Below are 57,671 nucleotides of genomic sequence, written 5' to 3'. Positions count from 1 at the left end.
TGTGACCCGATGACCTTCGCCCCTAGGCTTCGGTCGGAGGTCCGGCCGGTCCACAGGGGGAGTCCATATGCAGCCGCTGGAAGCCGGCGAACCGCTGACCATCGGTGCCTACCGATTGCTCGGCAGGCTCGGTGCGGGCGGCATGGGCCGGGTCTATCTGGGGCGCAGCGCGGGCGGACGTACCGTCGCGGTCAAGGTCGTGCACCCCCACTTCGCTCTCGACGAGCAGTTCCGGGCCCGCTTCCGGCGGGAGGTGGACGCGGCGCGGCGGATCGGTGCGCAGTGGACGGCACCCGTCCTGGACGCCGACCCGGATGCTCCGATTCCGTGGGTCGCCACCGGCTATGTGGCCGGGCCCCCGCTGTCCGCCGCGGTCGCCGAGCACGGGCCGCTGCCCGAGTACGCGGTACGGACGCTGGGCGCCGGGCTCGGGGAGGCGCTGGCCGCGGTGCACGAGCAGGGCCTCATCCACCGTGATGTGAAGCCGTCCAACGTACTGCTCGCCCTCGACGGTCCCCGGCTGATCGACTTCGGGATCGCCCACGCCATCGGTGCCACCGCCTCGCTCACCTCCACCGGGGTCTCGGTCGGCTCACCCGGCTACATGGCACCGGAGCAGATCCGGGGCGTGGACATCTCGGGCGCGGTCGATGTCTTCTCGCTCGGCGCGGTGCTCGCGTACGCGGCGACCGGTATGGCCCCCTTCCTCGGTGACTCCTCCGCCGTGCTGCTCTACAAGGTGGTGCACGAGGAGCCCGAGCTGGGGGAGCTGGAGGGGGAGCTGCGGGACGTCGTCGCCGGGTGCCTGGCGAAGGACCCGGAGGACCGGCCGACGCCCATGGAGCTGGCCCGGCAGCTGGCGCCGGGCGGTGCGGCCGCTTTGGTGGCGACGGGCTGGCTGCCCGGACCACTGGTGCGCGAGGTCAGCCGGGCGGCGGTCGCGCTGCTGGACCTGGAGCCGCAGGACGCGCCGGTGCAGTCGGGGCCGGTGCCGTTCAGCAGCGCGGCGTGGGGCGCGAACGGCGTCGCGAACGGTGGGTGTGGTGCGGGCGGTGGGTTCGGCCCGCCGATCGAGCCGCCCCCGGCGCATGAGCCGACCCGGCCGCCTGCTTGGCCCGCGACCGCCGGTGTGGCCGAGTCGGCCGGGCCATCGGGGGCGTCGCGGCCTTCCGGGCTGTCGGGGCAACGTACGCCGGACCCCCGTTTCTCCGTCACCGTCAGCGCGGACTCCGGCCCGGCAGCTCCGGCTGCGTACCGTGGCCGGAGGCTGAGCTGCACCGTCGCCCTCGCCGTGGCGGGTGCCCTCGCCGCCGTGACCGTGGGCAGTGCATACCTCTTCGACCTGATGCCGGGCGGTGGCGGCAAGGACACCGCCGGGCACGGCGGTGTCGGCCACACCCCGCCGGCCGCCACATCCTCCGGGCCGCCGCCGCGGCCCTCGGACTCAAGTACGGGCGGCTCGGAGCAGATCACCGAGCTTCCGAAGGCGTTCATCGGCACGTGGAAGGGCCCGATCACCGAGAAGACCAGCGGGCAGCCGCACGGCACTCTCACCGCCGTGTTCGCCGCGGGGAAGAAGGGCACGGACGTGGTCCGGATGACCACGGAGGTCAGCGCTCTCGGACTGACCGTCCGCTGCAACAGCATCGCCAGCCTCTCGTCCGGCACCGACAAGGAACTGACGCTCCGGGAGCGCTCCGATCCGGACCGCCCCGGCGACCCGACCCTCTGCACCTCCACCACCAGCGACGTCCACTTCACGCACGCCGCCGACGGCACCCTCCGCTTCCGGTCCGAGGAGAGAGGCGCCGGACTTCCGTACGGCACGCTCACCCGGTCCGGCAACTGACCCCGACAGGGGCTGGCGTACGCTGAACCGGTCCGTAGATCCGTTGAAAAACCGCCGAAAGGTGACAGCCCGGTGACCGAGAAGGCCGACCTCCAGCCCATCCTCGACCGTGCCGCCGAGGGCGGTCGGATCACTCCGGAGGAGGCTCTCGACCTCTACCGGTCGGCGCCGCTGCACGCGCTGGGTGCGGCCGCCGACGCCGTACGCCGACGCCGTTACGCCGGTACGGAGCACATCGCGACGTACATCATCGAGCGCAACATCAACTACACGAACGTGTGTGTCACGGCGTGCAAGTTCTGCGCCTTCTACGCCGCGCCCAAGGACACCGACAAGGGCTGGTCCCGCGACCTCGACGACATCCTGCGCCGCTGCGCGGAGACTGTCGAACTCGGCGGTACGCAGATCATGTTCCAGGGCGGGCACCACCCGGACTACGGCGTCGAGTACTACGAGGAGCACTTCTCCGCCATCAAGAAGGCGTTCCCGCAGCTGGTCATCCACTCGCTCGGCGCCTCCGAGGTCGAGCACATGGCCCGGATCTCCGAGGTCTCCGTCGAGGAGGCCATCCAGCGCATCCACGCCGCCGGTCTCGACTCCTTCGCGGGGGCGGGTGCCGAACTGCTGCCGGCCCGGCCGCGCAAGGCGATCGCGCCGCTCAAGGAGTCCGGCGAGCGCTGGCTGGAGATCATGGAGATCGCCCACCGTCTCGGTGTCGAGTCCACCTCCACCATGCTGATGGGCACCGGCGAGACCAACGCCGAGCGCATCGAGCACCTGCGGATGATCCGTGACGTGCAGGACCGCACCGGCGGCTTCCGCGCCTTCATCCCGTACACGTATCAGCCCGAGAACAACAAGCTGAAGGGCCGGACGCAGGCCACGCTCTTCGAGTACCTGCGGATGATCGCCATCGCCCGGATCTTCCTCGACAACGTCGCCCACATCCAGGGCTCCTGGCTCACCACCGGCAAGGAGGTCGGCCAGCTTTCGCTGCACTACGGCGCCGACGACCTCGGCTCGATCATGCTGGAGGAGAACGTCGTCTCCTCCGCCGGTGCCAAGCACCGCTCCAACCGCCTGGAGATCATCGACCTGATCCGCAAGGCGGACCGCGTACCGGCGCAGCGCGCGACGACGTACGAGCACCTCGTTGTCCACGACGACCCGGCGAACGACCCGGTCGACGAGCGCGTCGTCTCGCACATCTCGTCCACCGCGATCGAAGGCGGAACGGCACACCCGGAGCTGAAGCTCCTCAACGCCAACTGAGGCCGCTTTGCTGACTGTTCATGCCGCGCCGCTGGTTCTTCCGGTCGGCGCGGCGCCCGTTGCGCAGGGTGCGGTGGCCGTGGAGGGCGACCGGATCGTCGCCCTCGGACCGTACGACGAGGTCGTGGCCGCCCACCCCACGGCCCGGGTCCGCACCTGGCCGGGCGTCATCACGCCGGGACTGCGGCAGTGGCACGGGCTGTGGCTGCTCACCCGCTGCTACCACCCCGACCCGCGCGAGGCGGACGCGCTCGGTGACCAGCCGCTGTGGGGCGAGGCGTTCGAGCGGCTGGTCGGTGAGATGGACGCGACGCGGCGGGCGGGCAGCGTACGGCGCGGGCTGCAGCAGATGCTGCGGTACGGCACGACGCACCTCGCGGGCCGCTTCCATGACCCGGCCGTCCGCACCGCCGTCGCCCGCTCGGGTATGACGGAGGTCTCGGCCGTCGGCGCCCCCGGCATCCTGGTCGGCGAACCGAGCCTGGACCCGTTCGTGGAGGGGTACGACCTGCCCGGTTCCGTGCACGGCCCGCTCACCGTCGGCTCCCGCGCCGACCTCGCCGTCTTCGACGTACCCGATGAGGCGGCGCTGTGCGTGGCGGGGGCGGGGCGGTGCGTGGCCACGGTGCTGGGCGGGCGGCTGGTGTACCGGCGGCGGTAGGTCCTCACGACCTCACCCACGAAACGCGTGCCCGGCGCCGGCATGGACAGGGCGTCTGCGCTGTCACGGGACGGACGGGCCCCGTAGGTACGTGCCTGCGGACGTGTACGGCCACGCGTTGGCGACGCATCCCTTCAGCCCGTCGATCTGCTGCATCATCGCGGGCGCAGGGCGTCCTGGCCCCGGGCAGGTCTCATGGCCGTGGCCCAGCCAGTGGCCGACCTCGTGGTTGATGATCAGCGCCCGGTAATCGGCCAGCGGGCCGTCGAACTGCGGCGACCCCTGCATCCACCGCCTCAGGTTCACCACGACCGTGGTGCCGACGCGGCAGTTGACCTCGCCGCGGGTGTTCAGCCCGTACGCCCCGCAGAGCCGGTCGACGGTGTCCGGCGTCGCGATCCGGATCACCAGACCGGCCGGGCCCGAGTCGACCTGCTGGAACGCGTCGTGCCCCGTGCGGGTCCAGCCGCGCGGGTCGGCGAGAACCCCGGAGACCGCGGCGGCGGCCGGACCGGGGGTCAGACCGCTGCCCCGCTCCACCTCGACGCGGTATTGGTGGACGGTGCCCGTGCCGTGGCTGCCGGTGCGCGCCGGGGCAGCGGTGACGAACGTGCCGGAGCCGTGCTCGGGCACGGACCCGGACGGGAGCCGGGAATCGCCCCCGGCGCCGGTATCGGCGTCGGGGGCGTCGGCCGAGGCGGAGGCGGAGGCGGAGGGGCGCGGACTGCCGGTCGTGGAACGGGAGCCGGGCCCGACGCCCGCTCCCGGGGACGACGACACCGCCACCCGGTCCGACGGTGTGCCCGTCGACGCCGACGCCCCTTCACCGCCACCCCACGGCCCCCACACCAACGCCCCGCAGAGCAGCAGCGCACCCGGCACCAGCACGGTGCCCGTCACCCGTATCCGGGTCTTCCGGCGGCGGGCCCGCCGGACCGCAGCACGACCGCGGCCACGGCCCCGCGCTCGGCGGCCCCGCGCCTCACCCACCATGGATGGTCTCCTGCTTCGGCTCCATCGGGAACGCTTCGGCGTAACGCACCAGGCTCAGGAAGCGGGCGTCCCGAGCGACGTGGAGCAGCTCTTCGGCGGTGACCGGCGCCGAGATCCTGGCGGAGGCGTCGTGTTCGGCCATGAGGACGACGGTGCTGTCCTTGAACGGGAATTCGACTTTGACGTTGACGATGTCCTTCCAGCCCTTCGAGCTCTCGGTCACGGTGACGACGCGGGCCACGATCCCGTCCCGCAGGGCCGCCTCCTCGCACCGGTGCGCCTTCTTCGGTTCGGATGGATCGGATTGGTACTTCTTCTTCGGGTCGACCGGGCAGGGCTTCTGCGGGCCACTGGTGGGGCGTACGGAGAAGGCGACGGGGAAGACGTGGCCCCCGGACCCGCCCTGGTACCGGCTGACGGCCAGGTCGACCGGGCGTACCGTGCCGAACGCCGGGGGCAGCAGCGTCACCGTCAACTCGGGGCCCACCGAGGGGGTCGGGGCATCGACATGGCTGTGGGCCAGGAAGTCGCGGAGCCGACGTCGGCGCTCGGCGAGATACGTCCGGGTGAGGACGGTGCGCGCATAGGCGGAGGGTTGATCGGCTGCGCTCGCCCGGCGCCAGTGCTGGAAGAGCTTGGCCAGTGTCGTCTGGGTCAGGTCGCGGGCGCCCTCCGTATCGCCGCACAGCAGATATGCGGTCCGGTACAGACGCCGTTGGTTCGCCCGGGCGAACTCCTCGAATTCGGTGGAGTCCCGGCTGCCGTTTGCGGTCATCTGTCCCCCTCTCCGGGATCTCGGTGGTCTCTCACCCCTGTACTGAGCGGTGTCGCGGCCAAAAGGTTGAAGACGAGTTCGGGAAGTTCCGGCGTGGGCGCACGACCGGCGCGAGGCGCCGCGGGCCGGGCTGCTTGAATGGGTGCGTGACCCGAGCTTCCCTGGACAAGCAGCCGCACGAAGTCGCCACGATGTTCGACGACGTGGCGGCGAACTACGACCTCACCAACGATGTGCTGTCGCTCGGCCAGGCCAGGCTGTGGCGCAAGGAGGTCGCGAAGGCGGTGCACGCCCGCCCCGCGGAGAAGGTCCTCGACCTGGCCGCGGGCACGGCGACGTCCTCGCTGCCCTTCGCCGCGACGGGCGCGTACGTCGTGCCCTGCGACTTCTCCCTCGGCATGCTGCGGGAGGGCAAGAAGCGCAACTCGTGGCTGCCCTTCACCGCGGGCGACGCCACCAGGCTCCCGTTCCGCGACGAGACCTTCGACGCGGTGACGATCTCCTTCGGGCTGCGCAACGTCCAGGACACGGATGCGGCGCTGCGCGAGCTGTACCGGGTGACCAAGCCGGGCGGCCGGGTGGTGATCTGCGAGTTCTCGCAGCCGACGTGGACGCCGTTCCGGACGGTCTACACCGAGTACCTGATGCGGGCGCTGCCGCCGGTCGCGCGCGCGGTGTCGTCCAACCCCGACGCGTACGTCTACCTCGCCGAGTCCATCCGTGCCTGGCCCGACCAGGCCGGGCTCGCGGCCAAGCTCCAGCGGGCCGGCTGGTCGAAGGTCGCCTGGCGCAACCTCACCGGCGGTGTGGTGGCGCTGCACCGGGGCGTACGTCCGTCGGCTCCCCGGCCCTAGGACCGGCTCCCTGGCCCTGAAGGACCAACTCCCTGGCCCTGAAGGACCTTCCCGTCGTCACGGGGCCAGTCCCAGCCGGAAGCAGAGCACTTCCTGACCCGACTGCGGCGTCGTGAAGCTCTCCGCCCGTTCCATCCCCAGCCGCCGGGCCACGGCGATCGACCGCTCGTTGCGCGCGTCGATCGTCCCCACCACCCGCTCCACCCCGGCCGCGCGCAGCCGTTCCAGCGTGAGGCGTGCGGCGGCGGTGGCGTAACCCCGGCCCCAGGCCGACCGGGCCAGCCGCCAGCCGATCTCGATCTCGCCCACCGGGCCGTACGCGGTCTGCGGCCAGGGCTGAGCGCCGGTGAAGCCGGCCGCCTCGCCGTCCTCGCCGATCACGGTCCAAAGGCAGTACCCCAGTTCCGCGTCGAGCCGGCGCTGGCGGGCGGTCCACTCCTCGTACATGGAGAGCTCCTCCGACGTACCGCCGAAGAACTCCATCACCTCGGGGTCGTCGAAGGCACGGTGCCAGGAGAGCGCGTCCTCGTCGGTCGGGACACGCAGCCGTATGGCAGGAGTGGCGGGAGGCACGGTCGACGTCGACATCGGGGAGCCCTTCGGAAAGTGATCAGCAGACCCCCATAGACTGCATGGGACAGGTGCCGCGCGGCACGCGATTTCGAGTCTTCGGGAGATCCGACCGTGACCGAGCCCCTCTCCGAACACAGCGCGGATGTGATCGTCGTCGGGGCAGGCCCGGCCGGCTCCACCACCGCGTACTACCTCGCCAAGGCCGGACTGGACGTCCTGCTCCTGGAGAAGACGGCCTTCCCTCGGGAGAAGGTCTGCGGCGACGGCCTCACCCCGCGCGCCACCAAGCAGCTCGTCTCCATGGGCATCGACATCTCCGAAGAGGCCGGCTGGCTGCGCAACAAGGGCCTGCGGATCATCGGCGGCGGCGTCCGCCTCCAGCTGGACTGGCCGGATCTCGCCTCGTACCCGGACTACGGACTGGTCCGCAAGCGCGACGACTTCGACGAGCAACTGGCCCGCCAGGCGCAGAAGGCGGGCGCGCGGCTTTACGAGCGCTGCAATGTCGGTGCCCCGATCGTCGACGACCGCACCGGCCGCATCACCGGCGTCAACGCGAAGCTCGGCGAGGAGAAGACCCCGGTCACCTTCCACGCCCCGCTCGTCGTCGCCGCCGACGGCAACTCCACCCGGCTGTCGCTCGCCATGGGCCTGCACCGCCGCGAGGACCGCCCGATGGGCGTGGCCGTGCGTACGTACTTCACCTCTCCCCGCCACGACGACGACTACCTGGAGTCCTGGCTGGAGCTGTGGGACCGCCGCGGCCCCCAGGACCGGCTGCTGCCCGGTTACGGCTGGATCTTCGGCATGGGCGACGGCACGTCCAATGTCGGCCTCGGCATCCTCAACTCCTCCTCCGCCTTCAAGGAGCTGGACTGGCGCGAGATCCTCAAGGCGTGGTGCGCGTCCATGCCGGAGGACTGGGGATACACCCCGGAGAACATGACGGGTCCGATCCGCGGCGCCGCCCTCCCGATGGCCTTCAACCGCCAGCCGCACTACACCAAGGGCCTGTTGCTCGTCGGTGACGCGGGCGGCATGGTCAACCCGTTCAACGGCGAAGGCATCGCGTACGCCATGGAGTCGGCCCAGATCGCCGCCGACGTCATCGTCCAGGCCCACGCCCGCGCGACCCCGGCCCAGCGCGAACTGGCGCTGACCAACTACCCGAAGGCGCTCAAGGAGACCTACGGCGGCTACTACACGATGGGCCGCGCCTTCGTGAAGCTGATCGGCAACCCGAAGGTCATGAAGATCGCCACCCAACGCGGTCTGACGCACCCGCTGCTGATGAAGTTCACGCTGAAGATGCTCGCCAACCTGACCGACCCGACGGGCGGCGACGCGATGGACCGCATCATCAACGGCCTCTCCAAGGTGGCCCCGAAGGCCTGAGCGGCCCCGGAACGGCCACAGCCGCGCTCAGTCGGTGAGCGCGGCCGTGACGATGCTCTTGATGTACGTATGCCCACGGAGGAACAGCCGTTGCTCCGTGGGTATGTTGCGCTGAGTGGGCGCTTGACGCCCGGTTCTGCGATCGGCGTATTGCGCGAGTTGCCGGCGATACGCGGTCCATGGGCAGGAGCAGCAGAGGTGCCTTGGCGCAAACCATGCAACCAAGTGGTCCGCAGGCGCATCTTCATTATTATTGATGATCGAATGGTCCGGGAAGCGGGAGAACGATGAACAGGCCCTTGCGGCACATAGCAGTCTTCTGTGGGCTGCTGGTGCTGGCGCTGCTGCTCCGGGCGAACTGGCTCCAATACTTCCAGAGTGATGCCCTCGCCACCCATGAGCACAACCGCCGTGTGAAGATCGCTCAGTTCGCCACCCCGCGCGGCGACATCATCGTCGGCGGCGAGTCGATCACCGGTTCGAAGGCGGTCTCCGGTACGGACTTCAAGTACCAGCGGAGTTTCAAGCAGGGCGCGATGTATGCCCCGGTCACGGGCTACGCCTCACAGGCACAGGGCATGTCCTTGCTGGAGAAGACGTACGACAGCGTGCTCAGCGGCCAGGACGACCGGTTCGCCTTCCGGCACGCCAAAGACATTCTCGCCGGCGAGCAGCGCCGTGGCGGAGATGTGATCACTACGATCGACCCGAAGGCACAGGAGGCGGGCTACAAGGGGCTGACCGACCTCGATGCCCGCGGCGCGGTCGTCGCCCTCGACCCGCGCACCGGAAAGGTCCTCGCGCTCGTCTCCACTCCTTCCTACGACCCATCCGTTTTCGCCGGGAACTCGTTCAAGGAGGGCGACAAGTTCCAGGCCCTCGTCGACGACAAGAGCAAGCCCCTGGCCAACCGAGCGCTGCGCGAGACCTTCCCGCCCGGCTCCACCTTCAAGATCCTCACGGCGGCCGCCGCTCTGGAGAATGGTGTGGTCACCGATGTCGACGCGGCGTCCGATGCCGTCTCTCCGTACCCCCTGCCGCTCTCCTCGAACAAGATCGGCAGCGAGGCCGGCGACGCTGTCTGCAACAAGGCGTCCATGAAGACCGCCATGCAGTACTCCTGCAACAACGTCTTCCTCGACGCGGCTTCCAAGGTCGGCGCGGACAAGATGCGCGAGACGGCGGAGAAGTTCGGCTTCAACGCCGATGTCTACTCCGACGAGTTCGGCGACATGCTTGCCACCAAGAGCCTCTACCCGGAGGAACTGGACAAGCCCGGGACCGCGCTGACGGGCATGGGCCAGGGCAGCCTCACCAGCACACCGATGCAGATGGCCATGGTGACCGCCGCCCTCGCCAACGACGGCAAGCTCATGCAGCCGTACATCGTCGACGAGCTGCGCGGCCCCGACCTGTCGACCTTGGAGAAGAACGAGCCGGAACTCAAGAGCCAGGCCGTCTCGCCGGAGACGGCGAAGAAGGTCCAGGAAATGATGGAATTCACCGCCAAGGAGGGCAGCGCCCAACGAGCCCTGATCGACGGCATCACTGTCGGCGGAAAAACCGGCACCGCACAGCGCGGCGTAAACGTGAACGACGAGGTGCCGTACGGCTGGTTCGTCTCGTACGGCAAGAAGTCCGACGGTGAGTCGGTGGCGGTCGCCGTCTTTATCGACCCGACGGACATGGACATCTCCCGCTCGGACATCTCGGGCGGACGGCTGGGCGCGCCGATCGCGAAGAGCGTGATGCAAGCAGTACTGGGAAGCTAGCCTGCGCGTTCCGCATGGGATCCCTCGGCCCCGCAGGCGCGACAGTGGTGCGTCCCTTGGTTGTGCCGGACGCGCAAGCGGTACTGGGAAGCTGGCCTTCGCGTTCCGCATGGGGTCCCTCGGCCCCGCAGGCGCGACAGTGGTACGTCCCTTGGTCGTGCCGGACGCCGCTTCGGGCGCGTCGGGTGCGGACCTGGCAGGGGCCGGAAACGGCGAAGGGCCGTCGCTCCCGAGCGGGGGAGTGACGGCCCTTCGCCGCGCGCCGAGAAGGCGCTTGTGAATCCGAGAACTCGCCGGACCCGGTGGACTCGGCGGATTCCGTGAAATCAGAGAACGCGGACCGCGCCCGACGGCGGGTCGTAGGCCAGCGGACGCTGCACCACACCGGTGCTGGAGTTCTGCGCACCGACGAACTCGCCGCCGCCCACATAGATCCCGACGTGGTACGCGCTGCCCGCGCCGCCCCAGTACAGGATGTCGCCCGGCTGGAGGTTGCTCAGGGAGACCTGGGTGCCCGCGGTGGACTGGGCCTGCGAGATGCGAGGCAGGTCGACGCCGACCGAACGGAACGCGGCCTGGACGAGGCCGGAGCAGTCCCACGAGTTGGGGCCGGTGCCACCGGACACGTATGCGTCGCCGACCTGGGCCTTCGCGAAGGCGATGACGGACGCGGCGGAGCCGGTCGCGCTCGACGACGAGGAGGAGGAGGAAGAGGCCGAGGCCGGGGCCACGGAGGCGTCGGAGCCGGAGGTCGTGCTGAGCGTCGTACGGGCCGTGGTGCGGGAAGCGCGCTCGGCGGCCTCCGCCTCCGCCTGGGCCTTGGCGGCCGCCTCCGCCTTCTCCTTGGCCTCAGCCTTGCGGACCGCCTCGGCCTTGGCCTTCTTGGCGGTCTTGGCCGCGGTGGTGGCTGCGGCGTCCTCCTGGGCCTGCGTCTCCAGGTCCTCGGCGACCTGCTGCGTGGCCTCAGCGGACGCGGCGACGGCGGTGGAGAGCTCGGCGGTGATGGTGGGCATCTCGATGGTCTGTGTCACCGGCTCGGCCTGGGCCGGAGCGGCAGCGCCTGCGACCGCGATGGTGCTGAGGACGCCACTGGCAACTCCGGCCCGCAGCGCCGTCTTCGGTGCGTTTCGGCGGGGCTTCCGGTGGCTGGGTATGTGAGCGGTGTGGGACATGAGTACTAGCGCTATCAGGCCCCGGGGCTCCCATCAAGAAACGTGTGTTGCGACACAGTTACGTACGGAATCTATGAATCCGCTTTCTGGCGGCCTTTATTGACGCCGTAACGGGCAAAGCGGGCATGCTCGATCACCGCTGTGATCACGGACTTTCGGCAATACGCCCGAATTGCCCGTCGCCTACCATCCGTTCACACCGATGGCCAAGCCCGCTTTTGTTGAAGGCTGAATGGAGTGACGCAGGTCACGGCGCAGCTGCGGTGTGAGCGCATGCGTGTGCCCGAGGGGCGAGGGGTCGCCGGGGCTCGGGGGTGGTCCGTTCATCCGGAAGATCGTGAATGTGTGCACGCGTCCACTTCGCTCCCTGGAGCCCCTCGCGCGGGTGAGCCCAGAATGGGGCAGATCCCCTTATCACTCTCAGGGCGTCCATTGCCAATTTGCCCGGGCGGGTATCTGATTGTTAGTGCAACATCTTCCTGACCAGCGCAGACAGCATCAGATGTCACGTCTCGTGATCACTCGGCCGCTTTGCGTACGAAGATCACCGCTCAGATGGCTTCGTAACCCTTCGCCGGGTGGTGGAGATCACAAACTCGTTGTCGTATCCCGTGTCGCAGATCACAGGATGGCGGGCATAGGATGCGGGGCAGTCGGGCTTGTGAACTGCCTCACATGTACACGATCTTGGTGGGGTGGCGAGCCGAATCGCCCGATGCGGTCCAACGGTCAAGGACGACTGGAAGGAGCGAGGAGCGTGAATGCCTACGCGCCCATCCTCGTGCTCGGCGCCCTCGGGGCAGGGTTTGCGATCTTCTCCGTGGTCATGGCCACGCTTATCGGCCCAAAGCGGTACAACCGAGCAAAGCTCGAAGCGTACGAGTGCGGTATCGAACCCACCCCCACTCCAGCCGGAGGCGGCCGCTTCCCCATCAAGTACTACCTGACGGCGATGCTCTTCATCGTCTTCGACATCGAGATCGTCTTCCTCTATCCCTGGGCGGTCACCTTCGACGCCCTGGGGATCTTCGGGCTCGTGGAGATGCTGCTCTTCGTGCTCACCGTCTTCGTCGCCTATGCGTATGTATGGCGTCGCGGCGGCCTGGAATGGGACTGAGGGGCTGAGGGGCACACCATGGGACTCGAAGAGAAGCTGCCCAGCGGCTTCATGTTGACCACTGTCGAGCAGGCCGCCGGCTGGGTGCGGAAGTCCTCCGTCTTCCCTGCCACCTTCGGCCTCGCCTGCTGCGCCATCGAGATGATGACGACCGGAGCCGGGCGTTACGACCTGGCCCGTTTCGGGATGGAGGTCTTCCGCGGATCGCCGCGGCAGGCGGATCTGATGATCGTGGCAGGGCGGGTCAGCCAGAAGATGGCGCCCGTCCTGCGGCAGGTCTACGACCAGATGCCCAACCCCAAGTGGGTCATCTCCATGGGGGTTTGCGCATCATCGGGCGGAATGTTCAACAATTACGCCATTGTTCAGGGTGTTGATCACATTGTCCCGGTTGATATCTACTTGCCGGGCTGCCCGCCGCGGCCCGAGATGCTGATGGACGCGATCCTCAAGCTCCACCAGAAGATCCAGAGCTCCAAGCTCGGGGTCAACGCGGAGGAGGTCGCCCGCGAGGCGGAGGCCGCGGCGCTCAAGGCGCTGCCCCTGATCGAGATGAAGGGGCTCCTGCGGTGAGTGAGAACCGGAACCACGACGAGCAGAGCAACAACGGCGTGCCCGCACCGCGCGACGAGACCGGCGAGGTCATCGGCGTACGCAAGGGCATGTTCGGCGCCAACAATGGCGGCGACACCTCCGGCTACGGCGGCCTCGTCCGCACGGTGGCCCTGCCGGGCGCCACGTCCCGCCCGTACGGCGGCTGGTTCGACGAAGTGGCCGACGAGCTCGAAGGGGCCCTGGAGGAACAGGACCTGCTTCCCGCCAACGCCATCGAGAAGACCGTCGTCGACCGCGGCGAACTCACCTTCCACATCGCCCGCGAACACCTCGTCCGGGTCGCACAGACCCTGCGCGACGACCCGGCGCTGCGCTTCGAGCTCTGCACGGGGGTGAGCGGTGTCCACTTCCTCGGCGACAAGGGCCGTGAGCTGCACGCCGTCTACCACCTGCGCTCGATCACGCACGGCCGGCTGATCCGCCTGGAGGTGTCGGCCCCGGACAGCGATCCGCACATCCCGTCCCTTGTCACGGTCTACCCGACCAACGACTGGCACGAGCGCGAGACCTACGACTTCTTCGGGCTCATCTTCGACGGGCACCCCGCCCTCACCCGGATCATGATGCCGGACGACTGGCAGGGCTTCCCGCAGCGCAAGGACTATCCGCTCGGCGGCATCGCCGTCGAGTACAAGGGCGCCCAGATCCCGGCTCCGGACCAGCGGAGGTCGTACTCCTGATGTCTACTCCCCATGCAACGCCCCGGGCGACGACCGAGGGGACTGTATATACAGTCACCGGCGGAGACTGGGACGAGGTCGTCGAGTCCGCGGTCAAGTCCGACGACGAGCGCATCATCGTCAACATGGGCCCCCAGCACCCGTCCACGCACGGGGTGCTGCGGCTGATCCTGGAGATCGACGGCGAGACCGTCACCGAGGCCCGCTGCGGCATCGGCTACCTCCACACCGGCATCGAGAAGAACCTCGAATTCCGGAACTGGACCCAGGGCACCACCTTCGTGACGCGCATGGACTATCTGACGCCGTTCTTCAACGAGGCGGCGTACTGCCTGGGTGTCGAGAAGCTCCTCGGCATCGAGGACCAGATCCCCGACCGGGCCAGCATCCTGCGCGTGCTCCTGATGGAGCTCAACCGGATCTCCTCGCACCTGGTGTGCATCGCCACCGGCGGCATGGAGCTCGGCGCCACCACGATCATGATCTACGGCTTCCGGGATCGTGAACTCGTTCTCGATCTCTTCGAGCTGATCACCGGCCTGCGGATGAACCACGCGTTCATCCGGCCCGGCGGACTCGCCCAGGACCTGCCGCCCGGCGCGATCGACCAGCTCCGCGAGTTCGTGAAGACCATGAAGAAGAACCTGCCGGAGTACGACAAGCTCGCCACCGGCAACCCGATCTTCAAGGCCCGTATGCAGGACGTCGGCTATCTCGACCTGACCGGCTGCATGGCACTCGGCGCCACCGGCCCGATCCTGCGCTCCGCCGGACTCCCGCACGACCTGCGCAAGACGGACCCCTACTGCGGATACGAGAACTACGAGTTTGACGTCCCCACCGCCGACAGCTGCGACGCCTACGGCCGCTTCCTCATCCGGCTGGAGGAGATGCGCCAGTCGCTGCGGATCGTCGAGCAGTGCATCGACCGGCTCGCCCCCGGACCGGTGATGGTCGCCGACAAGAAGATCGCCTGGCCGGCGCAGCTCGCGCTCGGCCCGGACGGGCTCGGCAACTCGCTCGACCACATCAGGAAAATCATGGGCACCTCCATGGAGGCCCTGATCCACCACTTCAAGCTGGTGACCGAGGGCTTCCGCGTCCCGGCCGGACAGACGTACACCGCCGTCGAGTCGCCCAAGGGCGAGCTCGGCGTCCATGTCGTATCGGACGGCGGCACCCGCCCCTACCGGGTCCACTTCCGCGACCCGTCCTTCACCAATCTGCAGGCCATGGCGGCGATGTGCGAGGGCGGCCAGGTCGCCGACGTCATCGTCGCCGTCGCGTCCATCGACCCCGTGATGGGAGGCGTCGACCGGTGACCGAAGCACGTCAGGAAGTCAGTCTGGGGATGCCGCAGCTCCCCGCCCCCGCCTACCCGGCCGAGGTGCGCGCCAGGCTCGAAGCGGATGCGAAGGAGGTGATCGCCCGCTACCCCGGCAGCCGCTCCGCGCTCCTGCCGCTGCTGCACCTGGTGCAGTCCGAGGAAGGGTACGTCTCGCGTACGGGCATGGCGTTCTGTGCCGAGCTGCTCGGCCTCACCACCGCCGAGGTCACCGCGGTCGCCACCTTCTACACGATGTACCGGCGCAGGCCGAGCGGCGACTACCAGGTCGGCGTCTGCACCAACACCCTGTGCGCGGTCATGGGCGGCGACGCCATCTTCGACCGGCTCAAGGAGCACCTCGGCGTCGGCGACGACGGGCCCGATATGACAACTGAGGACGGCAAGGTCACTCTCGAACACATCGAGTGCAACGCGGCCTGCGACTTCGCTCCCGTGGTGATGGTCAACTGGGAGTTCTTCGACAACCAGACGCCCGAGAGTGCGACACGCCTGGTCGACGACCTGATCGCCGGGCGCACCGTCGAACCCACTCGCGGCGCCCCCCTGTGCTCGTACAAGGAGACGTCCCGGATCCTCGCCGGCTTCCCCGACGAGCGCCCCGGTGCCGTCGAGGCGTCCGGCGGCGCGGGCCCCGCCTCGCTGATCGGCCTCCGGCTGGCGAAGGGCGAGGAACCGCACCCGAGGGTCGTCTCCCCGCGCGGCGAGTCGGCGCGCGGCGACTCCGTACCTCCCGATGCCCCGCAGGATCCGGACCACCTGGCCGGCCCGACAGTCGAGGAGGGAGAGTGATGACGTTGGCAACCGAAATCAACGACAACGGAGGCGGCGGCGGGGAAAGCCCCGAGAAGCTGCTCGCCCCCGTCCTCTCCGCCTTCTGGGACGAGCCGGAATCCTGGACCCTGGAGACCTACCGGCGGCACGAGGGATACGAGGGGCTGCGCAAGGCCCTCGCCATGTCGCCGGACGACCTCATCGCGTACGTCAAGGACTCCGGTCTGCGCGGCCGCGGCGGCGCGGGCTTCCCCACCGGGATGAAGTGGCAGTTCATCCCGCAGGGCGACGGCAAGCCGCACTACCTGGTGGTCAACGCCGACGAATCGGAGCCCGGGACCTGCAAGGACATCCCGCTCCTCTTCGCCAACCCGCACAGCCTCATCGAGGGCATCGTGATCGCCTGCTACGCGATCCGTTCCTCGCATGCGTTCATCTATCTGCGGGGTGAAGTCGTCCCCGTGCTGCGGCGGTTGCACGAGGCCGTGCGCGAGGCGTACGAGGCGGGCTTCCTCGGGACGAACATCCTGGGCTCGGGGCTCGACCTGGAACTCACCGTGCACGCGGGCGCGGGCGCGTACATCTGTGGTGAGGAGACCGCGCTGCTCGACTCGCTCGAAGGGCGACGCGGCCAGCCCCGGCTGCGACCTCCCTTCCCCGCGGTCGCCGGTCTGTACGCCTGCCCCACTGTGGTGAACAACGTCGAGTCCATCGCCTCGGTTCCCGCGATCCTGAACCGGGGCAAGGAATGGTTCAAGTCGATGGGCAGCGAGAAGTCCCCGGGCTTCACGCTGTATTCGCTCAGCGGGCATGTCGCCGGACCCGGCCAGTACGAGGCCCCCCTCGGCATCACGCTGCGCCAGCTGCTCGACATGAGCGGCGGCATGCGCCCCGGGCACCGGCTGAAGTTCTGGACCCCGGGCGGCTCCTCGACCCCGATGTTCACCGACGAGCACCTCGATGTGCCGCTCGACTACGAGGGCGTCGGCGCCGCCGGTTCCATGCTCGGCACCAAGGCGCTCCAGTGCTTCGACGAGACGACCTGTGTCGTGCGGGCCGTCACCCGCTGGACCGAGTTCTACGCCCATGAGTCCTGCGGCAAGTGCACACCGTGCCGCGAAGGCACCTACTGGCTCGTCCAGCTGCTGCGCGATATCGAGGCGGGCAAGGGGCAGATGGCCGATCTCGACAAGCTGAACGACATCGCCGACAACATCAACGGCAAGTCCTTCTGTGCCCTCGGCGACGGCGCGGCCTCGCCGATCTTCTCCTCGCTGAAGTACTTCCGCGAGGAGTACGAGCAGCACATCACGGGCAGGGGCTGCCCCTTCGATCCCGCCAGGTCCACTGCCTGGGCCGACGACAAGAACGCTCACCAGGGGGTGAACGCATGACAGTCACCACGAGTGCGCCCTCCGGGGGCGGCGAGGCGGCCCTTCCGCCCGAGGACCTCGTCACGCTGACGATCGACGGCATCGAGATCAGCGTGCCCAAGGGCACCTTGGTCATCCGGGCCGCCGAACTCCTCGGCATCGAGATCCCGCGCTTCTGCGACCACCCGCTCCTCGACCCGGTCGGCGCCTGCCGCCAGTGCATCGTCGAGGTCGAGGGCCAGCGCAAGCCGATGGCGTCCTGCACCATCACCTGCACCGACGGCATGGTGGTGAGGTCGCAGCTGACCTCACCCGTCGCCGAGAAGGCGCAGAAGGGTGTGATGGAGCTGCTGCTCATCAACCACCCGCTGGACTGCCCGGTCTGCGACAAGGGCGGCGAGTGCCCGCTGCAGAACCAGGCGATGTCGCACGGCGGCGCCGACTCCCGCTTCGACGGCAAGAAGCGCACGTTCGAGAAGCCCGTACCGATCTCCACCCAGGTGCTGCTGGACCGTGAGCGGTGCGTGCTCTGCGCGCGCTGCACCCGGTTCTCCAACCAGGTGGCGGGCGACCCGATGATCGAGCTGCTGGAACGCGGTGCGCTCCAGCAGGTCGGTACGGGTGAGGGCGACCCGTTCGAGTCGTACTTCTCCGGGAACACCATCCAGATCTGCCCGGTCGGGGCGCTGACCTCGGCGGCGTACCGGTTCCGCTCCCGGCCCTTCGACCTGGTGTCGTCGCCGTCGGTGTGCGAGCACTGCGCGGGCGGCTGCGCGACCCGTACCGACCACCGGCGCGGCAAGGTCATGCGGCGGCTCGCCGCCAACGACCCCGAGGTCAATGAGGAGTGGGTCTGCGACAAGGGCCGCTTCGGTTTCCGTTACGCGCAACAGCGTGACCGGCTCACCACTCCGCTGGTACGCAACGCCGACGGGGTCCTGGAACCGGCGAGCTGGCCCGAGGCGCTGGCCGCAGCGGCCGCCGGTCTCCTGGACGCACGCGGCAGGACGGGTGTCCTCACGGGCGGCCGGCTGACCGTCGAGGACGCGTACGCGTACAGCAAGTTCGCCCGGGTCGCTCTGGACACGAACGACGTCGACTTCCGGGCCCGGGTGCACAGCAGCGAGGAGGCCGACTTCCTGGCCGCCCGCGTGGCCGGGCGTGGCCGGGACCTGGACGGCACGGGTGTCACGTACACCTCGCTGGAGAAGGCGCCGACGGTGCTGCTGGTCGGGTTCGAGTCGGAGGAGGAGGCGCCCGGCGTCTTCCTGCGGCTGCGCAAGGCGAACCGTAAGCACGGACAGCGCACGTTCGCCGTCGCCTCGCACGCCACGCGCGGCCTCACGAAGGCGGGCGGCACGCTGCTTCCCGCCGCCCCCGGCACCGAGACCGAGTGGCTGGACGCCATCGCGGGCGGCGTCGGACTCGACGGCGACGGAGCCGCGGCGGCCGAGGCGCTGCGCGGCGGGGGCGCCGTGATCGTGGTGGGCGAGCGACTCGCCGCGGTGCCGGGCGGGCTGACCGTCGCGGTACGGACCGCCACCGCGACCGGGGCCACGCTGGTGTGGATTCCGCGGCGGGCCGGCGAGCGCGGCGCGGTGGAGGCGGGCGCGCTTCCGTCGCTGCTGCCCGGCGGCCGTCCGGCGACCGACCCGCGGGCCAGGGACGAGGTGGCGGCCTTCTGGGGCGTCGCCGAGCTCCCGTCCCGCTTCGGCCGCGACACCGGCCAGATCGTGGAGGCCGCGGCCACCGGCGAACTGGGCGCACTGGTCGTCGCCGGGGTCGAGACCGTGGACCTGCCGGACCCGGCACGGGCCCTGGAGGCGCTGGACCGGGTCGGCTTCCTGGTCTCGCTGGAGCTGCGGCCCAGCGAGGTGACCGAGCGGGCCGATGTGGTCTTCCCGGTCGCCGCGGTGGCCGAGAAGTCCGGCACCTTCCTCAACTGGGAGGGCAGGGCGCGGATGTTCGAGGCGGCGCTGAAGCCCGAGCAGATGCCTCGGACACTCGCGCCGACCGATGCGCGGGTGCTGCACATGCTGGCCGACGCGCTGGACGTCCGGCTCGCGCTGCCGGATCTGAAGTCCGTACGCCGTGAGCTGGACCGGCTCGGCGGCTGGACCGGTACGCACGCCACCGACCCGAACGAGTCGGCGCGGCCGCTGCCCAGGCCCGGCGACGGCGAGGCGGTGCTCGCGGGCCACCGGATGCTGCTCGACCTGGGCCGGCTCCAGGAGGGCGACGACGCGCTGGCCGGTACCCGGCACGCCTCGGTCGCCCGGCTCTCCGCCGCCACCGCCGCCGAGACGGGCGTGAAGGACGGCGATCTGCTGGCCGTCACCGGCCCGGCGGGCAGCGTCGAACTCCCGTTGAAGGTCACCGACATGCCGGACCGGGTGGTCTGGGTGCCGTTGAACTCCGTCGGGCGGGGCGTCCCGGCCGACACCGGCGCCCGGCCCGGCGGCCTGGTCCGGATCGGCCCCGCCGCACCGGGCACTCCCGACATCACACCGGAGGTGGGGGCGTGACTGCCTTCGCTCAACTGGCCGCGGCACCGCACGGTGCCGTACTCGCCGCCGAGGATCTGTCGATGTTCGGCACCGACCCGTGGTGGCTCGTCGTCATCAAGGCGGTGTTCTGCTTCGCGTTCCTGATGGTGACCGTGCTCTTCTCCATCGTGTGGGAACGCAAGGTCGTCGCCTGGATGCAGCTGCGCATCGGCCCCAACCGGCACGGCCCCTGGGGCATGCTCCAGTCGCTCGCCGACGGCATCAAACTGATGCTGAAGGAAGACGTCGTCGTCAAGCGCGCCGACAAGGTCGTGTATGTGCTCGCGCCGATCGTCGCCGCCGTACCGGCGTTCATGGCGATCGCGGTGATCCCGTTCGGCCCGTCCGGCAACGAGGTCTCGATCTTCGGGCACCGTACGGCGATGCAGCTCACCGACCTGCCGATCGCGATGCTCTACATCCTCGCGATCGCCTCGGTCGGGATCTACGGCATCGTGCTGGCGGGCTGGTCGTCAGGATCGACGTACCCACTGCTCGGCGGGCTGCGCTCGTGCGCGCAGATGATCAGTTACGAGATCGCGATGGGCGCCGCGTTCGCCTCGGTCTTCCTCTACTCCGGGTCGATGTCGACCTCGAAGATCGTGGAGGCGCAGCAGGACCGCTGGTTCATCATCCTGCTGCCGGTCTCCTTCATCATCTACATCGTCACGATGGTCGGTGAGACCAACCGGGCGCCGTTCGACATGCCGGAGTCCGAGGGCGACCTGGTCGGCGGCTTCAACACCGAGTACTCGTCGATCAAGTTCGCGATGTTCATGCTCGCCGAGTACGTCAACATGGTCACCGTCTCCGCGGTCTCCGCGACCCTGTTCCTGGGCGGCTGGCGGGCTCCGTGGCCGATCAGCACCTTCTGGGAGGGCGCGAACCACGGCTGGTGGCCGATGCTCTGGTTCGTCCTCAAGGTCCAGCTGCTGCTGTTCTTCTTCATCTGGCTGCGTGGCACGCTGCCCCGGGTCCGCTACGACCAGCTGATGAAGCTCGGCTGGAAGGTCCTGATCCCGGTCTCCGTGGTCTGGCTGATGCTGGTCGCGACGGTGCGGGCGCTGCGCAACGAGGGCTACGACTTCTCGAAGATCGTGCTGTACGTGGCCGGGGCCGTGATCGCGATCCTGCTGATCTCCTTCGTCGCCGACATCTTCCGCGACAAGAAGGGCCGGGCCGCCGAGGCGGAAGCGGGACCGGGGCCGGCATTCGACCCGATGGCGGGCGGATTCCCGGTGCCGCCGCTGCCCGGACAGACCCTGCCGCCGGTGCCGCGCCGCAGGCCACGGGGCGAGCGCAAGCTCGTTGTCAGTGGCGGGTCGGATACTCAGAGTGACGACAGTTCGAGTGACGGAAAGGAGGCTGACGGTGTCTGAGTCATCAGAGCCCTCGGGCGAGAAGTTCCAGAACCCTGTCGCCGGCTTCGGCGTGACCTTCAAGGCCATGTTCAAGAAACGGCTGACCGAGCAGTATCCGGAAACACAGAAGGTGACGGCGCCGCGCTTCCACGGCCGGCATCAGCTCAACCGTCACCCGGACGGTCTGGAGAAGTGCATCGGCTGCGAGCTGTGCGCCTGGGCCTGTCCGGCGGACGCGATCTATGTGGAGGGCGCGGACAACACCGACGAGGAGCGCTACTCCCCGGGTGAGCGCTACGGCCGCGTCTACCAGATCAACTACGCGCGCTGCATTTTCTGCGGACTGTGCATCGAGGCGTGCCCGACCCGGGCGCTGACGATGACCAATGAGTTCGAGCTCGCCAACACCACCCGCGAGAGTCTCATCTACACCAAGGACGAGCTGCTCGCGGGCCTGGAGGAGGGCATGGTCGACACCCCGCACGCGATCTACCCCGGGATGGACGAGCAGGACTACTACCGGGGCCTTGTCACCGAGGCCGCGCCCGGTACGGAGCGTCAGATCGCGGTCTCCAAGGGCGAGTCCAAGCAGAACGACGGGCACGGAAGCGGCTCGTCGCAGGAGGTGGACGCATGACCGGCCTGGCCGCAGCGGCCTCCCAGACCTCGACGGGCGAGGCCTTCCAGTTCTGGTTGCTGGGCACTGTCGCCGTGATCGGCGCGCTGTCCACCGTACTGATGAAGAAGGCCGTGCACAGCGCGCTGAGCCTCGCCGCGACCATGATCGTCCTGGCGATTTTCTACCTCGTCAACGGCGCCTACTTCCTGGGCGTCGTCCAGATCGTCGTCTACACCGGCGCGATCATGATGCTTTTCCTCTTCGTGGTCATGCTCGTCGGCGTCACGGCGGCCGACTCCCTGAAGGAGACCCTCAAGGGCCAGCGCTGGCTGGCCGCGGGCTGCGGGATCGGCTTCGGCATCCTGCTGATCGCGGGCATCGGCAACGCCTCGCTGAACAGCTTCAACGGGCTCGGCGCCGCCAACGCCGCGCACGGCGGAAACGTTGAGGGGCTGGCCAGTCTCATCTTCACCAAGTACGTCTTCGCGTTCGAGATCACCGGCGTCCTGCTGATCACGGCGACGGTCGGCGCGATGGTGCTCACCCACCGGGAGCGCACCGAGCGGGCCAGAACCCAACGGGAGTTGTCCGAGGAGCGCGTACGCGGCAAGCAACTGCCGCCGCTGCCCGCCCCCGGCGTCTACGCCCGGCACAACGCCGTGGACATCCCGGGTCTGCTCCCGGACGGCACGCCGTCCGAGCTCACCGTCATGCAGACGCTGCGGCAGCGCGGCCAGATCCGCGATGTGTCGAACGAGTCGCTGGCCGACCTCAAGGCGCTGGAACGGCGCTCCGAGGAGCGGCTCGGCCGTGACCGGGACGATGAGGAGGTCGCCAAGTGAATCCGGTCAACTACCTCTATCTCGCCGCTCTGCTGTTCACCATCGGTGCGGCGGGGGTGCTGATCAGGCGGAACGCGATCGTGGTGTTCATGTGCGTGGAGCTGATGCTCAACGCCTGCAACCTCGCGTTCGTGACCTTCTCCCGGATGCACGGCAATCTCGACGGACAGATCATCGCGTTCTTCACGATGGTCGTCGCCGCCGCCGAGGTCGTGGTCGGGCTCGCGATCATCGTGTCGGTGTTCCGTTCCCGCCACTCGGCCTCGGTCGACGACGCCAGCCTGATGAAGCTGTAAGGGGACGCTGAATCGTGGAGAACCTGATTGCGCTGCTCGTCGCGGCGCCTCTGCTCGGAGCCGCGGTCCTGCTCTGCGGCGGGCGACGGCTGGATCGCGCCGGACACTGGGTCGGCACCCTGCTCGCCGCTGTGTCGTTCGTCATCGGCGTCGTGCTCTTCCTGGACATGCTGGGGAAGGGCGCGGAGGACCGGGCGCTGCACCAGAAACTGTTCAGCTGGATTCCGGTCGAGGGCTTCCAGGCCGATGTGGCCTTCCAGCTCGACCAGCTGTCGATGACGTTCGTGCTGCTGATCACCGGTGTGGGCACCCTGATCCACATCTACTCGATCGGCTACATGGAGCATGACGAGCGCCGGCGCCGCTTCTTCGGCTATCTGAACCTGTTCCTCGCCGCGATGCTGATCCTGGTCATCGCCGACAACTACCTGCTGCTGTACGTCGGTTGGGAGGGCGTCGGTCTGGCGTCGTACCTGCTGATCGGCTTCTGGCAGCACAAGCCCAGCGCGGCCACCGCCGCCAAGAAGGCATTCCTGGTCAACCGGGTCGGCGACATGGGCCTGTCGATCGCGATCATGCTGATGTTCACCACGTTCGGCACGTTCGCCTTCGGTCCCGTCCTGGGGGCGACCGGGGAGACGAGCGAGGGCAAGCTGACGGCGATCGGTCTGCTGCTGCTCCTCGCGGCCTGCGGCAAGTCGGCCCAGGTGCCGCTGCAGTCCTGGCTCGGTGACGCGATGGAGGGCCCGACCCCGGTCTCGGCCCTCATCCACGCCGCGACCATGGTGACCGCGGGTGTCTACCTCATCGTCCGGTCCGGCGCGATCTTCAACGCCGCGCCGGACGCGCAACTGGCCGTCGTGGTCGTCGGTGCGGTCACGCTGCTCTTCGGTGCGATCGTCGGTTGCGCGAAGGACGACATCAAGAAGGCTCTCGCCGGGTCGACGATGTCGCAGATCGGCTACATGATCCTGGCCGCCGGGCTCGGCCCGATCGGCTATGTCTTCGCGATCATGCACCTGGTGACGCACGGCTTCTTCAAGGCCGGGCTCTTCCTCGGCGCCGGTTCGGTCATGCACGGCATGAACGACGAGGTCGACATGCGGAAGTTCGGCGGCCTCAGGAAGTACATGCCGGTCACCTTCATCACCTTCGGCCTCGGCTATCTGGCGATCATCGGCTTCCCCGGCCTGTCCGGCTTCTTCTCCAAGGACAAGATCATTGAGGCGGCCTTCGCCAAGGGCGGCACCGAGGGCTGGATCCTCGGCTCGGTGGCCCTGCTGGGCGCCGGGATCACCGCGTTCTACATGACGCGCGTGATGCTGCTGACGTTCTTCGGCGAGAAGCGCTGGCAGCCCGACGCCCAAGGGCACGAGTCGCATCCGCACGAGTCGCCGAAGTCGATGACCATCCCCATGATCGTCCTGGCGTTCGGGTCGGTCTTCGCCGGATTCCTCTTCTCCTACGGCGACCGCTTCCTGAACTGGCTGGAGCCGGTCACCGGACACAGCCACGGAAACGCGCCGGTCAGTGCCACGACCGTCACCGCCGCCACCATGGCGGTGCTCGCCGTCGGTGTCGCCATCGCCTGGGCGATGTACGGACGCAAGCCCGTGCCGGTTGTCGCCCCGCGCGGCTCGCTGCTCACCCGGGCCGCCCGCCGCGATCTCCTCCAGGACGACTTCAATCATGTGGTCCTGGTCCGCGGCGGCGAGCACCTGACCCGCTCCCTGGTGTACGTCGACCACACCCTGGTCGACGGCGTCGTCAACGGCACGGCCGCCTCGATGGGCGGGCTCTCCGGCCGGCTGCGCAAACTGCAGAACGGCTACGCCCGCTCCTACGCGGTCTCGATGTTCGGCGGTACGGCGGTTGTCATCGCCGCGACCCTGCTGATGAGGGCGGTCTGATCACCATGTCCTTTCCCCTCCTGACAGCGACGGCGGCGCTCCCGGCGATCGGCGCGATCGCCACCGCCGCCGTCCCGGCCGCACAGCGCACCGTGGCCAAATGGCTGGCGCTGCTCTTCTCGCTGGCCACCCTCGTACTGGCGGGCATCGTGCTCGCCCGGTTCGAGCCCGGCGGCGACCGCTACCAGCTCACCGAATCGCACGCCTGGATCAAGGACTTCGGCGTTCGGTACGAACTGGGCGTGGACGGCATCGGGGTGGCGCTCATGGCGCTCACCGCCCTGCTGATCCCCTTCGTCATCCTGGCCGGCTGGCACGATGCCGACCCCCTGGAGACCAAAACCTCGCGCTGGCGCCCGACTCAGGGATTCTTCGCTCTGATCCTGATGGTCGAAGCGATGGTGATCCTCTCCTTCGAGGCCACCGACGTCTTCCTCTTCTACATCCTCTTCGAAGCCATGCTCATCCCGATGTACTTCCTCATCGGCGGCTTCGGGGACCGGGCGCACTCCGGCAGTGACGAGAACGCGGCGGCCCAACGCTCCTACGCCGCCGTGAAGTTCCTCCTCTACAACCTGGTCGGCGGCCTCATCATGCTGGCCGCGGTGATCGGGCTGTACGTGGTCGCGGGGACGTTCTCGCTCTCCGAGATCGCCGAGGCCCGGGCCAATGGCTCGCTCTCCATGGCGACCGGCACGGAGCGCTGGCTCTTCCTCGGGTTCTTCTTCGCCTTCGCGGTGAAGGCCCCGCTGTGGCCGCTGCACACCTGGCTGCCCAACGCCATGGGCGAGGCGACCTCCCCGGTCGCCGTCCTGATCACCGCGGTCGTCGACAAGGTCGGCACGTTCGCGATGCTCCGCTTCTGCCTCCAGCTCTTCCCGGAGGCCAGCAAGTGGGCCACGCCGGTGATCATCGTCCTGGCGCTGATCAGCATCGTGTACGGGGCGCTGCTCGCCGTCGGCCAGCGCGACATCAAGCGGCTGATCGCCTACGCGTCCATCTCGCACTTCGGCTTCATCATCCTGGGCATCTTCGCGATGACCAGCCAGGGCCAGTCCGGCGCCACGCTCTACATGGTCAACCACGGGATCTCGACCGCCGCGCTGATGCTGGTGGCGGGGTTCCTGATCACCCGGCGCGGATCGCGGCTCATCGCCGACTACGGCGGGGTGCAGAAGGTGGCGCCGGTCCTGGCCGGCACCTTCCTGGTCGGCGGTCTGGCCACCCTGTCGCTGCCCGGACTCGCCCCGTTCGTCAGTGAATTCCTGGTCCTGGTCGGTGCGTTCAGCGCGTATCCGGCGGCGGGCATCATCGCCACGACCGGCATCGTGCTCGCCGCGCTCTATGTCCTCGTCCTCTATCAGCGGACGATGACGGGCCCGGTGAAGGCCGAGGTCCAGGGCATGGCGGACCTCAAGGTCCGGGAGCTGGCGGTGGTCCTCCCGCTGATCGCGCTGCTGCTCTTCCTGGGTGTCTATCCGAAACCGCTGACGGAGATCGTCAACCCGGCGGTGCAGCACACCATGTCGGACGTCCAGAAGAAGGACCCCCAGCCTGAGGTGGAGGCCGCCAAGTGAGCGCAACAGCTGTCCACAGCCTGTGGACAATGGCGGGCGGGGTGACTTCGGCCGCCCCGGTCGAGAAGTTCAAGGCACCGGTCATCGAGTACACCCAGCTGGCCCCGGTCCTCATCGTGATCGGTGTCGCCGTCGTGGGCGTAGTCGTCGAGGCCTTCGTGCCGCGCCGGGCCCGCTACCACACGCAGGTCTTCCTGGCCGTCGTCGCCCTCGCCGCAGCGTTCGCCGCGGTCATCGGCCTGGCGGCCGGGGGGTACGGCACGACGAGGGCGCACATCGCCGCGATGGGCGCCCTCGCGATCGACGGACCGACACTGTTCCTGCAGGGCACCATCCTGCTGACCTCGCTGGTCGCCGTCTTCACCTTCGCCGAGCGGCGGCTCGACCCCGCCGCGCACGGCAACCGCGTCGACTCGTTCGCCGCACAGGCCGCTTCGGTCCCCGGCAGCGACAGCGAGAAGGCCGCGGTCAAGGCCGGGTTCACCACCACGGAGGTCTTCCCGCTCATCCTCTTCTCGGTGGCCGGCATGCTGATCTTCCCGGCGGCCAACGATCTGCTGACGCTCTTCGTGGCCCTGGAGGTCTTCTCCCTCCCGCTCTACCTCCTGTGCGCCGTCGCCCGCCGCAAGCGGCTGATGTCGCAGGAGGCGGCGGTGAAGTACTTCCTGCTCGGCGCCTTCTCGTCGGCGTTCCTGCTCTTCGGGATCGCCCTGCTGTACGGATACGCGGGCTCCGTCTCGTACGCCACCATCGCGAACGTGGTCGACGGCTCCGTCACCCGGATCGACCCGGCACTCGCCGACACCATGGGCAACGACGCGCTGCTCCTGATCGGCGGCGCGATGATCCTGACCGGCCTGCTCTTCAAGGTCGGCGCCGTCCCGTTCCACATGTGGACCCCGGACGTCTACCAGGGCGCCCCGACCCCGGTCACCGGCTTCATGGCCGCGGCCACCAAGGTCGCCGCGTTCGGTGCGCTGCTGCGCCTGCTGTACGTGGTGCTGCCGGGCCTCGCCTGGGACTGGCGCCCGGTCATGTGGGCCGTCGCGATCATCACGATGCTGGGCGGTGCGATCGTGGCCATCACCCAGACCGACATCAAGCGGCTGCTCGCCTACTCCTCGATCGCACACGCCGGCTTCATCCTCGCCGGTGTCATCGCGACCACCCCGGACGGCATCTCGTCCGTCCTCTTCTACCTGGGCGCGTACTCCTTCGTGACGGTCGGCGCGTTCGCCGTCGTCACCCTGGTGCGCGACGCGGGCGGCGAGGCGACGCATCTGTCGAAGTGGGCCGGGCTCGGCCGGCGCTCGCCGCTGGTCGCCGCGGTCTTCGCGGTGTTCCTACTGGCCTTCGCCGGTATCCCGCTCACCTCCGGGTTCTCCGGAAAGTTCGCCGTCTTCAAGGCCGCCGCGGACGGCGGAGCGGGCGGTCTGGTCGTGGTCGGTGTGATCGCGTCGGCGATCGCCGCGTTCTTCTACATCCGGGTCATCGTGCTGATGTTCTTCAGCGAGCCGAAGGCGGACGGCCCGACGGTCGCCGTCCCGTCCCCGCTGACGATGACGACGATCGCGGTCGGTGTCGCGGTCACGCTGGTGCTGGGCCTGGCCCCGCAGTACTTCCTGGACCTGGCGAGCCAGGCGGGAGTGTTCGTGAGGTAGCACACACGCACACAGCTGGGACAACGCCGGACGGGCCTGAGAAGTCAAGCCCGTCCGGCGTTGTCGTAGGCGACGCCTATCGTGGCAGGGGACGACGGCAGGACAGAACGGGACGACATCGGGGGACAGCGCAATGAGTGTGACGGGTGGGACCATGGATGTGACGGAGAGCGACGCGCGGCGGACGCTGCGCCGGGTGTTCGGGTACGAGGAATTCCGCGGCGAGCAGGAAGCGATCGTCGACCATGTGGTGGCGGGCGGTGACGCCGTCGTGCTCATGCCGACCGGTGGCGGAAAGTCCCTCTGCTACCAGATCCCGTCCCTGGTCAGAGGCGGTACGGGCATCGTCATCTCCCCCCTGATCGCCCTGATGCAGGATCAGGTGGACGCGCTGCGGGCGCTCGGTGTGCGGGCCGGCTTCGTCAACTCCACGCAGGACTTCGACGAGCGCCGCTCGATGGAGGCCCAGTTCGTCGCCGGCGAGCTCGACCTGCTCTATCTGGCCCCGGAGCGGCTCCGCCTGGACACCACGCTGGGGCTGCTCTCCCGCGGTGAGATCTCCGTCTTCGCGATCGACGAGGCGCACTGTGTGGCCCAGTGGGGTCACGACTTCCGCCCGGACTATCTGGCCCTCTCCGTCCTCGGCGAGCGCTGGCCCGACGTACCGCGCATCGCCCTGACGGCGACCGCGACCGATGCCACGCACCAGGAGATCACCCAGCGCCTGGGCATGCCCGACGCGAAGCACTTCGTCGCCGGCTTCGACCGGCCCAACATCCAGTACCGGATCGTGCCGAAGGCCGACCCGAAGAAGCAGCTGCTCTCCTTCCTCAAGGAGGAGCACGCCGGGGACGCGGGCATCGTCTACTGCCTGTCGCGCAACTCGACCGAGAAGACCGCCGAATACCTCTGCCGCAACGGCATCGAGGCCGTCCCGTACCACGCCGGTCTGGACGCGGGCACGCGCGCCGCCCACCAGTCCCGTTTCCTTCGCGAGGAGGGCCTGGTCGTCGTCGCGACCATCGCCTTCGGCATGGGCATCGACAAGCCGGACGTACGCTTCGTCGCCCACCTGGACCTGCCGAAATCGGTCGAGGGCTACTACCAGGAGACCGGCCGCGCCGGGCGTGACGGGCTGCCGTCCACGGCCTGGATGGCGTACGGACTCCAGGACGTGGTCCAGCAGCGCAAGCTCATCCAGGGCGGCGAGGGCGAGGAGGTGTTCCGCCGCCGCGCCGCCTCCCACCTCGACTCGATGCTGGCCCTGTGCGAGACGGTCCAGTGCCGCCGCGCCCAGCTCCTGACGTACTTCGGCCAGGAGCCCGGTGCGGCGACCTGCGGCAACTGCGACACCTGCCTCACCCCTCCCCTGACCTGGGACGGCACGGTGGTATCGCAGAAGCTGCTGTCGACCGTGGTACGGCTGAAGCGGGAGCGCGGGCAGAAGTTCGGTGCGGGCCAGATCATCGACATCCTGCTGGGCCGCAAGACGGCGAAGGTCATCCAGTTCGACCACGACCAGCTCTCGGTCTTCGGTATCGGCGAGGAGCTGGCCGAGGCCGAATGGCGCGGAGTCGTACGGCAGTTGCTCGCCCAGGGGCTGATCGCGGTCGAGGGCGAGTACGGCACGCTGGTGCTGACTCAGGAGAGCGGCTCGGTGCTCGGCCGGCAGCGCGAGGTGCTGCTGCGCAAGGAGGCGCCGAAGCCCGCATCGCGCTCCACGAAGGGCGAACGCAAGGCGAAGTCCACCACGGCCGCAGCCGAGCTGGCTCCCGAGGCCGTCCCGGTCTTCGAAGCGCTACGGGCCTGGCGCGGCGCACAGGCGAAGGAGCAGGGCGTCCCGGCGTACGTCATCTTCCACGACGCGACGCTGCGCGAGATCGCCACGGTGCGGCCGGACTCGGTGTCCGCGCTGGGCGGTATCAGCGGCCTGGGCGAGAAGAAGCTGGCGACGTACGGGGAGGGGGTGCTGGAGGTGCTCGCGGCGTTCGGCGAGGCGGGGGCGACGATCTCCGCAGCCGGTCCGGCAGCGGTGACCGGTCCGATGTCCGGAGCCGTGCCGTCGCCGGAAACCGTGCCGGTGCCGGAATCCGTTTCGGCACCTGGAGCCGGCCCCGTACCGGTCCCGGTTGCGTCGGTGGCCCCCGATGACGACCCGGAGTTCGGCTGGGACGAGGAGCCGCCCGAGTACGAGTGAGGGTCGGGCCCGGGCGGTGGTGGTGCGAACGGCGGACCTACTGCGGGTTCGTCGGCCGGCGGCGGGCGGTGATCGCGGTGAGGTCGAGATCGACCGGGAAGGGAACGGAGACCTTCATCCGGTCGTGGAAGATCCCGGTGGAGGTGTAGGTGCCGGTCGAGGGCTCCAGCTCGAAAACGTAGACCACGGCACGACCGTCGTGGTTCTCCACCCGCCAGAAATGCGGGATCTTGACCCGGGCGTACTTCATCGGTTTGGTCTCCCGGTCCCGGGTCAGGGATTCCGGGGAGACGACCTCGATGGCCAGCTGTACGGACTCGGCGGGGAAGCGGGTCTGGTTCGGGTCCTGGATGATGTCGCCGTCGACGACGATCACATCGGGTTCGGGCCGGTTGTAGCGGTCGATGTCGATGGTGAACTCGCGCACCACCTCCAAGTCGCCCGGTGCCAGCGACTGCAACTGCCAGTTGAAGAAGTCGACCGCCCGTGAATGGAAAAGGGTCTGCGGACTCACAAAAACAAGGCTCCCGTCGATCAGCTCCGTGTGCGGAGGCAGATTCGGGAGTGTGTCCAGGTCATCGGCGGTCCAGCCGCCCACGGGCGGAATCGCCCACCGCGGCTCGGGGGCCTCGGGTTCGATGCTCATCAGTGCTCCCATGCGCGGAGTCTCGCGGATCTGTCCAGCGTATCCGCCGGGAACCGGTTCGGAACCGCGCGAACAGGTGAACTAATTGCGGGGCATTGACGGCCGCGCTCCGTCAGGGGCGCGGCCGTCGGCCGACAGGCGTCATACGGACGGAACGATCCGCCCCGTGACCTCGCCGAGCCCCACCCGCGTGCCGTCCGGCCCCGGTGCCCAGGCCGTCATCGTCACCGTGTCACCGTCCTCCAGGAACGTCCGCTTGCCGTCCGGGAGGTCCAGCGGGTCGCGGCCGTTCCAGGTCAGCTCCAGGAGTGAGCCGAGCTGTCCGGGCTCGGCGCCGCTGACCGTGCCGGAGCCGTACAGATCGCCGGTGCGCAGCGACGCGCCGTTCACCGTCATCTGGGCCAGCATCTGGGCCGCCGTCCAGTACATGGTGGCGAACGGCGGTTCGGCGACCGGCTCTCCGTTGATCGCGACGGAGATCCGCAGGTCGAATCCGCCGGCCTCCTCCTCGCCTGCGTCCTCCAGGTAGGGGAGCAGCGGGAAGTCGCGGGCCGGGGGTGCGATCCGGGCCGACTCCAGGGCTTCGAGCGGCGTCACCCATGCCGATACGGACGTGGCGAAGGACTTGCCGAGGAACGGGCCGAGCGGGACGTACTCCCAGGCCTGGATGTCCCGCGCCGACCAGTCGTTGAGCAGGCAGAGTCCGAAGACATGGTCGCGGAAGTCGCCGAGCGGCACCGGGCGGCCCTGTTCGGAGCCGACTCCGACGACGAAGCCGACCTCGGCCTCGATGTCGAGCTTGACGGACGGACCGAAGACGGGAGCCGCGTCCGCCGGTGTCTTGCGCTGGCCGGACGGGCGCACCACATCCGTACCGGAGACGACGACGGTGCCGGACCTGCCGTGGTAGCCGATCGGGAGGTGCTTCCAGTTGGGCGTCAGCGCGTCACCGTTCGGCCGGAAGATCCTCCCGACGTTGGTGGCGTGGTGCTCGCTCGCGTAGAAGTCGACGTAGTCCGCGACCGCGTACGGCAGATGGAGCGTCACGGACTCGACCGGGTGCAGCAGCGGTTCGATGTCCGCGCGGTGCGCCGGGACCGTCACCCAGGCGGTCAGTGCCCGCCGGACGTCCCGCCAGGCGGTGCGGCCCGCGGCCAGCAGCGCGGTCAGGTCCGGTTGGGCGAGGAGCTGCGCGTAGGGCGAGCCGAGTGAGTGTGCCGCGGCTCCGGCGTCCAGTACGTGGTTGCCGATGCGGACGCCGACCCGGCGGTCCTCGGGGTGGTCGGGGGTGGAGAACACACCGTACGGAAGGTTGTGCGGGCCGAAGGGGTCGTCCTTGGCCAGATCGAGCGGGCTGCTCTGCTCGGGCATGTGTTGCTGCCTCGCTTTCCAGGTCGCTTGGGGGACACGTTACGTCGGGGTTGCCGCCCCGCGGGAGTGTCCCAACTGCTCCTGATGCCCGGAAAGTTCCGCCGTGCCCCTGGTGTGCGGGGGCACGGCGGTGGGTTCACCCGGCCGTGCGGGGAATCCGCTTCTCCCAGGTCCGGTGGAAGACGACCTCGTCGCCGTCCTTGCACACCACCTCGTCGGACGTGATGAAGTGGGTGTCGTCCGAACTGATCTCGGACCGGGTCTCGATCCGTACGTCCCACGCCGTCTCCGGGCGGTGCAGCCGGATCGCCCAGTCGGAGCGGGTGCGTGCGGAGAGTGGGTCGTCCTGCTGGATCGTGTACGTCTCCACGGCGTCCTCGGTGAATTCCAGGCCGTCCGGGTAGACGCGGGTGCCGCCGTAGCGCGGGTCGACCTCCAGCCGCCATTCGCCCTTGGCGACATCGCGGACCACCAGGCGTTCGGGGCGCTGTTCGTCGAGCGTCACCGGGTTGACGACGCCGAGCGGCTCCGACTGCTCCGGTTCCTCGAACCGGATCGCGGGGTCCTGGGTGTGCCGACGCACCGGCAGTTCGACGGAGCTGCCGTCGGCGTCCAGGGTGAAGCCGACCGACCCGGCCTGCGGCCAGATCCACGGCCAGTACGAGGAGGAGACCGCGAGCCTGATCCGGTGGCCGGGCGGGAAGGTGTGCCCGATGCCGTTCAGCTCGAAGGTCACGTCCTCGGTGCCGCCCACCGGCCAGTCGTCCGCGCGGTCGCGGCCGTGCCGGGCGGAGAGGTTGAGCGCGCCGCGGGTGACCAGGGTGGAGGAGCCGTCCGGTGCGACGTCGCAGAGCCGGGCGATGGCCTGGCCGTGCGGCACGTCCATCCGTATGCGCAGCTTCACCCGGGGGCGGCCCAGGATCTCGATCGGGGCGTCCTCGACCGGAAACTCGAAGCAGACCGATTTGGCGTCCTCGTCGCGCTGGTCGGGCGGCAGGTCGGCGTCGTTGCCGAACGGGAAGAACCGCCCGGCGTCCAGGCCGGTCTGCTGTGGCGAGTCGACGATCTGCGGACCGCCCTGGAGGGCGTATGCGACGGGCTTGACGTTCTCCGAGGGCCAGCTGGTGTCGCCGACCCAGCGGCCGGGCAGCGCCCCGTAGACCGTGGCGGGGCGGTGCGACTCGCTGATCCAGGACCGCAGCAGCGGCTCGGCCATCACACCGGTGTCCTTGTCCTTCAGGTGCTGGTCCCACCAGCGCAGCGTCTCCTGAAGGAAGCCGATCGCCGGGCCGGGAGCCTGCCCTCGATCGGGGTACTGGTGCGACCAGGGGCCGATCAGCCCGCGGACCTTGTCCGCGTCGAGGTGTTCGACGAGCCGCAGGACGGTGTCGCGGTAAGGGTCGTGCCAGCCGCCCACGGCGAGGACGTTCGCCCGGATCGCCGAGTAGTCCTCGCAGACACTGCCGTGCTTCCAGTAGTCGTCGCGGGTCTGGTGCGCCAGCCAGGTGTGGACGAATGGCTCGACCGCCTCCAGCCGGTTCAGCCACATGTCCTTCCAGCCCGCGCCGACCTGTGCCGGATCCGGCGGCCGGCAGACGAAGGCCAGCATGGTGGCCGCCCAGGCGTGCATGTCGACGCCGAGGACCGAGCCGCCCATGTAGTGGACGTCGTTGTCGTAACGGTCGTCGGTCGAGCAGATGGTGACGATCGCCTTCAGTGGCTCGGGGGCCAGCGCCGCGATCTGGAGCGCGTTGAAGCCGCCCCAGGAGATGCCGAACATGCCGACCCGGCCGGAGCACCACTCCTGCTGGGCCAGCCAGTGGATGACGGCGACGCCGTCGGCCAGCTCCGTCGCGTCGTACTCGTCGCCCGGCATCCCCTCGCTGTTGCCGTGCCCGCGTACGTCCACCCGGACGGAGGCGTAGCCGTGGCCCGCGTACCAGGGGTGGCGCTGCCAGTCGCGGGGCGCCGTCCAGTCGCTCAGCCGGTATGGCAGATATTCGAGGAGAGCGGGGACGGGTTCGTCGGTGATCGGTCGCCAGATCCGGGCGTACAGCTGGGTGCCGTCCGGCAGCGGAATGTAGACGTCCTCATGGGTGGTGTCATATGGATACGTGGTGCGGATGTGCATGGTGGTACCTCAGTGGACGGGGTGCATGGTGCGCTTGAGCCAGGGTGCGGCGGCGATGACGGCCACACCGGCCACCACCGCGATCGCGCCATTGACACCGAAGTAGGCGGGGTTGGAGACCTCGCCGTACAGCTTCACGATTTGGGCCTGGATGCCGTTGGCGAGGGCCAGCGAGAGGAACCAGAGCGCCATCGTCTGGCTGGCGAACGCCTTGGGTGCGAGCTTGGTGGTCGCGGACATGCCGGAGGTCTCCAGCAGGATGTCGCCGAGGCCGAGCAGCAGATAGGAGCCGACGATCCACCAGGCGGCCATCGTGTAGGTGTCGCCGGAGTGCCCGGAGGTCGGCAGCACCATGAGCAGGAACGACAATCCGCCGAGGATCACCCCGATCGCGATCTTGTTGGAGGCATGCGGCTGACGTGGGCCCATCCGGGCCCAGACGGCGGCGACCACCGGGGCGAGTGCGACCTCGAAGGCGCCGAGCGCGGAGGCGTACCAACTGGCCGGGAACTGGAAGCCGAAGATCTCGGTACTGGCGTTGGTCGACGCGAGCAGCATCATCGTCGAGTACGCCTGGAAGAGGATGAAGTTGAAGACGACGGAGGCCAGGAACAGCACCACGTAGGGGCGCAGCCTGCCGCGTTCCTCGCTGGTCACCCGCGGGCTTCGGAACATCACCGCGAAGTACACGACCGGAGCGATCACCGAGACGATGGTGAGCAGGTCGACGAAGCGGTCCATGGTCAGCCATCCCGCGAGCGCCAGCCCGGTGGCGACGGCGGCGACCACGACGGCGCCGATCACGATCAGCCGCACGGCGCGGCGCATCGGTTCCGGCGCCAGGGCGAACTCGGCGCCGTGCTTACGCCCGGCCAAGTGACGCCGGCCCAGTACGTACTGGATCAGACCGAGGGTCATACCGACGGCGGCGGCCGAGAAGCCCCAGTGCCAGCTCGCGTGTTCCCCGAGCCAGCCGGTGATCAGCGGGCCGAGGAACGCCCCGATGTTGATGGCCATGTAGTAGAGCGCGAAGCCGGCGTCGCGGCGCTCGTCGGCGGTGCGGTAGAGCTTGCCGACCATGGTCGCCACATTGGGCTTGAGCAGACCGGTTCCGGCGCTGATCAGACCGAGGCCGGTCCACGTCATGGCGTCGGTGGGCACCGCCATGGCGTAATGCCCGCAGGCAATGAGAATTCCGCCGTACAGGACGGCGCGGTACGAGCCGAGGATCCGGTCGGCCAGCCAGCCGCCGGCCACGGATACCAGGTAGACGAGTGTGCCGTAGGCGGCCGAGACGGACGCCGCGGTGCCCACCTCCATGCCCATGCCGCCGCGGGCGACGGTGTCGGCGAAGTAGAGGACCAGGATCGCCTGCATGCCGAGGAACGAGAAACGTTCCCAGACCTCCAGGCCGGACAGGGTCATCAGGCCCCGTGGCTGGCCGAAAAAGGCTTGGTCGTCGTCGGGTGGAAGCTGAGTGGGTTCAGTGCCGGAGGTAGTGGAGGACAAAAGGAGGACTCCTGATCGTATGAGCTCATCCCGAACATACCGGCGGTGGCGGGAAGGCGCCCACGGTGATCCAAAGGGGACCGGATACGCTGACTTGAGTGATGACAGCGACACATCGACATTCCGTGTGATCGTCAGCAGACAGGAGATCCCTCGTGACCGTCGTCGGGCCGTTCGGACTGAGCGTGCGGGACCACGCTCTTGAAGCCGATGTCCAGGCCGGTTTGGCTGCTGTCGAGTCGGGGCTGCTCGATGCCACCAAGAGCGGCGTGCCCTTCATCACGGAGGCCGCGCAGCATCTCGTACGCGCCGGGGGCAAGCGCTTCAGGCCGCTGCTGGCCATGCTGGCCGCCCAGTTCGGCGACTCCGACGCGCCGGGTATCGTCCCTGCGGCCGTCGTCGTCGAGCTGACCCATCTCGCGACGCTCTACCACGACGACGTGATGGACGAGGCGGACGTACGCCGCGGCGTCGACAGCGCCAACACCCGCTGGGGCAACTCGGTTGCCGTCCTGACCGGTGACTTCCTCTTCGCTCGCGCCTCGCACATACTGGCCGACCTCGGTCCGGAGGCCGTACGCATCCAGGCGGAGGCGTTCGAGCGGCTGGTCACCGGCCAGATCCTGGAGACCGCGGGCCCGGGCGAGGGGCGCGACCCGGTCGAGCACTACCTCGAAGTGATGCGCGGCAAGACCGGCTCGCTGATCGCCGTGGCCTGCCGTTTCGGCGCGATGATGGCCGGTGCGGACGAGCCGGCCGTCGACATCCTCACCCAGTACGGGGAGCGGCTCGGCGTCGCCTTCCAGCTCGCCGACGACGTACTCGACATCGCCTCCGACTCCCACGAGTCCGGCAAGACCCCCGGCACCGACCTGCGCGAAGGCATCCCGACGCTCCCCGTGCTCCATCTGCGGGCCCGTGCGGCGGCCGACGGAAAGCCGGACGACCTGGAGCTCGTCGAGCTCCTGGGTGGCGACCTGAGCGACGACGCCCGGCACGCCGAGGCGCTGCTCAGGCTGCGCGCCCACCCGGCGCTGGAGCAGGCCCGACAGGACACCATCCGGTACGCGCAGGAGGCACGCGCGACGCTGGCGCCGCTGCCCGAGGGCTACGCGAAGGCCGCGCTGGAGGAGCTGTGCGACGCGGTGGTGCACCGGGCGGGCTGAGCCCGTTCCAGTTGTTGGTGTGCCGCGTGGGCTGAGCCCGTTCCGGTTGTTGGTGTGCTGCGTGGGCTGGGCCTGTTTCGGTTGTTGGTGTGCTGCGTGGGCTGAGCCCGTCCGGACTGTCGGTGTGCCGCGCGGACGAGGGCGCCCGTGGTGACGCGGCGCGGGCACGTCCGTGCCCGGTCAGCGGCAGACTTCCCGCCTCTGACCGGGGCACGACGTACCCCGGCGCGGGCCGCTCGTCAGCGCAGGCCGATGGTGACCGGGCCGCCCCGGGCGCTGAGGCCCTTCATCACCGACCACGGCACGCGGAAGACGCGTCCGGGCGCGGCGGGCCAGGGCAGGGTCCGTTCCGAGACGACCCGCCCGTTCTGACCGACGACGACATGCGGGAACCGGATGGACCGGTCCGTCCACAGCAGCAGGCGCCCGCGCGGGGGAGCCGGGTCGCCGGGGCGCAGCAGCCCCGGCGACACCCAGCGCAGTGGAGCCTCGGCGAGGATGCGCAGGCCCGGGGCCGGCTCGCCGGAACCGGCCAGCCAAGCCTCGACCTGGTCCGCGACGTGCAGGCCGTCGAGGGCCGCGACATCGGCGGTGTCGACCGGGTGCAGGAGATTGCCCGCGGCGAAGACGCCGGGGCGGCTGGTCCGCAGGGCGGTGTCGGTCAGCGGGCCGAGGGTTCCCGGGTCGAGATCGAGCCCGCCGCTGCGGACGAGTTCGTGGTCGGGGATCCAGTCCCCGGTGAAGACCACGGTGTCGCAGGCGACGGTGCGCCGGGCGCGGGTGTCGAGATTCTCGATCTCTACTGCCTCGACCCGGCCCTTGCCGATGATGCGGGTGACCCGGCTGCGGTTGGCGACGGGTACGCGCAGCAGGGCGCGGCCGACGACGTTGAACGCGGCGTACGACTCCGTCCGGGGGTACTGGCTGACCATCAGCTCGGTGGCGCAACCGGCTTCGCGGAGGGTGACGGCGGCGGACCAGCTGACCAGTTCCCCTCCGACGATGACGGCCCGGCTGCCGACCTCGCTGTGGTGCAGGTGGACGGCGTTCTGCAACTGCCCGGTGGTGTAGACGCCCTGGGGCCGGTCACCGGGGATGCGCCGGGCCGCGCGGGGCCGTTCGCGCGCTCCGGTGGCGAGCACGATGGCTCCGGCCTCCACGCGCAGCCGTCCCTGCGGACCGGTGACCTCCACGGCCCGGTCGTCGGCCCAGTGGGTGACCATGGTCTCGGTGTGGATGGTGGCCCCGGCCGAGGTGGCCTGCTCGACGAGGTGGCGCGCGTACTTCGGGCCGGTCATGACCCGATGCAGGTCCCGCAGGCCGTATCCGGTGTGGTCGCTGTGGCGGGGGATGCCTCCGGCGTCCTTCTCCCGGTCGAGCACCAGGACTTCGCCGCGGATGCGCGGTGCGAGGGCGGCGGCGGCCGTGAGCCCGGCGGGGCCGCCTCCGATGATCAGGACGTCCGGAGTGAGTGTGGTGATGGTCATCAGGAGTTCACCTCGGGCCGTGCCGGCGCGGCGGTAGTGCCGCCGCAACCGTTTTCGTTCAGGAGTCGGTCGACAGCGGCGCCGCAGAAGAAGCCCTGGCAGCGGCCGTTCATGGCCCGGGTGCGGCGGCGCAGGCCCTCCAGGTTGCGTGCGGGCAGGGGAGATTGGAACGCGTCGCGGATCTCACCGGCGGTGACGCGCTCGCAGAAGCAGACGACCTTGCCGTACTCGGGATCGGCGGCGATGCGGTCGGCGTCCTGGTAGGGGCGCACGGTCGCCTCGCCGATGTTGGCCATGTGCGGAGGGCCGGGCAGTTCGGTGCGTGCGGTGAGGACGAGTCCGGCCTTTTCGAGTACCTCGTGGACGTGCTCGGCGATGGCCATGCCGGCGGTCAGACCGGTCGAGCGGATTCCGCCGACGAGGAGGTACCGCTGCGAGGGGACGGGTTCGATGAGATAGTCCCCGTGGTCGATGGCGGCCCGCAGCCCCGCGTAGGAAGCGGTCACCTCCTCGGTGAGCAGGTGGGGCATGAGGCGCTCGCCCTTGTCCAGCAGGAAGGCGAATCCGTCCTCGGACGTTCCGGTCGCGGTGCGGTCGGTGAGGTCCTTTGAGGTGGGCCCCAGCATGACGTTGCCGTAGATGGTGGGAGAGATGAGCACCCCCTTGCCCCGGGACGTGGGCACCGGCAGGACGATCATGTCGACCAGCGGGCGGGCGAGCTTGTCGAAGACGAACAGCTCACCGCGGCGCGGGGTGACGGTGAACCGCTCGTGGCCGAAGAGCCGGTCGATGCGGTCGGCGCCGAGGCCCGCCGCGTTGACCACCCAACGGGCCTGTACGGAGCCGCCCGTGGTGGTCAGCGTGGTGGACCGGGTGTTCACCGACACCGCGGTGACGGCGTGGTTGAGGAGGACCTCGGCGCCGCGCTGTCTCGCGTCCGTGGCCAGGGCCAGGTTCGTCGTCCAGGTGCAGATGATCGACTCGTCGGGGACCGTGAGCCCGCCGAGCGCGCCCTCGCCGAGGGCGGGGATCAGCTCGTAGACCTCGTCGGCGCCGACGATCCGGCACCGGTCGTAACCGTTCTGCTCGGCCTTCTCCTTGAGGCCGGGCAGGGCGTCCAGCTCCTCGGCGTTCCATGCGACGAGGATCGCGCCCGTGTGCTCGACCGGGATGCCGGTCGAGCGGGCGTACTCCGACAGCAGGTGGTATCCGCGCTTGACCAGCCCGGACTCCAGCGTGCCCGGCTTCGCATCGAATCCGGTGTGCAGGATCGCGGTGTTCGCCTTGCTGGTTCCGTCGCCGACGTCGTCGCGTGCCTCGACGAGTGCGACCGACAGCTGATGGCCGGACAGGTCGCGGGCGATCGCCGAGCCGACGATGCCGGCGCCGATGACGACGACGTCGTAGACATGGTCCGGCTTGTGCGGTGTGGTGTCGGTCATCCGAGCCCTCCCTTGCGGGCGGTGACCTCGGCGGCCGTTGCCCGGTGTTGGCGTGACCATGGCGGTGCTGTCCTTTCTCAGGAGTGTCCGGCCGAGATCACCACTGCACCCGACTGCTGATCGTGCCGCTGCGCTCCACGGCGGTGGAGATTCGACGGTGACGTTCGGCCGGCAGCATCCCGGCAACCTATCTGACTGGTTTCGTGGGAAAGTGACTGGAGATGCCTGAAGGTGTGAATGAGTGACCGGAAAACGTCATGAGTTGGCGTGTAATTCACCTGTCTCCCCGCGCCGTGACCCGATTGGCGGGTGTGTGTCGCGGTTCTGTGCCTGGCCCGCCCCGGCTGCTGTGGCGGTCCTGGGATCGGGGGCGCCCATGCCCGAACGCGTGCCCCGTCACCCCCACCCCTACGGGACGGGAGGGATCTGCCCGGGTGGCGTCATACCGAAGAGGTAGGCGGAGTTGCTCCCCGGGAGTGACGCTTTCGCACCGTCGATTTGGTCGGATGGAGAACAACCACTCCTGACCAAATCGGTGAGAATGGCGGCACGGAGTGGACGAGTGCATCCGGACGGAAGCCGCCGACCACGGAGGTAGGACACATGGCACCGAACGACAGCGTAGAGAGCAACGGCGGGACCGGGGGCACCGCCGTCGGCCGTCGAAAGGCGGCGCGCTACATCGTCCCGTTCGCGGTGGCGGGAGTGGCGGCCGGGACGATCGGGCTCGTCCCGGCGCTCGCGAGCACCGGCGACCCCGATCTGCCGGAGATCACCGCACAGCAGCTCATCGAGAAGATCGCCGCTTCGGACACCCAGCAGCTTTCCGGCACGGTGAAGATCAGCACGGACCTCGGCATCCCGTCGCTCGACGGTCTGGCCGGCTCCTTCGCCCCGGCCGGCAGCGACAGCAGCGGCGGCAAGGGCGATTCGACCGCCGACCCGCAGACGAAGATGACGGAGCTGGCGTCCGGCACGCACACCCTGCGGGTGGCCGCCGACGGCCCCGACAAGCGGCGGGTGTCGATCCTGGAGAAGGCGGCGGAGTACAGCCTGATCCACAACGGTGATCAGGTCTGGGCGTACGACAGCGGGACCAACCAGGCCTACCACGCCACCGAGGACCGGAGCGGGAAGAAGTCCGGGCACTCGACCCCGGTCCCCGAGGGCGTGCCGACCACGCCGAAGGCGCTTGCCGAGCAGGCCCTGAAGGCCGCAGGCCCCACCACCTCGGTGACGGTCGACGGCACGGCGCAGGTCGCCGGACGTGACGCGTACAAGCTGCTCATCAAGCCCAAGCAGAGCGGCTCCACGATCGGTTCGGTCACGGTCGCGGTCGACGCGAAGAACGGCGTGCCGCTGAAGTTCACGCTGCTTCCGAGCAGCGGTGGCAAGGCCGTCGTCGACGCCGGATTCACCACGGTCGACTTCGCGAAGCCGGCCGCCTCCTCGTTCACGTTCACTCCGCCCAAGGGTGCCGAGGTGACCGAGGCCGACGACGCGAAGGCGCAAGCGAAGGCCGACGGGGCCGAGGGGCTGGGCATGTTCCCGGGCGCCGAGGAACTGGGCGCCGGGGGCCGGGGCGCCAAGGACACGAAGGTCATCGGCGAGGGCTGGAACGCGATCGCCGAGATCAGGACCCCGGGCGGCACCGGACTCCCCTCGAAGGACTCGGGTGACGTACCGGCCGAGGCGCAGCAGTTCCTGGACTCCCTGGGCGACAAGGTCTCCGGCGAGTTCGGCTCGGGCACGGTCCTCAAGACCCGCCTGGTCAACGCGCTGATGACGGACGACGGCAAGCTGTACGTCGGCGCGGTCACGCCGGACGCACTGGTCAAGGCGGCCGACAACGCCGCCTGACGCCCCTGCGCGTCGCGCTTCCCGGCATCGTCCACCCGCCCCGCCGTACCCTCCGTACGGCGGGGCGGACCCCTCCAGCCCTGTCCGGTGGGCCACGGCCGAGGCCGCGACGTCCGGCACGACGCCTTGCGACACACCGCACCGGACGCGCCCTGTCCAGGTGCTGATGGTCCTGATCCGCCGGACAGGCCTTACCCGACCCATGGGGGAGTACGCATGACAGAACCTGTGACCGTGACAGAGCCCGGGACCGTGACCGAGCCGAGGGCGGTGGCCGAGCCCGGGGCCGTGATCGAGACACGGGGCCTCACCAAGCGGTACCGCGGCGGCCAGCTCGCCGTCGACGGCCTCGACCTCAGCGTTCCCGGCGGCAGCGTCTTCGGTTTCCTCGGCCCCAACGGCTCCGGGAAGACCACGACCATCCGGATGTTGATGGGCCTGATCGACCCGACGTCCGGCACGGCGCAGGTCCTCGGCCATCCCATGCCGGACGCGGCCCGCTCCGTACTCCCGCAGGTCGGGGCCTTGATCGAGGGGCCCGCGCTGTACGGCTTCCTGAGCGGCCGGGACAATCTGCTGCGCTACGACTCCGCCGACCCGACCGCTGATCCACGCACCCGCCGAGCCCGGGTAGGGCAGGCCCTGGACCGGGTGGGGCTGGCCGCTGCGGCCGGCAAGAAGGCCAAGGCGTACTCGCTCGGCATGAAGCAGCGCCTCGGTCTCGCCGCTGCCCTGCTCCAGCCGCGCCGCCTGCTCGTGCTCGACGAGCCGACCAACGGCTTGGACCCGCAGGGCATGCGTGAGATCCGCACCCTGGTCAGGGAACTGGCGGCGGAGGGCACCACCGTCTTCCTCTCCTCCCACCTCCTCGACGAGATCGAGCAGGTCTGCACCCATGCCGCGGTGATGGCCAGGGGACGGCTGATCACCCAGGGACCGGTCGCGGAGCTGGCGGCGGGCGCCCGCGGCCGATTGGCCGTCACCACCCCCGACCCGGGCGACGCCGCCCGAGTCCTCAAGGAACTGGGCGTCACCGGCATCACGGTCGACGGCGACCGGGTGAGCGCCGAGGCCCCGCCGGGCGACGTCGAACTCGCGGACCTCAGCGCGGCGCTGGTGCACGCCGGCGTACGCCTGCGGTCCTTCGGCGTCGAACGGGCCTCGTTGGAGGATGCCTTTGTCGCACTCACCGGAGAGGGTTTCGATGTCGCAGGCTGAATTCGCACTCGTAGGCGCGGGCAGGGCACGCAACCCGCTGTGGACCTTCGGAATCCTCCGCTCCGAACTGACCACCACACTCCGCCGCTGGCGCACCCTGGCGCTGCTCGGGGTGCTGGCCGCGGTCCCCGTACTGATCGGGATCGCGGTGAAGATCGAGACGGACGACGGCTCGTCGCCCGGACCGAGCGGTGGTGGGGGAGGCCCCGCGTTCCTCTCCCAGGTCACCAACAACGGCCTTTTCCTGGTCTTCGCGGCCCTCGCCGTGACGCTCCCGGTTTTCCTCCCGATGGCCGTCGGGGTCGTCGCGGGAGACTCGGTCGCGGGTGAGGCCAACGCCGGCACGCTGCGCTATCTGCTGGTCGCCCCGGCGGGCCGGACCCGGCTGTTGCTGGCGAAGTACGCCTCCGTGCTCACGTTCTGCCTGCTCGCGACCCTGGTCGTGGCGGTCTCGGCGCTCGCCGTGGGCGCGCTGCTCTTCCCCGTCGGTGAGGTCACGACCATCTCGGGGACCCGGATCAGCTTCGGCGAAGGGCTGCTGCGGGCCGGGCTGACCGCGGTGGTGGTCGCGGCGTCACTGATCGGATTCGCGGCGATCGGCCTGTTCATCTCGACCCTCACCAGCAGCGGGATCGCGGCCATGGCCGCGACCGTGGGAATGCTGATCACCGTGCAGATCGTGGACACGATCCCGCAGTTGAGCGGCATCCACCCGTATCTCTTCCCGCACTACTGGATGTCGTACGCGGACCTGCTGCGCGACCCGCTCTACTGGGACGAGGTGGTCAAGAACCTGGGCCTTCAGGGCTTGTACGCGGCGGTGTTCGGTTCGGCGGCCTGGGCCCGCTTCACGGCTAAGGACATCACCGCCTGACGCGCGGCGCGGTGTCCCCGTGCCGTCGGCCGGGCGAGCCGTCCCCCGATCGGCTCGTCGCGGCACGAACGGCACGAACGGTGCGAACAGCAGAACGACACGACACGGCACGTTCCGTTTCCGCCTCAGTATTGTTCGACTTCTGGCGATGAACTGTCAACAAGGATTGGCTCAAATACGCCTATGCTCACCGAATGATCACATCGCCGAGTTCACTGCGTCGCAGCGAGAGATCACGACGGGCGACCCTGGAAGCCGCCCTCGAACTGTGCACGGAGAAGGGGTACGGCCGCGTCACCGTCGAGGCCATCGCGGCCAGAGCGGGTGTCAGCAAGAAGACGATCTACCGCTGGTGGCCGTCAAAGAGCGCGGTGATGCTGGAGGCGTTCACCGACGCGCTGGTCGGCACGACGCCGTTCGCCGACACCGGCGACATCGCCGCCGACCTGCGGGCCAATGTGATGGGCGCGGTGAAGCTGCTCTCCACGCCGCCCTTCGGCCCCGCGTACGCCGGGATTCTCTCCGAGGTTCACCACGACGACGCACTCGCGGAAACGGTCAGGACGAAGCTGGTCGACCCCCGCTTCGAACAGGCGGTCGCCCGCCTGCGCCGGGCCCAGGAGCAGGGGCAGATCCCGCCGGGCGCAGACCTTTGGCCGGCGGTGGAGATGCTGTACGGGCCGGTGTACTACCGCCATGTGCTGCGCAAGCCGATGCAGGACGAGGAGACGGTCAGGGCATTGGTGGCACATGTGCTGCGGGCGTTGGGGGCACAGGAAGTGCCGGGAGTGCCGGAAGTGCCGGAAGTGCCGGGAGTGCCGGAGGTGCCGGAAGTTCCGGAGGTGCCGGAGGTGCCGGACGTGCTCCCGCCGGAGGGTGGGAACGGCCGAGAATCATCCTCCGGATGATCAATCACCGTGATCCGTACACCCGCTCCAGCACCTTCGCGACCCCGTCGCCCTCGTTCGACGTGGTCACCTCGTCCGCCGCGGCCCGAAGATCCGGATGAGCGTTGGCCATGGCGACGCCGTAACCGGCTGTGCGGAACATCGGAAGGTCGTTGGGCATGTCGCCGAAGGCGATCGTGGTGTCCGCTTCCACGCCCAGGAACTCGGCGGCCTGCGCGAGGCCGGTCCCCTTGTCGACGCCGTACGGCTGAAGTTCGACGGTGCCGGGGCCGGAGAGCGTGACGGAGGCGAGATCGCCGACCGCCGTACGGGCCGCCTCGGCCAGCGCGTCGTCCGTGAGCTCCGGGTGCCGGATGAGCACCTTGATGACGGGCGTGGACCACAACTCATGGCGATGCCGAGTCCGTTGGGCGGGGAGTGTGGGATGGGGCATCCGATACCCCGGCTCGATCAGTGTCCGGCCCTCGGCCCCGTCCTGGTCCACGGCCGCGAAGACCGGGCCCACCTGGGCCTCGATCTTGCCGAGCGCGGTGTCGGCCGCCTCCGGGTCCAGGGTGACCGCCCGCACCATCCGCCCGGACCCGGCGTCGTACAACTGAGTCCCCTGCCCGCAGACCGCCGGCCCCCGGTAGCCCAGCTCGGCGAGCAGACCCCGTATGCCGGGCACGGGCCGCCCGGTGACCACGAGATGCCGCGCCCCGGCCTGTGCGGCCAGGGCGAGCGCGGCGCGGGTGCGGGGGCTCACGGTGTCGTCGCGGCGCAGCAGGGTGCCGTCCAGGTCCGTGGCGACGAGGGCATATGCGGGTGGGATGGGCATGGATCAAGCCTAAGGAGATCTGCCTCGGGTGCGTGTGCTTCCACCGCCTCCGCGTTGACAGGTGACGGGCGAACACCCTTCATTCAAGGGGTCCGTGATGAGTTCCTACTCCGCGCCCTGTAACTGACGCAGCGCAGCAACCGCACGTCGTCCTTCTGCCGTTCGCGCTTCCCGGTACCGCCCTGTGTGCCGTCCGAATGCAATGCCCTGACGGCTCCGGTGTGGCGCCAAGTCCTTTGACAGTACGCGTAGTTGTCCGCAATCGGCGTCCGGCGGAAAACCGTGCGGTGGCTCCGCTCCACGCTCATCAACCGACGCGCCCGGCCGCAACGGTGAATCCCGTACCGCTGCCCCCGTCGAGGCTAATGGACGCAGAACTCATTGCCCTCGGGGTCGGCGAGAAGGGCCCAGGTGCCCCCCGGTTCCTCGACCCTGCGGAGCGCCGTCGCGCCCAGCCCCTCCAGGCGCGTCACTTCTTCCTCGCGTCGCTCCGGGCCCGCGTGTACGTCTAGGTGGAGGCGGTTCACCGTCTTGGTTTCCGGTACGCGCTGGAACAGCAGCCGTCGCCCGAGCCCTATTCCGCTCTCCGCCTCGTACGGATCGTCCGGGTGCCGGACCGCCACGAGGTCGCACCACGCCCGGCGACCGTCGACCAGCACCGTCGCCGCTTCCGGTGCCGCCCCGAGGTCCAACAGCCGTTCGATCATGGCGCTGTTGTCCTCGACCAGGTAGCCGAGGGCCTCGGCCCAGAAGGCGGCCTGGGCGTGCGGGTCGGCCGAGTCGATGACGAGTTTCCAGTGCAGGGTCATGGAAACCTTTTATGGTGGTTACATGAACGACTCGGCAACGGGTGCGCCGGGACTGACCCTCCGGACACCGGAAGGGCGCCCCTATCGCTTCGATCCCGGCGCCCTGTGCCTGGAGTTGCTGCCCACCGGCGGGTATGCGCGGTACGCGGCGTACGAGGTGCTGCACACCCCCGCCGACCTGGTGCGATGGGCGGGCGAGAGCCGGTTGCCGGACGGCCTGCCTCTTTCGGTGAGCACGGAGGAGCTGCGGCGGACGCACGAGCTGCGCGCCGCGCTCTGGAACCTGGCCACAGCCCGCGCACACGACCGCCCCCTCGCCCCGGCCGACCTCGCCACGGTGAACGCCGCGGCGGCTGAGCCCCCGCTCGTCCCTCGTGTCGACATCGACTCCGGCACCTTCGCCTGGGCTCCGGACGCCACCGGAACGGCCCTTCTGTCGAGCGTCGCCCGCGACGCGGTGGAGCTGTTCACCAGTCCGTACGCCGACCGCGTCCGCGAATGCGGCTCCGAGAGCTGCAAGTTGCTCTTCGTTGACACCTCGCGGCCGGGCAGGCGGCGTTGGTGCGCGATGGAGCGCTGCGGAAACCTCCACAAGGTACGGGCCCGCCGCGCCCGGCAGTCCGCGACTGACTGAGGAGAGGCCCCCCTGTGTGCGAACGTGACAGCCGACCCCCGTATGCGACCGACTGCCCAGAGCCCGGGTAAGCCCCGCGAGGCCCCTACGCGGGGGCGTGGGCGACGGTGCGGACGAAGTGCCTCCCCGGGTACTTCTCGATGCTGTGGATGCGGTATGTGGCGATCGTGCGGTCGATATGGCGGACATCGACCGCCCCGCCCGGGTGCAGGGATTCGAGGCAGGGCGGGTGGACCCGCTCCACTCTGTCGTCCGTGTGTGCGGTGCGCGAGGCTCCGCAGAGGAGGAAGGACAGCGTGGACAGGGCCGCTGTGGCGGTGCGCAGAAATACGCGGGAGCTCCCCGACGTGTGCATGGATCGACTCATGACATGTCAGGAAAATATAAGCTTCTGGTAGTTCTGGGATTGTCGACCGTGTCGCGTTCAAAGCCGCCTGAATGCCGTACCGCCGAGGTGATCCAGGTAGTCCACGAAGGCCCGACCGTCCTCGGCCGGTGCGATCAGTCCCACGTGGTTGTCCGGGCGGACCAGGACGAGGGTGTCGGCGCCCGTTTCGATGCCGTACGCCGAGCGGGCGTGACCTGCGTCGTCGGTCAGGTCGTGCCGTGCTCGCGCATCCACCCCGTACGCCCGCACCGCGTCGCCGTACGCCGCCTCCGCCGCCCGGAGTGTCTCCGCCGAGCCCGGGCCGAAGCCCAGCAGGGTGAAGTGCGGTCCGGCGAACGCCTCGAAGAGGCGGGTCGGAGCGCCCGTTCTGGCATTGCGGCAGGGGGCGTCCGGGGCGCGGTCGCCCGCCCGCAGGCGGGTGGTGGAGCCTGCGGGGGAGAGCGAGCTCCAGTGGTAGCCCAGACCCAGGCCCGTGGTGTCCCTCGTGACCACCGCGTCCAGGCCGCCACCCGGCCGCGCGATCGCGTCGAGCGTGACCCGCAGCCGCTCGGAGGCGATGTCGAGCGTCCAGGAGGCCACGGGCAGCCGCTCCTCCTCGTACGTGTCCAGCAGGCCGGGATCCGCCTGGCCGGTGACGACCCGGGCGAGCTTCCAGCCCAGGTTGAACGCGTCCTGGATCCCGGTGTTCATGCCCAGTCCGCCCGCGATGGCGTGCACATGCGCGGCGTCCCCGGCCAGCAGTACACGGCCCACTCGGTAGCGGTCGGCCATGCGCTCGTTGACCCGGTACGTGGACAGCAGGGTGGCCTGCGACAGCTGGGTGCCCGGCAGCCCGGTGTGCCTGGCGAAGAGCCGGCGGAAGCTCTCCAGCGAGGGCGGCACGGGGGCGCCCTCCCGGTCCCGCTCCGGCCCCGCTTGGAACCACCAGCCCGACCGCGTACCCGGGATCGGGCACAGCAGCACGGCGCCGTCCTCGTCGAACCACTGGTGCCAGCAGCCGCGGTCGAGACCGTCCGCCTCCACGTCCCCGCAGACCATCGTCTGCTCCTCGGTCGTCTTCCCCTCGAACGGGACGCCGAGCATTTTGCGTACCGGGCTGTGGCCGCCGTCGCAGCCCACCACATAGCGTGCCTCGATGCTCCGGCCGTCGGCGAGCGCGACGGTCACCGAGTGGCTCCGCTCCGTCAACTCGGTTGCCTCCGAGTCGAGTTCGACGTACACGCCGTACTCCGCCAGGCGATCCCGCAGGATCTCCTCCAGTCGCCACTGGGTGATCAGCCACGGTCGGCCGTACGGAACGTCCGGTGTCGGGTGCCATGCCTCGAACGGGTCGGTGTCGGTGATCGGCAGCCCGTTGCGGTACTTGCGCATGGGCGGCCACGCCGAGCCCGCGGCGAGGACCCTGTCGATGACGCCGAGGTCCTCCAGGACCTCCAGGGAGCGGGGATTGGGGCCCTTGGCCCGTGAACTACGGGGAAAGTCGGGGGACTTGTCGATGATCCGTACGTCGATGGAGCGCCGGGCCAGATCGCAGGCCAGGGTCAGGCCGGTCGGGCCCGAGCCGACGATCAGTACCTGGGTGGTGGGGGTGATTGCGACCATGAGGGCTCCTCGGTTGCGGTTCCGTGGGCACCCAGGAAAATGTAACCGAGGTAAAAAAGCAACCCGGTAACTTAAGTTGTGTGTCCGCGGCCTCGCGGGCGTCGTAGGCGGTGTGCGCCATCGCGATCTCGCCCCAGTGGCGGCGGAAGGTGCTGGTCACTGTGTTGGGGTTGCGGCCGACGAGGGCGAAGCGGAATCCCCGGCCGACGGTGCCTGCCGCGAAGCATGGGCTGCAGACTGCGCCGCACGGGCCTGCGCCTGCGCCCTCGTTCGCCGCGCTGTCCGGAACGCGTCCCACGTCAGCAGGGTGAGCGCCAGCCACACCAGGCCGAATCCGGCCCACCGCTCCGGCGGCATCTCCTCGTGGAAGTACACGATGCCGAGGATGAACTGGAAGACCGGCGCCAGATACTGCAACAGGCCCAGTGTGGAGAGGGGCACGCGGATTGCCGCCGCCCCGAACAGGACGAGCGGTGCAGCCGTGACGACACCCGTCGCGGCCAGCAGCGCGGCATGACCGAAGCCTTCGGAGGTGAACGTCGAACCACCCTGGGCGCCCAGCCACAGCAGATAGCCGAGCGCGGGCACGAACATCACGGCGGTCTCGGCGGCGAGCGACTCCAGGCCGCCCATGTCGACCTGCTTCTTCACCAGGCCGTACGTCGCGAAGGAGAATGCCAGCGACAACGAGATCCACGGCGGCTGTCCGTAGCCGATCGCCAGCACCAGCACCGCCGCGACACCGGTGCCGACCGCCACCCACTGCGAGGGGCGCAGCCGTTCACCGAGAACCAGGACGCCCATGGCGATGGTGACCAGCGGATTGATGAAGTAGCCGAGCGACGCCTCGACGACCTGGCCGTTGTTCACGGACCAGATGTACAGACCCCAGTTGACCGTGATCACCGCTGCGGCGACCGATATCAGGCCGAGCTTCTTCGGCTGCCGTATCAGCTCGCCGATCCAGGACCAGCGGCGCAGCACCAGCAGTGCGATGCCGACGACCCCGAGGCACCAGACCATGCGATGGGCGAGGATCTCGAGCGCGCCGGCGGGCTTCAGCAGTGGCCAGAACAGCGGGACGATGCCCCACAGGCCGTAGGCGCCGATACCGGACAGCAGCCCGGCCCGCTGTTCATTTGTCCCCTTCACGGGCCCTCCCGGTATGTCTGTGTCAACTGCTCCGCCGACTGCACGACGGTAACGCCGGGAGGGCCCATGTCATAGCCGTATCGTCATACGGTCATGACATGGGCCCTTTGGGTGCGAGGGAGCGGAGTTGCGCCCCGGCCCGCAATCGCCGTACGGCCGAAATTCAGCCCGTACGGCGATTCGACATACCCCTGAGGGGGGTCCGCTAGCCGACGACCGTCCAGTTGTCGTTGCCTGCGAGCAGCGCGGCCAGGTCGCCCTTGCCGTCTCTCTCGACGGCGGTGTCGAGCTGTTCGGCCATCTGCGTGTCGTAGACCGGCCGGTCGACGCTGCGCAGCACCCCGATGGGGGTCTGGTGCAGGGTGTCGGGGTCGGCGAGCCGGGACAGTGCGAAGGCCGTGGTGGGGCTGGCGGCGTGGGCATCGTGGACGAGGATCTGCGACCGGTTCTCCTCGGTGACCGCGACGACCTTGAGGTCGCCGGTGGCCGGGTCGCGTACGACGCCCTTGTCGTTGTCCGCGCCGAAGAGGATCGGCTGCCCGTGCTCCAGCCGGATGACCGCGTTCTGCGCCTGGTCCTTGTCCTTGAGGGCCTCGAAGGCGCCGTCGTTGAAGATGTTGCAGTTCTGGTAGATCTCCACCAGCGCCGTGCCCGGGTGGTCGGCCGCCGCGCGCAGCACACTGGTGAGGTGCTTGCGGTCGGAGTCGATCGTACGGGCGACGAAGGACGCTTCCGCGCCGATGGCCAGGGACACCGGGTTGAAGGGGGCGTCGAGCGAGCCCATCGGCGTCGACTTGGTGATCTTGCCGACTTCGGAGGTGGGGGAGTACTGGCCCTTGGTGAGCCCGTAGATCCGGTTGTTGAAGAGCAGGATCTTGAGGTTCACATTGCGGCGCAGTGCGTGGATGAGGTGGTTGCCGCCGATGGACAGCGCGTCGCCGTCACCCGTGACGACCCAGACGGACAGGTCGCGGCGGGAGGAGGCGAGACCGGTGGCGATGGCCGGGGCGCGGCCATGGATCGAGTGCATCCCGTAGGTGTTCATGTAGTACGGGAAGCGGGAGCTGCAGCCGATGCCGGAGACGAAGACGATGTTCTCCTTCGCCAGCTCGAGCTCGGGCATGAAGCCCTGCACGGCGGCGAGGACCGCGTAGTCACCGCAGCCGGGGCACCAGCGCACTTCCTGGTCGGACTTGAAGTCCTTCATGGACTGCTTGGCCTCGGCCTTGGGTACCAGCTGCAGGAGTTCATTGGTGTCAGGCATCGATGGCCTCCTTGAGAGCCGTCGCAAGCTGCTCGGCCTTGAACGGCATACCGTTGACCTGGTTGTAACTGCGCGCGTCGACGAGGTACTTGGCGCGGATGAGCGTAGCCAGCTGGCCGAGGTTCATCTCCGGCACGACCACCTTGTCGTAGCGCTTCAGCACCTCGCCGAGATTCCTCGGGAAGGGGTTGAGGTTGCGCAGATGGGCCTGGGCGATGGGCTCTCCGGCGGCGCGCAGCCGGCGGACGGCGGCGGTGATGGGGCCGTAGGTGGAGCCCCAGCCCAGGACGAGCGTCCGCGCCTCGGACGGGTCGTCGACCTCGATGTCGGGGACCTCGATGCCGTCGATCTTTGCCTGACGGGTGCGGACCATGAAGTCGTGGTTCGCGGGGTCGTAGGAGATGTTGCCGCTGCCGTCCTGCTTCTCGATGCCGCCGATGCGGTGTTCGAGACCGGGGGTGCCGGGGACGGCCCACGGCCGGGCCAGGCTCTGCGGGTCGCGCTTGTACGGCCAGAACACCTCGGTGCCGTCGGCCAGTTCATGGTTCGGTCCGGTGGCGAATTGGACGCGCAGGTCGGGGAGGTCGTCGACCTCGGGGATCTTCCACGGCTCGGAGCCGTTGGCGAGATAGCCGTCCGACAGCAGGAAGACCGGGGTGCGGTACGTCAGCGCGATCCGGGCGGCGTCGAGCGCGGCGTCGAAGCAGTCCGCCGGGGTCTTGGGGGCCACGATCGGGACCGGGGCCTCGCCGTTGCGCCCGTACATCGCCTGGAGCAGATCGGCCTGCTCGGTCTTGGTGGGCAGGCCGGTGGACGGTCCGCCGCGCTGGATGTCGATGACGATCAGTGGCAGTTCGAGGGAGACGGCGAGCCCGATGGTCTCCGACTTCAGGGCCACCCCGGGCCCGGACGTCGTCGTCACCGCGAGCGATCCGCCGAACGCGGCGCCCAGCGCGGCACCGATGCCCGCGATCTCGTCCTCGGCCTGGAAGGTGCGTACACCGAAGTTCTTGTGCTTGCTGAGCTCGTGCAGGATGTCGGAGGCCGGAGTGATCGGGTACGAGCCCAGGTAGAGCGGCAGATCCGCCTGCCGGCCCGCGGCGATCAGCCCGTAGGACAGCGCCAGGTTCCCGGAGATGCTGCGGTACGTGCCCGTCGGGAAGGCCTGCGAGGCGGGCGCCACCTCGTAGCTGACCGCGAAGTCCTCCGTCGTCTCCCCGAAATTCCACCCGGCCCGGAACGCGGTCACGTTCGCCTCGGCGATCTGCGGCTTCTTCGCGAACTTGGCGCGAAGGAACGCCTCGGTTCCCTCGGTCGGCCGGTGATACATCCAGGAGAGCAGCCCGAGCGCGAACATGTTCTTCGAGCGCGCCGCCTCCTTGCGGGAGAGCCCGAACTCCTTCAGCGCTTCGATCGTGAGCGTGGTCAGCGGCACCGGATGGACGTTGTACGCCTCCAGCGAGCCGTCCTCCAGAGGACTGGTCCCGTAGCCGACCTTCGCCATCGGGCGCTTGGTGAACTCATCGGTGTTGACGATGATTTCGGCGCCGCGCGGCACATCGCCGATGTTGGCCCTGAGGGCGGCCGGGTTCATCGCGACCAGGACGTTCGGGGCGTCGCCCGGCGTCAGGATGTCGTGGTCGGCGAAATGCAGCTGGAACGATGAAACCCCCGGCAGGGTGCCTGCGGGGGCGCGGATCTCGGCGGGGAAGTTCGGCAGCGTGGAGAGATCGTTCCCGAAGGACGCGGTCTCCGAGGTGAACCGGTCACCGGTGAGCTGCATACCGTCTCCGGAGTCACCCGCGAAGCGGATGATCACCCGATCCAGGCGGCGGATCTCCTTCTCGCCGCCCGTGTGATCGGAGCCGGGGGCACGCTGCCCCCCGACGAGCGCCTCGCTGGCCTCATCGGCCTGTTCGGCTGGGCTACTGACCTGGCTGGTCACTGAACTGGACCTCCCTCGGGGCGGCGACTCGGGACCGGCCGGCCCGCCGACGGTCCCAAGGCCCACCCTACGTCGGTAAGGGGCGCCTTCCCCGGATCGATCGCATGGTGGACGTCGTTTTGAGACGCGATTTGATACCGGTTTGTCATGTTTCTCAAGCCCCCCAGTCATTCGATGAAGACGCTGTGCGCTCATTCTTTGGTTCTAGGACCCCCACCGTCCGGGTGGCTGTTGCCGGCCCCCGTGATGACCCCGGTGACCTTCACCAGGCATCTGGCAGGGCGTCAGTCATTCAGGAGTTCAGGTAGGTCAGCACCGCCAGCACCCGGCGGTGGTCCCCGTCGCTGGGAGACAGGCCCAGCTTCAGGAAGATATTGCTGACGTGCTTCTCCACGGCGCCGTCGCTCACCATCAACTGCCTGGCCACCGCGGAGTTCGTACGCCCTTCCGCCATCAGGCCGAGCACCTCGCGCTCGCGCGGCGTCAGCCCGGCCAGGACGTCCTGCTTACGGCTCCGCCCCAGCAGCTGCGCCACCACCTCCGGGTCCAGCGCCGTCCCGCCCTGCGCCACCCGGACCACCGCGTCCACGAATTCCCGGACCTCGGCGACCCGGTCCTTGAGCAGATACCCCACACCCCGGCTGGATCCGGCCAGCAGCTCGGTCGCGTACCGCTCCTCGACGTACTGCGAAAGGACCAGTACCCCGATCCCGGGATAGTCCTTGCGCAACCGCACGGCCGCCCGCACGCCCTCGTCGGTATGGGTGGGCGGCATCCGCACATCGGCGACCACCACATCGGGCAGCGCATCCTGGCCCGCGAGATCACGCACCGTCTTGATCAGCGCCTCGGCGTCCCCCACCCCGGCCACGACGTCATGCCCGAGATCGGTCAGCAGTCGGGTGAGCCCCTCCCGAAGCAGTACCGAATCCTCGGCGATGACCACCCGCACCCTGTCCTCCACCATGACGCTGTTATCCCCCACTGCTCGCTGGTCCCGCCCGTATGACGTCCCAGCATCCCAGTATCGGCAGTGCTGTGTCCTCGGCAGCCGTACGGGCTTGATTTCAAGCCGGTACGGCTGCCGAGGACGAGGGGAGGGAGGGGGAGCCGTGGGGGTGGGGGTTCCTGTCACGGCTCCGTGCGGGGGGTCTCAGCCGCGCCACGGCAGCTCGGCCGTGATCCGCGTCGGTCCGCCCTGCGGGGAATCCACGACGAGGACGCCGTCCACCGCGTCCAGCCGCTCGGTCAGCCCGGCCAGCCCGCTGCCCGACGGCACATCGGCGCCGCCGCGCCCGTTGTCGGTGACCTGGAGCATCAGTCGGTCCGTCGACCGCCACACGTCGACCGATGCGCGGGTCGCTTGTGCATGCTTGCTCACGTTCTGCAACAGCTCGGAGACCGTGAAGTAGGCGATTCCCTCGATGGCCTGGGCGGGCCGGGACGCCAGGTCCACTCCCACTGTCACGGGGACGGTGCAGCGGGAGGCGATGGCGGAGAGTGCGGCGTCGAGTCCTCGGTCGGTGAGGACGGCGGGGTGGATGCCGCGGGCGAGGTCGCGTAGTTCCTGGAGGGCGACCTTGACCTCGCCGTGGGCCTCGTCGACCATGCGGGCGGCGGCCTCGGGGTCGTTCGTGAGCTTCTCCTTCGCCAGGCCCAGGTCCATGGCGAGGGCGACGAGCCGGGCCTGTGCGCCGTCGTGGAGGTCGCGTTCGATGCGGCGCAGGTCGGCGGCGGCCGTGTCGACGACCACTCCGCGATCCGACTCAAGCTCGGAGACGCGTGTCGCCAGCCGGGACGGCCCGAGCAGCCCGGACACCATCACCCGGTCCACGCCCGCCAGACCGCGGATGATCCACGGCGTGACGAGGACGAGCATCAGCCCGCACGCGCTGGTCGCAGCCAGGTCGAAGGGGGAGTTGAGGTAGACGTCATGGGTGCCGTCGCCGTACAGCCGTAGGCCGGCGACCCCCACGTACGTCGGGTAGATCCAGTGCCACAGGGGGTAGGTGAGGGCGGCCCACCCGGACACCCAGAGCGTCAGCGAAACGGTGAAGGCGAAGATCGCCCACGGGAGGTGCAGCAGCGCATAGAGCAGATGCCGCCAGGACACCCCGCTCTTGAGGACCGCGCCCACCCAGGACAACAGGCCGCCGGTCCTGCCGCGCACCGGCGCCGGGGCCGCCACGTCCAGCTTCAGCAGCCCGCGCGCCCGGGCCCGCTCCATCGCGCCGAAACCGCGGCACATGGCCAGCGCGCCGGCCAGGATCGGAACCCCGAGGAAGGTGATCAGCAGGCCGATGCCCAGCGACGTCAGGGCGATCGAGAGGCTGAACAGGACCACGCCGATGGGCAGGCTCAACAGCAGATAGCCGAACTCGCGCCAGGTCCTGCCCTCGAAGGGTGCGCGCAGCGCGGCCGGGAAGAAGTGCTTCGCCGGGGGAGGGTCCCCGAAACCGGCTACGGACCGCTGGTGGTCCCGAGTGTCCGGTCCGTATGCCGTGGCCATGGGTGCAGTCCGTTTCTTCTCATGGAGCCGGATTCTCCGGTGTTTTGGGGGTTCCGGCCGGTACATCGTTCCGGCCGGTACATCAAAGGTGCTGGGTCGCGGGTCGGCGCACCATGAGGGCGGTATCCCTCTTCGGCCGGGGGTTATCCCCACCCTGCCGGCGCCCCTCCGGCAACCTTTGCCCCGTCTTGCCCCGTCGCGTCGTCCAGCACGCATGCTCGCGGCGTCGGCCACAAGCCCTGGTAGCTCCATCCCCAAGCTCTTGACTTCGTTCGAGCAGGGGAGACCCCGTCCAAGGACTTCCGGCCGCCTTGCGATCGCACGCTCTGGACGACGCTCCTTCAGGGCAAACACTGCCGGTCACGGCACCAGGGGGGCTCAGGGCTGCTTGACTCGGGGGCGCCCGACCCAGGGGCGCTTGCCCGCGCCCGTATGGTTCGGCTTCCTCTCCCGGTCCCGCCAGGGCAGTTCCGCGGTGACCGTCGTGGGGCCGCCGACCGGTGAGTCGAGGACGAACAGCCCGTCGACGGCACCCAGCCGCTCGGCCAGCCCGGCCATGCCCGTACCGCCGTCCATCCGGGCGCCGCCGCGCCCGTTGTCGGTGACCTGGAGCATCAGTCGGTCCGTCGACCGCCACACGTCGACCCATGCGCGGGTCGCTTGTGCATGCTTGCTCACGTTCTGCAACAGCTCGGAGACCGTGAAGTAGGCGATTCCCTCGATGGCCTGGGCGGGCCGGGACGCCAGGTCCACTCCCACTGTCACGGGGACGGTGCAGCGGGAGGCGATGGCGGAGAGTGCGGCGTCGAGTCCTCGGTCGGTGAGGACGGCGGGGTGGATGCCGCGGGCGAGGTCGCGTAGTTCCTGGAGGGCGACCTTGACCTCGCCGTGGGCCTCGTCGACCATGCGGGCGGCGGCCTCGGGGTCGTCGTTGAGCTTCTCCTTCGCCAGGCCCAGGTCCATGGCGAGGGCGACGAGCCGGGCCTGTGCGCCGTCGTGGAGGTCGCGTTCGATGCGGCGCAGGTCGGCGGCGGCCGTGTCGACGACCACTCCGCGATCCGACTCCAGCTCGGCGATCCTGCGCTCCAGCTCGTCCGAGGGCGAGAGCAGCCCGCGCGCCATCGCACGGTCGGCATTGGCGAGGAGCCGCGCGATATAGGGGAGTACCGGCCACAGCACGAAGAGGCTCGCCGACGTCACGGCGAAGGTGAGCACGCCCCAGGGCAACCGCATGAAGGAGTACAGAACCGTCCGCCAGCCCACCGGATCCTTGAGGCTCGACCACAGCCAGGGAAAGAACCCCTGTTCCCGCCGGGACAGCACCATCGGGCTCGGCTCGTCGATCCGCACCCCGAGCATCCCCCGCGCCCGGCCCCGCTCGGCTCTGCCGATCAGCCGCGCCCCGTGCAGCCCGGCGGCGAGCAGGGGCAGACCGATCACCGTGACCGCAAGCCCCACGCCGATACCGATCATGAACACCGTGTAAGCAAACCCGGCGACGGCCATGGGGAGGTTGGTCAGGAGATAGCCGATCTCCTTCCATGTCCACCGGTCGAGGGCGAAGCGGGCGGGTGGCGGCCGGTGCTTGTCGGGCACCAGGGGGCTCATGGTCATACGCCCTACCCTGCCGGGCGGGGCCTGCCCACGCCATGGGGCTCGTGGGTGGGGTGAAGTAGGGATAACCCCACCCGTTGTCCGACGCGGCTGCTT

At 69.3% G+C, this 57,671-nt stretch carries 45 protein-coding genes and 2 pseudogenes; 27 read left to right on the top strand and 20 right to left on the bottom strand.

The genetic code is table 11. The annotated features are described in order from the left end of the window. The first annotated feature begins 67 nt into the window (after positions 1-67). The 3 genes from ACZ3IC_RS13795 to ACZ3IC_RS13785 all read left to right on the top strand — a co-directional run bounded on the left by ACZ3IC_RS13795 (position 68) and on the right by ACZ3IC_RS13785 (position 3,782). A complete protein-coding gene (locus ACZ3IC_RS13795; RefSeq protein ID WP_467415773.1) occupies positions 68-1,849 on the top strand; it encodes a serine/threonine-protein kinase in 1,782 nt (593 codons plus the stop codon). Positions 1,850-1,921: 72 nt separating this feature from the next. Then, the gene (gene mqnC, locus ACZ3IC_RS13790) at positions 1,922-3,121 is read left to right on the top strand and encodes a cyclic dehypoxanthinyl futalosine synthase (RefSeq protein WP_467415772.1); all 1,200 of its coding nucleotides are present in this window, start codon (positions 1,922-1,924) and stop codon (positions 3,119-3,121) included. Between the two features lie 7 nt (positions 3,122-3,128). Then, positions 3,129-3,782 carry an imidazolonepropionase-like domain-containing protein gene (locus tag ACZ3IC_RS13785; protein WP_467415771.1) on the top strand — a complete coding sequence of 218 codons (654 nt, stop codon included), beginning with the start codon at positions 3,129-3,131 and terminating at the stop codon, positions 3,780-3,782. 63 nt (positions 3,783-3,845) lie between these two features. Here ACZ3IC_RS13785 and ACZ3IC_RS13780 read toward each other — a convergent pair whose 3' ends face one another. Next, on the bottom strand, positions 3,846-4,682 hold the full coding sequence (locus tag ACZ3IC_RS13780) for a DUF3152 domain-containing protein (protein ID WP_467415768.1): 837 nt from the start codon (positions 4,680-4,682) through the stop codon (positions 3,846-3,848). A gap of 550 nt (positions 4,683-5,232) precedes the next feature. Next, positions 5,233-5,550 (bottom strand): annotated as a pseudogene (locus tag ACZ3IC_RS13775) (sigma factor); the annotation flags it as partial. A gap of 146 nt (positions 5,551-5,696) precedes the next feature. Between ACZ3IC_RS13775 and ACZ3IC_RS13770 the strand changes: the two are divergent. Then, entirely contained in the window at positions 5,697-6,404 is a 708-nt protein-coding gene (locus ACZ3IC_RS13770) for a demethylmenaquinone methyltransferase (protein ID WP_467415767.1), read from the top strand. Positions 6,405-6,461: 57 nt separating this feature from the next. Here the strand turns inward: ACZ3IC_RS13770 and ACZ3IC_RS13765 are convergent, their stop codons facing one another. Continuing rightward, positions 6,462-6,992, bottom strand: coding sequence for a GNAT family N-acetyltransferase (locus ACZ3IC_RS13765; RefSeq protein WP_467415765.1), 531 nt, complete (start codon positions 6,990-6,992; stop codon positions 6,462-6,464). Positions 6,993-7,088: 96 nt separating this feature from the next. Here ACZ3IC_RS13765 and ACZ3IC_RS13760 point away from each other — a divergent pair, with 96 nt between their 5' ends. Both ACZ3IC_RS13760 and ACZ3IC_RS13755 read left to right on the top strand, forming a co-directional pair. Beyond that, the gene (locus tag ACZ3IC_RS13760) at positions 7,089-8,372 is read left to right on the top strand and encodes a geranylgeranyl reductase family protein (RefSeq protein WP_467415763.1); all 1,284 of its coding nucleotides are present in this window, start codon (positions 7,089-7,091) and stop codon (positions 8,370-8,372) included. Between the two features lie 287 nt (positions 8,373-8,659). Further along, positions 8,660-10,144 (top strand): peptidoglycan D,D-transpeptidase FtsI family protein, encoded by a 1,485-nt coding sequence (locus ACZ3IC_RS13755; RefSeq protein WP_467415760.1) that lies wholly within the window; start codon positions 8,660-8,662, stop codon positions 10,142-10,144. 326 nt (positions 10,145-10,470) lie between these two features. Here ACZ3IC_RS13755 and ACZ3IC_RS13750 read toward each other — a convergent pair whose 3' ends face one another. Next, positions 10,471-11,316: a C40 family peptidase gene (locus ACZ3IC_RS13750; RefSeq protein WP_467415759.1), complete on the bottom strand. Its 846-nt coding sequence runs from the start codon at positions 11,314-11,316 to the stop codon at positions 10,471-10,473. Positions 11,317-12,073: 757 nt separating this feature from the next. Here ACZ3IC_RS13750 and ACZ3IC_RS13745 point away from each other — a divergent pair. From ACZ3IC_RS13745 to recQ, 15 genes are all read left to right on the top strand, one after another. Next, positions 12,074-12,433, top strand: coding sequence for an NADH-quinone oxidoreductase subunit A (locus ACZ3IC_RS13745; RefSeq protein WP_003992243.1), 360 nt, complete (start codon positions 12,074-12,076; stop codon positions 12,431-12,433). Positions 12,434-12,451: 18 nt separating this feature from the next. Further along, positions 12,452-13,006 carry a NuoB/complex I 20 kDa subunit family protein gene (locus tag ACZ3IC_RS13740; protein ID WP_467415756.1) on the top strand — a complete coding sequence of 185 codons (555 nt, stop codon included), beginning with the start codon at positions 12,452-12,454 and terminating at the stop codon, positions 13,004-13,006. Then, entirely contained in the window at positions 13,003-13,728 is a 726-nt protein-coding gene (locus tag ACZ3IC_RS13735; protein ID WP_467415755.1) for an NADH-quinone oxidoreductase subunit C, read from the top strand. Before ACZ3IC_RS13740 ends, ACZ3IC_RS13735 begins: the two co-directional genes overlap by 4 nt. Continuing rightward, positions 13,728-15,050 (top strand): NADH-quinone oxidoreductase subunit D, encoded by a 1,323-nt coding sequence (locus ACZ3IC_RS13730; protein ID WP_467415753.1) that lies wholly within the window; start codon positions 13,728-13,730, stop codon positions 15,048-15,050. The genes ACZ3IC_RS13735 and ACZ3IC_RS13730 overlap by 1 nt, the downstream gene beginning before the upstream one ends. A gap of 29 nt (positions 15,051-15,079) precedes the next feature. After that, the gene (gene nuoE, locus ACZ3IC_RS13725; protein ID WP_467416086.1) at positions 15,080-15,865 is read left to right on the top strand and encodes an NADH-quinone oxidoreductase subunit NuoE; all 786 of its coding nucleotides are present in this window, start codon (positions 15,080-15,082) and stop codon (positions 15,863-15,865) included. Then, positions 15,862-17,241, top strand: a complete 1,380-nt coding sequence (gene nuoF / locus ACZ3IC_RS13720) for an NADH-quinone oxidoreductase subunit NuoF (RefSeq protein ID WP_467415750.1) — start codon at positions 15,862-15,864, stop codon at positions 17,239-17,241. Before nuoE ends, nuoF begins: the two co-directional genes overlap by 4 nt. Continuing rightward, positions 17,238-19,745, top strand: a complete 2,508-nt coding sequence (locus ACZ3IC_RS13715) for an NADH-quinone oxidoreductase subunit G (RefSeq protein ID WP_467415748.1) — start codon at positions 17,238-17,240, stop codon at positions 19,743-19,745. Before nuoF ends, ACZ3IC_RS13715 begins: the two co-directional genes overlap by 4 nt. Beyond that, positions 19,742-21,145, top strand: coding sequence for an NADH-quinone oxidoreductase subunit NuoH (gene nuoH, locus ACZ3IC_RS13710; RefSeq protein WP_467415747.1), 1,404 nt, complete (start codon positions 19,742-19,744; stop codon positions 21,143-21,145). Before ACZ3IC_RS13715 ends, nuoH begins: the two co-directional genes overlap by 4 nt. Then, entirely contained in the window at positions 21,138-21,764 is a 627-nt protein-coding gene (gene nuoI, locus ACZ3IC_RS13705; RefSeq protein WP_467415744.1) for an NADH-quinone oxidoreductase subunit NuoI, read from the top strand. Before nuoH ends, nuoI begins: the two co-directional genes overlap by 8 nt. After that, positions 21,761-22,588 carry an NADH-quinone oxidoreductase subunit J gene (locus tag ACZ3IC_RS13700; RefSeq protein ID WP_467415743.1) on the top strand — a complete coding sequence of 276 codons (828 nt, stop codon included), beginning with the start codon at positions 21,761-21,763 and terminating at the stop codon, positions 22,586-22,588. The genes nuoI and ACZ3IC_RS13700 overlap by 4 nt, the downstream gene beginning before the upstream one ends. Next, positions 22,585-22,884, top strand: a complete 300-nt coding sequence (nuoK, locus tag ACZ3IC_RS13695) for an NADH-quinone oxidoreductase subunit NuoK (RefSeq protein ID WP_093543641.1) — start codon at positions 22,585-22,587, stop codon at positions 22,882-22,884. The genes ACZ3IC_RS13700 and nuoK overlap by 4 nt, the downstream gene beginning before the upstream one ends. A 14-nt stretch (positions 22,885-22,898) precedes the next feature. Beyond that, positions 22,899-24,794 (top strand): NADH-quinone oxidoreductase subunit L, encoded by a 1,896-nt coding sequence (gene nuoL, locus ACZ3IC_RS13690; RefSeq protein WP_467415739.1) that lies wholly within the window; start codon positions 22,899-22,901, stop codon positions 24,792-24,794. A gap of 5 nt (positions 24,795-24,799) precedes the next feature. Then, positions 24,800-26,371, top strand: a complete 1,572-nt coding sequence (locus ACZ3IC_RS13685; protein ID WP_467415738.1) for an NADH-quinone oxidoreductase subunit M — start codon at positions 24,800-24,802, stop codon at positions 26,369-26,371. Next, on the top strand, positions 26,368-28,032 hold the full coding sequence (gene nuoN / locus ACZ3IC_RS13680) for an NADH-quinone oxidoreductase subunit NuoN (protein WP_467415735.1): 1,665 nt from the start codon (positions 26,368-26,370) through the stop codon (positions 28,030-28,032). The genes ACZ3IC_RS13685 and nuoN overlap by 4 nt, the downstream gene beginning before the upstream one ends. A gap of 133 nt (positions 28,033-28,165) precedes the next feature. Continuing rightward, positions 28,166-30,229, top strand: coding sequence for a DNA helicase RecQ (gene recQ / locus ACZ3IC_RS13675; RefSeq protein ID WP_467415733.1), 2,064 nt, complete (start codon positions 28,166-28,168; stop codon positions 30,227-30,229). A gap of 37 nt (positions 30,230-30,266) precedes the next feature. Here recQ and ACZ3IC_RS13670 read toward each other — a convergent pair whose 3' ends face one another. The 4 genes from ACZ3IC_RS13670 to ACZ3IC_RS13655 all read right to left on the bottom strand — a co-directional run bounded on the left by ACZ3IC_RS13670 (position 30,267) and on the right by ACZ3IC_RS13655 (position 35,886). Further along, complete coding sequence (locus ACZ3IC_RS13670; RefSeq protein WP_467415730.1) at positions 30,267-30,875, bottom strand: Uma2 family endonuclease; 609 nt, start codon at positions 30,873-30,875, stop codon at positions 30,267-30,269. Between the two features lie 141 nt (positions 30,876-31,016). After that, positions 31,017-32,246 (bottom strand): fumarylacetoacetase, encoded by a 1,230-nt coding sequence (gene fahA / locus ACZ3IC_RS13665; RefSeq protein ID WP_467415728.1) that lies wholly within the window; start codon positions 32,244-32,246, stop codon positions 31,017-31,019. Positions 32,247-32,382: 136 nt separating this feature from the next. Next, the gene (locus ACZ3IC_RS13660; protein ID WP_467415726.1) at positions 32,383-34,377 is read right to left on the bottom strand and encodes a CocE/NonD family hydrolase; all 1,995 of its coding nucleotides are present in this window, start codon (positions 34,375-34,377) and stop codon (positions 32,383-32,385) included. Positions 34,378-34,386: 9 nt separating this feature from the next. Further along, positions 34,387-35,886: a peptide MFS transporter gene (locus ACZ3IC_RS13655; RefSeq protein ID WP_467415724.1), complete on the bottom strand. Its 1,500-nt coding sequence runs from the start codon at positions 35,884-35,886 to the stop codon at positions 34,387-34,389. A gap of 155 nt (positions 35,887-36,041) precedes the next feature. On the opposite strand from ACZ3IC_RS13655, the gene ACZ3IC_RS13650 reads away from it, so the two are divergent. Continuing rightward, positions 36,042-37,052 carry a polyprenyl synthetase family protein gene (locus ACZ3IC_RS13650; protein WP_467415722.1) on the top strand — a complete coding sequence of 337 codons (1,011 nt, stop codon included), beginning with the start codon at positions 36,042-36,044 and terminating at the stop codon, positions 37,050-37,052. Between the two features lie 239 nt (positions 37,053-37,291). Here the strand turns inward: ACZ3IC_RS13650 and ACZ3IC_RS13645 are convergent, their stop codons facing one another. Further along, on the bottom strand, positions 37,292-38,539 hold the full coding sequence (locus ACZ3IC_RS13645) for an NAD(P)/FAD-dependent oxidoreductase (protein WP_467415719.1): 1,248 nt from the start codon (positions 38,537-38,539) through the stop codon (positions 37,292-37,294). Next, on the bottom strand, positions 38,539-39,981 hold the full coding sequence (locus tag ACZ3IC_RS13640; RefSeq protein ID WP_467415717.1) for an FAD-dependent oxidoreductase: 1,443 nt from the start codon (positions 39,979-39,981) through the stop codon (positions 38,539-38,541). Before ACZ3IC_RS13640 ends, ACZ3IC_RS13645 begins: the two co-directional genes overlap by 1 nt. 603 nt (positions 39,982-40,584) lie before the next feature. Here ACZ3IC_RS13640 and ACZ3IC_RS13635 point away from each other — a divergent pair. The 4 genes and pseudogenes from ACZ3IC_RS13635 to ACZ3IC_RS13620 all read left to right on the top strand — a co-directional run. Further along, positions 40,585-41,841 carry a LolA family protein gene (locus tag ACZ3IC_RS13635; protein WP_467415715.1) on the top strand — a complete coding sequence of 419 codons (1,257 nt, stop codon included), beginning with the start codon at positions 40,585-40,587 and terminating at the stop codon, positions 41,839-41,841. A 216-nt stretch (positions 41,842-42,057) separates the two neighbouring features. After that, positions 42,058-43,059, top strand: coding sequence for an ABC transporter ATP-binding protein (locus ACZ3IC_RS13630; protein WP_467415714.1), 1,002 nt, complete (start codon positions 42,058-42,060; stop codon positions 43,057-43,059). Beyond that, positions 43,046-43,933, top strand: coding sequence for an ABC transporter permease (locus ACZ3IC_RS13625; protein WP_467415712.1), 888 nt, complete (start codon positions 43,046-43,048; stop codon positions 43,931-43,933). Before ACZ3IC_RS13630 ends, ACZ3IC_RS13625 begins: the two co-directional genes overlap by 14 nt. A 194-nt stretch (positions 43,934-44,127) precedes the next feature. Continuing rightward, positions 44,128-44,706 (top strand): annotated as a pseudogene (locus ACZ3IC_RS13620) (TetR/AcrR family transcriptional regulator); the annotation flags it as partial. 139 nt (positions 44,707-44,845) lie between these two features. Here ACZ3IC_RS13620 and ACZ3IC_RS13615 read toward each other — a convergent pair. Together ACZ3IC_RS13615 and ACZ3IC_RS13610 are read right to left on the bottom strand one after the other, a co-directional pair. Beyond that, positions 44,846-45,658 carry an HAD family hydrolase gene (locus ACZ3IC_RS13615; RefSeq protein ID WP_467415709.1) on the bottom strand — a complete coding sequence of 271 codons (813 nt, stop codon included), beginning with the start codon at positions 45,656-45,658 and terminating at the stop codon, positions 44,846-44,848. A gap of 362 nt (positions 45,659-46,020) precedes the next feature. Beyond that, positions 46,021-46,467, bottom strand: a complete 447-nt coding sequence (locus ACZ3IC_RS13610) for a VOC family protein (protein WP_467415708.1) — start codon at positions 46,465-46,467, stop codon at positions 46,021-46,023. 22 nt (positions 46,468-46,489) lie between these two features. Between ACZ3IC_RS13610 and ACZ3IC_RS13605 the strand changes: the two genes are divergently transcribed. Continuing rightward, on the top strand, positions 46,490-47,101 hold the full coding sequence (locus ACZ3IC_RS13605; protein ID WP_467415706.1) for a CGNR zinc finger domain-containing protein: 612 nt from the start codon (positions 46,490-46,492) through the stop codon (positions 47,099-47,101). A gap of 85 nt (positions 47,102-47,186) precedes the next feature. Here the strand turns inward: ACZ3IC_RS13605 and ACZ3IC_RS13600 are convergent, their stop codons facing one another. The 8 genes from ACZ3IC_RS13600 to ACZ3IC_RS13565 all read right to left on the bottom strand — a co-directional run bounded on the left by ACZ3IC_RS13600 (position 47,187) and on the right by ACZ3IC_RS13565 (position 57,575). After that, complete coding sequence (locus ACZ3IC_RS13600) at positions 47,187-47,456, bottom strand: hypothetical protein (RefSeq protein ID WP_467415705.1); 270 nt, start codon at positions 47,454-47,456, stop codon at positions 47,187-47,189. A gap of 69 nt (positions 47,457-47,525) precedes the next feature. Then, positions 47,526-49,091: an FAD-dependent monooxygenase gene (locus tag ACZ3IC_RS13595; protein WP_467415704.1), complete on the bottom strand. Its 1,566-nt coding sequence runs from the start codon at positions 49,089-49,091 to the stop codon at positions 47,526-47,528. A gap of 156 nt (positions 49,092-49,247) precedes the next feature. After that, the gene (gene rarD / locus ACZ3IC_RS13590) at positions 49,248-50,243 is read right to left on the bottom strand and encodes an EamA family transporter RarD (RefSeq protein ID WP_467415701.1); all 996 of its coding nucleotides are present in this window, start codon (positions 50,241-50,243) and stop codon (positions 49,248-49,250) included. A 205-nt stretch (positions 50,244-50,448) separates the two neighbouring features. Beyond that, positions 50,449-51,507, bottom strand: coding sequence for a 2-oxoacid:ferredoxin oxidoreductase subunit beta (locus ACZ3IC_RS13585; protein ID WP_467415700.1), 1,059 nt, complete (start codon positions 51,505-51,507; stop codon positions 50,449-50,451). Next, positions 51,500-53,452 (bottom strand): 2-oxoacid:acceptor oxidoreductase subunit alpha, encoded by a 1,953-nt coding sequence (locus tag ACZ3IC_RS13580; RefSeq protein WP_467415698.1) that lies wholly within the window; start codon positions 53,450-53,452, stop codon positions 51,500-51,502. Before ACZ3IC_RS13580 ends, ACZ3IC_RS13585 begins: the two co-directional genes overlap by 8 nt. A 292-nt stretch (positions 53,453-53,744) precedes the next feature. After that, a complete protein-coding gene (locus ACZ3IC_RS13575; protein ID WP_467415695.1) occupies positions 53,745-54,419 on the bottom strand; it encodes a LuxR C-terminal-related transcriptional regulator in 675 nt (224 codons plus the stop codon). Between the two features lie 186 nt (positions 54,420-54,605). Further along, positions 54,606-55,961 carry a sensor histidine kinase gene (locus ACZ3IC_RS13570; RefSeq protein ID WP_467415694.1) on the bottom strand — a complete coding sequence of 452 codons (1,356 nt, stop codon included), beginning with the start codon at positions 55,959-55,961 and terminating at the stop codon, positions 54,606-54,608. A gap of 378 nt (positions 55,962-56,339) precedes the next feature. After that, a complete protein-coding gene (locus tag ACZ3IC_RS13565) occupies positions 56,340-57,575 on the bottom strand; it encodes a sensor histidine kinase (protein ID WP_467415693.1) in 1,236 nt (411 codons plus the stop codon). Positions 57,576-57,671: the final 96 nt, after the last annotated feature.

It is taken from the genome of Streptomyces sp. NPDC002958 (assembly GCF_055563255.1).
This window is presented reverse-complemented; position numbering and strand designations above follow the sequence as displayed.

Coding starts and splice junctions, on each gene's coding strand:
- ACZ3IC_RS13585 (WP_467415700.1), bottom strand. CDS start 51,507: ATGCCTGACACCAATGAACTCCTGCAGCTGGTACCCAAGGCCGAGGCC.
- ACZ3IC_RS13640 (WP_467415717.1), bottom strand. CDS start 39,981: ATGACCGACACCACACCGCACAAGCCGGACCATGTCTACGACGTCGTC.
- ACZ3IC_RS13575 (WP_467415695.1), bottom strand. CDS start 54,419: ATGGTGGAGGACAGGGTGCGGGTGGTCATCGCCGAGGATTCGGTACTG.
- ACZ3IC_RS13630 (WP_467415714.1), top strand. CDS start 42,058: ATGACAGAACCTGTGACCGTGACAGAGCCCGGGACCGTGACCGAGCCG.
- ACZ3IC_RS13570 (WP_467415694.1), bottom strand. CDS start 55,961: ATGGCCACGGCATACGGACCGGACACTCGGGACCACCAGCGGTCCGTA.
- ACZ3IC_RS13750 (WP_467415759.1), bottom strand. CDS start 11,316: ATGTCCCACACCGCTCACATACCCAGCCACCGGAAGCCCCGCCGAAAC.
- ACZ3IC_RS13600 (WP_467415705.1), bottom strand. CDS start 47,456: ATGCACACGTCGGGGAGCTCCCGCGTATTTCTGCGCACCGCCACAGCG.
- ACZ3IC_RS13625 (WP_467415712.1), top strand. CDS start 43,046: ATGTCGCAGGCTGAATTCGCACTCGTAGGCGCGGGCAGGGCACGCAAC.
- ACZ3IC_RS13755 (WP_467415760.1), top strand. CDS start 8,660: ATGAACAGGCCCTTGCGGCACATAGCAGTCTTCTGTGGGCTGCTGGTG.
- ACZ3IC_RS13610 (WP_467415708.1), bottom strand. CDS start 46,467: ATGACCCTGCACTGGAAACTCGTCATCGACTCGGCCGACCCGCACGCC.
- ACZ3IC_RS13565 (WP_467415693.1), bottom strand. CDS start 57,575: ATGACCATGAGCCCCCTGGTGCCCGACAAGCACCGGCCGCCACCCGCC.
- fahA (WP_467415728.1), bottom strand. CDS start 32,246: ATGCCCGAGCAGAGCAGCCCGCTCGATCTGGCCAAGGACGACCCCTTC.
- ACZ3IC_RS13730 (WP_467415753.1), top strand. CDS start 13,728: ATGTCTACTCCCCATGCAACGCCCCGGGCGACGACCGAGGGGACTGTA.
- ACZ3IC_RS13740 (WP_467415756.1), top strand. CDS start 12,452: ATGGGACTCGAAGAGAAGCTGCCCAGCGGCTTCATGTTGACCACTGTC.
- recQ (WP_467415733.1), top strand. CDS start 28,166: ATGAGTGTGACGGGTGGGACCATGGATGTGACGGAGAGCGACGCGCGG.
- ACZ3IC_RS13685 (WP_467415738.1), top strand. CDS start 24,800: ATGTCCTTTCCCCTCCTGACAGCGACGGCGGCGCTCCCGGCGATCGGC.
- ACZ3IC_RS13795 (WP_467415773.1), top strand. CDS start 68: ATGCAGCCGCTGGAAGCCGGCGAACCGCTGACCATCGGTGCCTACCGA.
- ACZ3IC_RS13595 (WP_467415704.1), bottom strand. CDS start 49,091: ATGGTCGCAATCACCCCCACCACCCAGGTACTGATCGTCGGCTCGGGC.
- ACZ3IC_RS13765 (WP_467415765.1), bottom strand. CDS start 6,992: ATGTCGACGTCGACCGTGCCTCCCGCCACTCCTGCCATACGGCTGCGT.
- ACZ3IC_RS13615 (WP_467415709.1), bottom strand. CDS start 45,658: ATGCCCATCCCACCCGCATATGCCCTCGTCGCCACGGACCTGGACGGC.
- ACZ3IC_RS13605 (WP_467415706.1), top strand. CDS start 46,490: ATGAACGACTCGGCAACGGGTGCGCCGGGACTGACCCTCCGGACACCG.
- ACZ3IC_RS13700 (WP_467415743.1), top strand. CDS start 21,761: ATGACCGGCCTGGCCGCAGCGGCCTCCCAGACCTCGACGGGCGAGGCC.
- ACZ3IC_RS13670 (WP_467415730.1), bottom strand. CDS start 30,875: ATGAGCATCGAACCCGAGGCCCCCGAGCCGCGGTGGGCGATTCCGCCC.
- nuoE (WP_467416086.1), top strand. CDS start 15,080: ATGCCGCAGCTCCCCGCCCCCGCCTACCCGGCCGAGGTGCGCGCCAGG.
- ACZ3IC_RS13645 (WP_467415719.1), bottom strand. CDS start 38,539: ATGACCATCACCACACTCACTCCGGACGTCCTGATCATCGGAGGCGGC.
- ACZ3IC_RS13635 (WP_467415715.1), top strand. CDS start 40,585: ATGGCACCGAACGACAGCGTAGAGAGCAACGGCGGGACCGGGGGCACC.
- ACZ3IC_RS13660 (WP_467415726.1), bottom strand. CDS start 34,377: ATGCACATCCGCACCACGTATCCATATGACACCACCCATGAGGACGTC.
- ACZ3IC_RS13715 (WP_467415748.1), top strand. CDS start 17,238: ATGACAGTCACCACGAGTGCGCCCTCCGGGGGCGGCGAGGCGGCCCTT.